The sequence below is a fragment of the Pedococcus cremeus genome (assembly GCF_900111375.1).
Taxonomy (GTDB): domain Bacteria; phylum Actinomycetota; class Actinomycetes; order Actinomycetales; family Dermatophilaceae; genus Pedococcus_A; species Pedococcus_A cremeus.
The window spans coordinates 226,786-282,540 of record NZ_FOHB01000003.1 but is presented as its reverse complement, the minus strand read 5'-3'; the positions used below and the strand labels follow the sequence as shown (position 1 = coordinate 282,540).

The 55,755-nt window shown below is 71.7% G+C and carries 53 protein-coding genes and 2 tRNA genes (1 of these 55 only partly in view); 24 read left to right on the top strand and 31 right to left on the bottom strand.

The window, feature by feature from the left end:
* From BMW78_RS07335 to BMW78_RS07285, 11 genes are all read right to left on the bottom strand, one after another.
* Positions 1–877, bottom strand: the 5' portion of a protein-coding gene (locus BMW78_RS07335) for an NAD(P)/FAD-dependent oxidoreductase (RefSeq protein WP_091757900.1). 347 nt of this gene lie to the left of the window's left edge; 877 of the gene's 1,224 nt are visible here — the first part of the coding sequence; it begins with the start codon at positions 875–877; the stop codon falls past the left edge of the window.
* Between the two features lie 106 nt (positions 878–983).
* Positions 984–3,425, bottom strand: coding sequence for a polyribonucleotide nucleotidyltransferase (locus tag BMW78_RS07330; RefSeq protein WP_091757898.1), 2,442 nt, complete (start codon positions 3,423–3,425; stop codon positions 984–986).
* 194 nt (positions 3,426–3,619) lie between these two features.
* Positions 3,620–3,889, bottom strand: a complete 270-nt coding sequence (rpsO, locus tag BMW78_RS07325; protein ID WP_091757896.1) for a 30S ribosomal protein S15 — start codon at positions 3,887–3,889, stop codon at positions 3,620–3,622.
* A gap of 269 nt (positions 3,890–4,158) precedes the next feature.
* Positions 4,159–5,061 (bottom strand): hypothetical protein, encoded by a 903-nt coding sequence (locus tag BMW78_RS07320; protein ID WP_245735714.1) that lies wholly within the window; start codon positions 5,059–5,061, stop codon positions 4,159–4,161.
* A gap of 186 nt (positions 5,062–5,247) precedes the next feature.
* Entirely contained in the window at positions 5,248–5,817 is a 570-nt protein-coding gene (locus BMW78_RS07315) for a GNAT family N-acetyltransferase (protein ID WP_091757894.1), read from the bottom strand.
* 51 nt (positions 5,818–5,868) lie between these two features.
* Complete coding sequence (lpdA, locus tag BMW78_RS07310; protein WP_091757892.1) at positions 5,869–7,266, bottom strand: dihydrolipoyl dehydrogenase; 1,398 nt, start codon at positions 7,264–7,266, stop codon at positions 5,869–5,871.
* Between the two features lie 71 nt (positions 7,267–7,337).
* Positions 7,338–9,386, bottom strand: a complete 2,049-nt coding sequence (mrdA, locus tag BMW78_RS07305) for a penicillin-binding protein 2 (protein WP_091757890.1) — start codon at positions 9,384–9,386, stop codon at positions 7,338–7,340.
* The gene (locus tag BMW78_RS07300; protein WP_091757888.1) at positions 9,383–9,880 is read right to left on the bottom strand and encodes a hypothetical protein; all 498 of its coding nucleotides are present in this window, start codon (positions 9,878–9,880) and stop codon (positions 9,383–9,385) included. The genes mrdA and BMW78_RS07300 overlap by 4 nt, the downstream gene beginning before the upstream one ends.
* Entirely contained in the window at positions 9,877–10,755 is an 879-nt protein-coding gene (gene mreC, locus BMW78_RS07295; protein WP_177180303.1) for a rod shape-determining protein MreC, read from the bottom strand. The genes BMW78_RS07300 and mreC overlap by 4 nt, the downstream gene beginning before the upstream one ends.
* Before the next feature lie 4 nt (positions 10,756–10,759).
* Positions 10,760–11,773: a rod shape-determining protein gene (mreB, locus tag BMW78_RS07290; protein WP_091757884.1), complete on the bottom strand. Its 1,014-nt coding sequence runs from the start codon at positions 11,771–11,773 to the stop codon at positions 10,760–10,762.
* Positions 11,774–11,907: 134 nt separating this feature from the next.
* Complete coding sequence (locus BMW78_RS07285; protein ID WP_091757882.1) at positions 11,908–12,366, bottom strand: SRPBCC family protein; 459 nt, start codon at positions 12,364–12,366, stop codon at positions 11,908–11,910.
* 162 nt (positions 12,367–12,528) lie between these two features.
* On the opposite strand from BMW78_RS07285, the gene BMW78_RS07280 reads away from it, so the two are divergent.
* Positions 12,529–13,290, top strand: a complete 762-nt coding sequence (locus BMW78_RS07280) for an SDR family NAD(P)-dependent oxidoreductase (RefSeq protein WP_091757880.1) — start codon at positions 12,529–12,531, stop codon at positions 13,288–13,290.
* Between the two features lie 117 nt (positions 13,291–13,407).
* Here BMW78_RS07280 and BMW78_RS07275 read toward each other — a convergent pair whose 3' ends face one another.
* Entirely contained in the window at positions 13,408–14,673 is a 1,266-nt protein-coding gene (locus BMW78_RS07275) for an MFS transporter (protein ID WP_091757878.1), read from the bottom strand.
* A 134-nt stretch (positions 14,674–14,807) separates the two neighbouring features.
* Here BMW78_RS07275 and BMW78_RS07270 point away from each other — a divergent pair, with 134 nt between their 5' ends.
* Positions 14,808–15,329, top strand: a complete 522-nt coding sequence (locus BMW78_RS07270; protein WP_091758271.1) for a MarR family winged helix-turn-helix transcriptional regulator — start codon at positions 14,808–14,810, stop codon at positions 15,327–15,329.
* 121 nt (positions 15,330–15,450) lie between these two features.
* Here BMW78_RS07270 and ndk read toward each other — a convergent pair whose 3' ends face one another.
* The 3 genes from ndk to BMW78_RS07255 are packed head-to-tail and all read right to left on the bottom strand — an operon-like array spanning position 15,451 to position 16,570.
* On the bottom strand, positions 15,451–15,879 hold the full coding sequence (ndk, locus tag BMW78_RS07265; protein ID WP_091757877.1) for a nucleoside-diphosphate kinase: 429 nt from the start codon (positions 15,877–15,879) through the stop codon (positions 15,451–15,453).
* 5 nt (positions 15,880–15,884) lie between these two features.
* Complete coding sequence (locus BMW78_RS07260) at positions 15,885–16,301, bottom strand: DUF4233 domain-containing protein (RefSeq protein ID WP_091757875.1); 417 nt, start codon at positions 16,299–16,301, stop codon at positions 15,885–15,887.
* A complete protein-coding gene (locus BMW78_RS07255) occupies positions 16,298–16,570 on the bottom strand; it encodes a hypothetical protein (protein ID WP_091757873.1) in 273 nt (90 codons plus the stop codon). Before BMW78_RS07255 ends, BMW78_RS07260 begins: the two co-directional genes overlap by 4 nt.
* Positions 16,571–16,637: 67 nt before the next feature.
* Here BMW78_RS07255 and BMW78_RS07250 point away from each other — a divergent pair, with 67 nt between their 5' ends.
* The 4 genes from BMW78_RS07250 to BMW78_RS20755 all read left to right on the top strand — a co-directional run bounded on the left by BMW78_RS07250 (position 16,638) and on the right by BMW78_RS20755 (position 18,805).
* Complete coding sequence (locus BMW78_RS07250) at positions 16,638–17,258, top strand: cation efflux transmembrane domain-containing protein (protein ID WP_245735713.1); 621 nt, start codon at positions 16,638–16,640, stop codon at positions 17,256–17,258.
* Positions 17,258–18,307 (top strand): zinc-dependent alcohol dehydrogenase family protein, encoded by a 1,050-nt coding sequence (locus tag BMW78_RS07245; RefSeq protein WP_091757869.1) that lies wholly within the window; start codon positions 17,258–17,260, stop codon positions 18,305–18,307. The genes BMW78_RS07250 and BMW78_RS07245 overlap by 1 nt, the downstream gene beginning before the upstream one ends.
* A 114-nt stretch (positions 18,308–18,421) precedes the next feature.
* Positions 18,422–18,559, top strand: coding sequence for a hypothetical protein (locus BMW78_RS20760; protein ID WP_174238400.1), 138 nt, complete (start codon positions 18,422–18,424; stop codon positions 18,557–18,559).
* 105 nt (positions 18,560–18,664) lie between these two features.
* Entirely contained in the window at positions 18,665–18,805 is a 141-nt protein-coding gene (locus BMW78_RS20755) for a hypothetical protein (protein WP_091757866.1), read from the top strand.
* A 64-nt stretch (positions 18,806–18,869) separates the two neighbouring features.
* On the opposite strand, the gene BMW78_RS07235 is transcribed toward BMW78_RS20755, so the two are convergent.
* A complete protein-coding gene (locus BMW78_RS07235; RefSeq protein WP_091757864.1) occupies positions 18,870–20,273 on the bottom strand; it encodes a bifunctional folylpolyglutamate synthase/dihydrofolate synthase in 1,404 nt (467 codons plus the stop codon).
* Positions 20,273–23,551, bottom strand: a complete 3,279-nt coding sequence (ileS, locus tag BMW78_RS07230) for an isoleucine--tRNA ligase (RefSeq protein WP_091757862.1) — start codon at positions 23,549–23,551, stop codon at positions 20,273–20,275. Before ileS ends, BMW78_RS07235 begins: the two co-directional genes overlap by 1 nt.
* Before the next feature lie 285 nt (positions 23,552–23,836).
* Between ileS and BMW78_RS07225 the strand changes: the two genes are divergently transcribed.
* A complete protein-coding gene (locus BMW78_RS07225; protein WP_091757860.1) occupies positions 23,837–25,195 on the top strand; it encodes an FAD-binding oxidoreductase in 1,359 nt (452 codons plus the stop codon).
* Between the two features lie 12 nt (positions 25,196–25,207).
* Here BMW78_RS07225 and BMW78_RS07220 read toward each other — a convergent pair whose 3' ends face one another.
* Positions 25,208–27,838, bottom strand: a complete 2,631-nt coding sequence (locus tag BMW78_RS07220) for a cation-translocating P-type ATPase (protein ID WP_091757858.1) — start codon at positions 27,836–27,838, stop codon at positions 25,208–25,210.
* 102 nt (positions 27,839–27,940) lie between these two features.
* Here BMW78_RS07220 and BMW78_RS07215 point away from each other — a divergent pair, with 102 nt between their 5' ends.
* On the top strand, positions 27,941–28,480 hold the full coding sequence (locus BMW78_RS07215; protein WP_091757856.1) for an NUDIX hydrolase family protein: 540 nt from the start codon (positions 27,941–27,943) through the stop codon (positions 28,478–28,480).
* Positions 28,481–28,709: 229 nt separating this feature from the next.
* On the opposite strand, the gene BMW78_RS07210 is transcribed toward BMW78_RS07215, so the two are convergent.
* The gene (locus tag BMW78_RS07210; RefSeq protein ID WP_091757854.1) at positions 28,710–29,465 is read right to left on the bottom strand and encodes a lysophospholipid acyltransferase family protein; all 756 of its coding nucleotides are present in this window, start codon (positions 29,463–29,465) and stop codon (positions 28,710–28,712) included.
* Positions 29,466–29,528: 63 nt separating this feature from the next.
* On the opposite strand from BMW78_RS07210, the gene valS reads away from it, so the two are divergent.
* A complete protein-coding gene (gene valS, locus BMW78_RS07205; RefSeq protein WP_091757852.1) occupies positions 29,529–32,156 on the top strand; it encodes a valine--tRNA ligase in 2,628 nt (875 codons plus the stop codon).
* Here the strand turns inward: valS and BMW78_RS07200 are convergent.
* Positions 32,087–32,794: a hypothetical protein gene (locus BMW78_RS07200; protein WP_245735712.1), complete on the bottom strand. Its 708-nt coding sequence runs from the start codon at positions 32,792–32,794 to the stop codon at positions 32,087–32,089. The genes valS and BMW78_RS07200 overlap by 70 nt on opposite strands.
* 170 nt (positions 32,795–32,964) lie before the next feature.
* Here BMW78_RS07200 and BMW78_RS07195 point away from each other — a divergent pair, with 170 nt between their 5' ends.
* Genes BMW78_RS07195 through BMW78_RS07175 form a run of 5 tightly spaced genes read left to right on the top strand, consistent with a single transcriptional unit; the run spans position 32,965 to position 37,145 of the window.
* The gene (locus BMW78_RS07195; RefSeq protein WP_143056176.1) at positions 32,965–33,666 is read left to right on the top strand and encodes a DUF4129 domain-containing protein; all 702 of its coding nucleotides are present in this window, start codon (positions 32,965–32,967) and stop codon (positions 33,664–33,666) included.
* Positions 33,663–34,196: a hypothetical protein gene (locus tag BMW78_RS07190; RefSeq protein ID WP_091757848.1), complete on the top strand. Its 534-nt coding sequence runs from the start codon at positions 33,663–33,665 to the stop codon at positions 34,194–34,196. Before BMW78_RS07195 ends, BMW78_RS07190 begins: the two co-directional genes overlap by 4 nt.
* Positions 34,193–35,239 carry an AAA family ATPase gene (locus tag BMW78_RS07185; RefSeq protein ID WP_091757846.1) on the top strand — a complete coding sequence of 349 codons (1,047 nt, stop codon included), beginning with the start codon at positions 34,193–34,195 and terminating at the stop codon, positions 35,237–35,239. The genes BMW78_RS07190 and BMW78_RS07185 overlap by 4 nt, the downstream gene beginning before the upstream one ends.
* Positions 35,236–36,624, top strand: a complete 1,389-nt coding sequence (locus BMW78_RS07180; protein ID WP_091757845.1) for a DUF58 domain-containing protein — start codon at positions 35,236–35,238, stop codon at positions 36,622–36,624. The genes BMW78_RS07185 and BMW78_RS07180 overlap by 4 nt, the downstream gene beginning before the upstream one ends.
* The gene (locus tag BMW78_RS07175; RefSeq protein ID WP_091757844.1) at positions 36,624–37,145 is read left to right on the top strand and encodes a hypothetical protein; all 522 of its coding nucleotides are present in this window, start codon (positions 36,624–36,626) and stop codon (positions 37,143–37,145) included. The genes BMW78_RS07180 and BMW78_RS07175 overlap by 1 nt, the downstream gene beginning before the upstream one ends.
* A gap of 93 nt (positions 37,146–37,238) precedes the next feature.
* On the opposite strand, the gene clpX is transcribed toward BMW78_RS07175, so the two are convergent.
* Positions 37,239–38,522: an ATP-dependent Clp protease ATP-binding subunit ClpX gene (clpX, locus tag BMW78_RS07170; protein WP_091757842.1), complete on the bottom strand. Its 1,284-nt coding sequence runs from the start codon at positions 38,520–38,522 to the stop codon at positions 37,239–37,241.
* 314 nt (positions 38,523–38,836) lie between these two features.
* Here clpX and BMW78_RS07165 point away from each other — a divergent pair, with 314 nt between their 5' ends.
* A complete protein-coding gene (locus tag BMW78_RS07165) occupies positions 38,837–39,946 on the top strand; it encodes a TerC family protein (RefSeq protein ID WP_091757840.1) in 1,110 nt (369 codons plus the stop codon).
* Positions 39,947–40,008: 62 nt separating this feature from the next.
* Here BMW78_RS07165 and BMW78_RS07160 read toward each other — a convergent pair whose 3' ends face one another.
* The 6 genes from BMW78_RS07160 to BMW78_RS07140 all read right to left on the bottom strand — a co-directional run bounded on the left by BMW78_RS07160 (position 40,009) and on the right by BMW78_RS07140 (position 44,651).
* Positions 40,009–40,593, bottom strand: coding sequence for a hypothetical protein (locus BMW78_RS07160; protein WP_091757838.1), 585 nt, complete (start codon positions 40,591–40,593; stop codon positions 40,009–40,011).
* 115 nt (positions 40,594–40,708) lie between these two features.
* Positions 40,709–41,389, bottom strand: coding sequence for an ATP-dependent Clp protease proteolytic subunit (locus BMW78_RS07155; protein ID WP_425439043.1), 681 nt, complete (start codon positions 41,387–41,389; stop codon positions 40,709–40,711).
* A 29-nt stretch (positions 41,390–41,418) separates the two neighbouring features.
* Positions 41,419–42,033, bottom strand: coding sequence for an ATP-dependent Clp protease proteolytic subunit (locus BMW78_RS07150; RefSeq protein WP_091757837.1), 615 nt, complete (start codon positions 42,031–42,033; stop codon positions 41,419–41,421).
* 99 nt (positions 42,034–42,132) lie between these two features.
* Positions 42,133–43,158: a UbiA prenyltransferase family protein gene (locus tag BMW78_RS07145; RefSeq protein WP_177180302.1), complete on the bottom strand. Its 1,026-nt coding sequence runs from the start codon at positions 43,156–43,158 to the stop codon at positions 42,133–42,135.
* Positions 43,155–43,331, bottom strand: a complete 177-nt coding sequence (locus BMW78_RS20750; protein ID WP_177180301.1) for a hypothetical protein — start codon at positions 43,329–43,331, stop codon at positions 43,155–43,157. The genes BMW78_RS07145 and BMW78_RS20750 overlap by 4 nt, the downstream gene beginning before the upstream one ends.
* Before the next feature lie 72 nt (positions 43,332–43,403).
* A complete protein-coding gene (locus BMW78_RS07140; RefSeq protein WP_091757833.1) occupies positions 43,404–44,651 on the bottom strand; it encodes an MFS transporter in 1,248 nt (415 codons plus the stop codon).
* A gap of 93 nt (positions 44,652–44,744) precedes the next feature.
* Between BMW78_RS07140 and BMW78_RS07135 the strand changes: the two genes are divergently transcribed.
* On the top strand, positions 44,745–45,848 hold the full coding sequence (locus BMW78_RS07135) for a LacI family DNA-binding transcriptional regulator (protein WP_091757831.1): 1,104 nt from the start codon (positions 44,745–44,747) through the stop codon (positions 45,846–45,848).
* Here the strand turns inward: BMW78_RS07135 and BMW78_RS07130 are convergent.
* Positions 45,845–46,273 carry a hypothetical protein gene (locus tag BMW78_RS07130; protein ID WP_091757828.1) on the bottom strand — a complete coding sequence of 143 codons (429 nt, stop codon included), beginning with the start codon at positions 46,271–46,273 and terminating at the stop codon, positions 45,845–45,847. The genes BMW78_RS07135 and BMW78_RS07130 overlap by 4 nt on opposite strands.
* A 165-nt stretch (positions 46,274–46,438) precedes the next feature.
* The gene (gene tig / locus BMW78_RS07125; protein WP_091757826.1) at positions 46,439–47,824 is read right to left on the bottom strand and encodes a trigger factor; all 1,386 of its coding nucleotides are present in this window, start codon (positions 47,822–47,824) and stop codon (positions 46,439–46,441) included.
* Between the two features lie 127 nt (positions 47,825–47,951).
* Between tig and BMW78_RS07120 the strand changes: the two genes are divergently transcribed.
* The 3 genes from BMW78_RS07120 to BMW78_RS07110 all read left to right on the top strand — a co-directional run bounded on the left by BMW78_RS07120 (position 47,952) and on the right by BMW78_RS07110 (position 51,150).
* Positions 47,952–48,479, top strand: a complete 528-nt coding sequence (locus BMW78_RS07120) for a hypothetical protein (RefSeq protein WP_091757824.1) — start codon at positions 47,952–47,954, stop codon at positions 48,477–48,479.
* A gap of 93 nt (positions 48,480–48,572) precedes the next feature.
* Positions 48,573–49,994, top strand: coding sequence for a dihydrolipoyl dehydrogenase family protein (locus BMW78_RS07115; RefSeq protein WP_091757822.1), 1,422 nt, complete (start codon positions 48,573–48,575; stop codon positions 49,992–49,994).
* A 103-nt stretch (positions 49,995–50,097) separates the two neighbouring features.
* Positions 50,098–51,150: a zinc metalloprotease gene (locus BMW78_RS07110; protein ID WP_091757820.1), complete on the top strand. Its 1,053-nt coding sequence runs from the start codon at positions 50,098–50,100 to the stop codon at positions 51,148–51,150.
* Positions 51,151–51,369: 219 nt separating this feature from the next.
* Here BMW78_RS07110 and BMW78_RS07105 read toward each other — a convergent pair.
* Positions 51,370–51,443 (bottom strand) — tRNA-Pro (locus BMW78_RS07105).
* An 82-nt stretch (positions 51,444–51,525) separates the two neighbouring features.
* Here BMW78_RS07105 and BMW78_RS07100 point away from each other — a divergent pair.
* The 3 genes from BMW78_RS07100 (at position 51,526) to BMW78_RS07090 (ending at position 53,589) form a co-directional block, all read left to right on the top strand.
* A tRNA-Gly gene (locus tag BMW78_RS07100) sits at positions 51,526–51,596 on the top strand.
* A 158-nt stretch (positions 51,597–51,754) separates the two neighbouring features.
* Positions 51,755–52,459, top strand: coding sequence for a response regulator transcription factor (locus BMW78_RS07095; protein ID WP_091757818.1), 705 nt, complete (start codon positions 51,755–51,757; stop codon positions 52,457–52,459).
* Entirely contained in the window at positions 52,456–53,589 is a 1,134-nt protein-coding gene (locus tag BMW78_RS07090) for a sensor histidine kinase (protein WP_091757816.1), read from the top strand. The genes BMW78_RS07095 and BMW78_RS07090 overlap by 4 nt, the downstream gene beginning before the upstream one ends.
* Here the strand turns inward: BMW78_RS07090 and BMW78_RS07085 are convergent.
* The gene (locus tag BMW78_RS07085; protein ID WP_091757814.1) at positions 53,565–54,245 is read right to left on the bottom strand and encodes a DUF2202 domain-containing protein; all 681 of its coding nucleotides are present in this window, start codon (positions 54,243–54,245) and stop codon (positions 53,565–53,567) included. The genes BMW78_RS07090 and BMW78_RS07085 overlap by 25 nt on opposite strands.
* Positions 54,246–54,359: 114 nt before the next feature.
* Between BMW78_RS07085 and BMW78_RS07080 the strand changes: the two genes are divergently transcribed.
* Together BMW78_RS07080 and BMW78_RS20745 are read left to right on the top strand one after the other, a co-directional pair.
* Complete coding sequence (locus BMW78_RS07080; protein WP_091757813.1) at positions 54,360–55,028, top strand: PIG-L deacetylase family protein; 669 nt, start codon at positions 54,360–54,362, stop codon at positions 55,026–55,028.
* Between the two features lie 68 nt (positions 55,029–55,096).
* On the top strand, positions 55,097–55,267 hold the full coding sequence (locus BMW78_RS20745; RefSeq protein WP_091757811.1) for a hypothetical protein: 171 nt from the start codon (positions 55,097–55,099) through the stop codon (positions 55,265–55,267).
* Positions 55,268–55,755 lie beyond the last annotated feature (488 nt).

The following is a 55,755-nucleotide window of genomic DNA, read 5'->3' as shown; positions in this document are numbered from 1 at the left end:
GCACGTGCTGGTCGAGGAAGGGCAGGAAGTGGTTGGCGACGTCGCCGACCGCGAACACGTCGGGGTCGCTCGTGCAGCCCTGCGCGTCGACCACGATGCCGTTGTCGAGGCGCAGGCCGGCGAACTCGGCGAGCTCGATGTTGGGCAGCGCCCCGATCCCCACCACCACCGTGTCGGCGGCCAGCGTCGTGCCGTCGGCGAGCCGCACGCCGCGCACCTGCCCGTGCTCGCCCTCGAGGTCGGCCACCTCGACGGAGGTCCGCAGGTCGACGCCCTTCTCACGGTGCAGGTCGGCGAAGACGGGGGCGATCTTCGGACCGAGCACCCGCACCAGGGGGATCTCGAGGGCCTCCAGCACCGTCACGGTGCAGCCGGCCTCCACCGCTGCCGACGCGGCCTCCAGCCCGATCCACCCTCCCCCGACGAAGACCACGCGCCGCCCCGGCTGGAAAGCCGCCCGCAGCCGGTCGCTGTCCTCGATGATGCGCAGGTAGAGGACGCCCTCGAGCTCCGCCCCCGGGAGGTGCAGCTGCCGAGGGGTGCTGCCGGTGGCGATGAGCAGCCTGTCGTAGCGCACCCGCTCGCCGGTGTCGGTGGCGATCTCGTGGTCCAGCAGGGCGAGCTCGGTCACCCGGGTGCCGAGGTGCAGCCCGACGTGGTGCTGGAGGTACCACTCACGCGAGTGGACGAACGCGTCGGCGAGGCCCTCACCGGTCTTGAGGTAGCCCTTGGACAACGGCGGTCGCTCGTAGGGCAGGTGTGGCTCGGCACCGTAGAGCTCCACCGCCCCGTCGAAACCCTGCTCGCGCAGCGCCTCCACGGTCTTGGCGCCCGCGAGGCCGCCGCCCACGACCACGAACGTCCTGTTGTCGGCCATGCCTCAGCATCGACCTGCACAGCGCGGAACCGCAACGGGACACGCAAAGGCGACGGGCCGGCATACCGCAGTGGTATGCCGGCCCGTCGCCGTTCTCAGCGTGGCGTCAGTTCGCCGCGTCCTCCGAGGAAGCGGGAGCGCCGCCCTCGTGGGCCTCGACCAGCTGGTCGGACTCGGACGTGCCGGTGCCCTGCTCGGCGTGGTCACCGCGCTCGCCGCCACGGCGACGACGGTTGCGGCCACGGCCGCCCTCGCGACGCTCGCCGCGGTCCTCGCGGTCACCGCGCTCCTCGCGCTCGGGCTGGCCGCCCTCGGCGGCCTCGTCCGTTGCGACCTCGGCAGCCTCGCCGCTCTGCCCCTCGGGGAGGACAGCAGCCAGCGAGAGCTTGCCGCGCGGGTCGATCTCCTTGAGCTCGACCTGGACCTTCTGGCCGACCGAGAGGACGTCCTCGACGGCGTCGATCCGCTTGCCGCCGACGAGCTTGCGCACCTCGGAGATGTGCAGCAGGCCGTCCTTGCCGGGCAGCAGCGAGATGAACGCGCCGAAGGTGGTCGTCTTCACGACGGTGCCGAGGAAGCGCTCGCCGATCTCGGGCATCTGCGGGTTGGCGATCGCGTTGATCGCCGCGCGCGCAGCCTCTGCCGACGGGCCATCGGTGGCGCCGATGTAGACCGTGCCGTCGTCCTCGATGGAGATGTCGGCGCCGGTGTCCTCCTGGATCTGGTTGATCATCTTGCCCTTCGGGCCGATGACCTCGCCGATCTTGTCGACCGGCACCTTCACCGAGATCACACGCGGGGCGAACGGGGACATCTCGTCCGGGGCCTCGATGGCCTCGTTCATGACGTCGAGGATGTGCAGGCGAGCGTCACGGGCCTGGGTCAGCGCGCCGGCCAGCACCGAGGCGGGGATGCCGTCGAGCTTGGTGTCGAGCTGGATGGCGGTGACGAACTCGCGCGTACCGGCGACCTTGAAGTCCATGTCGCCGAACGCGTCCTCGGCGCCGAGGATGTCCGTCAGCGCGGCGTACTGCGTCTCACCGTCGACCTCGTCGGAGACCAGGCCCATCGCGATGCCGGCGACCGGCGCGCGCAGCGGCACACCGGCGTTGAGCAGCGACAGGGTGGAGGCGCAGACCGAGCCCATGGACGTCGAGCCGTTGGAGCCCAGCGCCTCGGAGACCTGGCGGATCGCGTAGGGGAACTCCTCGCGGGTCGGCAGCACCGGCATGAGGGCACGCTCGGCCAGGGCGCCGTGGCCGATCTCGCGACGCTTGGGCGAGCCCACGCGACCGGTCTCACCGGTGGAGAACGGCGGGAAGTTGTAGTTGTGCATGTAGCGCTTGCGCGTCACCGGCGAGAGGGTGTCGAGCTGCTGCTCCATGCGGAGCATGTTCAGCGTGGTGACACCCATGATCTGGGTCTCGCCGCGCTCGAAGATCGCCGAGCCGTGCACGCGCGGCAGGACCTCGACCTCGGCGCTGAGGGCGCGGATGTCGGCGAGGCCACGGCCGTCGATGCGGACCTTGTCGCGCAGGATGCGCTGGCGGATGAGCTTCTTCTGCACGGAGCGGTAGGCAGCGGACAGCTCCTTGTCGCGGCCCTCGAACTCCTTGCCCTCGCCGGCCAGGGACTCCTTCATGGAGGCCTTGATCTCGTCGATCCGGTCCTCGCGCTCCTGCTTGCCCGCGATGGTGAGCGCCTGCGCGAGGTCGGCCGAGGTGGCCGCCTCGACGGCGGCATACACGTCGTCCTCGTAGTCGAGGAAGATCGGGAACTGCTGGACCTCCTTGGCGGACTTGCTGGCCAGCTCGGCCTGCGCGTCGCAGAGGACCTTGATGAACTTCTTCGAGGCCTCGAGGCCCTCGGCCACGACCTCCTCGGTCGGCGCCTGCTTGCCCTCGTTCTTGACGAGGTTCCAGGTGGCGTCGGTGGACTCCGCCTCGACCATCATGATCGCGACGTCATCACCGACGACGCGGCCGGCGACGACCATGTCGAAGGTCGAGCGCTCGGCGTCCGAGAAGTTCGGGAAGGCGACCCACTGGCCATCGATCAGGGCGACGCGGACGCCGCCGATCGGGCCGGAGAACGGCAGGCCGGAGATCTGGGTCGAGGCGCTGGCGGCGTTGATCGCCAGCACGTCGTACTGGTGGTCGGGGTTGAGCGCGAGCACCGTGATGACGACCTGGACCTCGTTGCGCAGGCCCTTGGTGAAGGTCGGGCGCAGCGGGCGGTCGATCAGGCGGCAGGTGAGGATCGCGTCGGTGGACGGGCGGCCCTCGCGGCGGAAGAACGAGCCGGGGATCTTGCCCGCGGCGTACATCCGCTCCTCGACGTCGACCGTCAGGGGGAAGAAGTCGAAACCCTCGCGCGGGGACTTCCCGGCGGTGGTGGTGGAGAGGAGCATCGTGTCCTCGTCCAGGTAGGCGCTGACAGCGCCGCCGGCCTGCTTGGCCAGTCGCCCGGTCTCGAACCGGACGGTGCGGGTGCCGAAGCTTCCGTTGTCGATGACGGCTTCGGCGAAGTGGATGTCTGGACCCTCCATTGGGCCCTCCTTCGTTTTGATCTTCAACGAACCGCGTGCATCGTCGTTGTGCACGGGTCTTCTTCTCTGGTCATTCCTGTATGCAGTTGTCGCGGGCTGGGCCCGCAGGACCGGTGGTCCTGGACCTCCTGGGAGGCCCTCATACGAGAAGGAGCGGCCCACGCGTGGTGCGTGACCGCTCCCTCTCGGATGGCTTATCGGCGCAGGCCGAGGCGCTTGATCAGCGAGCGGTAGCGCTCGATGTCGACGCTCTCGAGGTAGCGCAGCAGGCGGCGGCGCTGACCGACCAGCAGCAGCAGGCCGCGGCGGCTGTGGTGGTCGTGCTTGTGCTCGCGCGAGTGCTCGGTGAGGTCCTTGATCCGCTGGGTGAGCAGCGCGATCTGCACCTCGGGGGAGCCGGTGTCGCCCTCGTGCGTGGCGTACTCGGACATGATCTGCTTCTTGACGTCAGTGCTCAACGGCATAGGTCGACACTTCTCCTTCTGGTGATCGTTGCGCGGTGCGCCAGGGCTGGTTCACCTGGGCTCTCTCGATCCGCGGCCGGTCTACGGCAGGGTTCAGGCTATCAGCGGCGCCCGGGCGCGCCCTAATCGGCGACGTCGGGATCCTGGAGGCCGCACCGCAACGGTTGGCAGGAGGCCATCGGTTGTCGTCGAGGGCCGCGCGCGGCAGCAACGAGTGCCATCATGCCAACGGTCGCGGTCCTGCCTGGGCTCGGTGTCGCCGGACGTGCTCAGTATCCCCGGAAGTGCAGCCGCCACTCGTCGCTGGACACGCGGCCTGCCATCCCCACGTCCCGCATGGCCGCCACGACTCGCTCGAGGGTGCGCTCGGGCTCCCGGTAGATGCCCTTGGCAAGCACCACCACGAGCCGCCAGCTGTCGGTGTCGAGCCCTTCCCGCCGGTCGACGTCGCGCTCCCACTGCGCCTGCGTCTCGGCGTGCTGGCGACCGTCGTACTCGATGGCGAGCCGATGGTGCGGGTACGCGAGGTCGAACCGGCGCTCCCAGCTCCCGTCCTCGCGGTACTCGACGTGGTTGACCACCGGCTCGGGCAGCCCAGCCAGCACCAGGAGGAGCCGCAGGCGCGACTCCATCGGTGAGTCCACGCCCACCCGCACCAGCGTGGCCGCCCGCCTGAGAGTCGCACCGCCCTTTCCACCGAGCTTCACCGTCCTGGCGCGCAGCCGTTCCGGCGTGGTGCGTCCCGCCTTGACGAGGCTGTCGCCGAGCACCACCAGGTCCACCAGGCCCAGGTCGCAGCCAAGGCCGGTGAAGGTGTCCTCCGCGGACGTGACCGGTATGCCGCGCCAGCGCGCCTCCGAGGTCAGCGCACCGCGGCGGGCGTCGATGCCGTCGACGCGCAGGCGCCCCGTGGGGAGCGTCAGGTGCACGTCGGCACTCGAGGGAACGACGCCCCCGATCAGCTCGGCTGCCGTGTGCCGAGACGCCACCGCTCCGTCAGGCGCGATCTTGAGTGCCGCTCGCACGCGCAGCGCGAGGTCGACATCGGCCCGGGCGTCGCAGTAGACGTTGGTGAAGAGCCGCCGGTAGCCCGGACCCCTCAGCTGACCCGGCGTCACGCCGGCGGCCAGCGCCTCCCGGTAGGTCAGCGGCTCGAATCCCTCGTCAGGCACAGCCGCCACCCTGCCTCAGGACCGAAGGGTGCCCACCGCCTCATCCACAGGGGTCCACCTTGGCGTCGACACCGCGACAGGTGGCAGCGCGCCAACGGTTGTCGTGATTCGGCGTCGCCGACGACAACACGTGGCACGGTGCCACTCGTTGCAGTTCTGGGTATGCCGCGCGGTGAGTGGCGCGCGTCAGGGCTGCTGGGCGGGGCGGTACTCGTCGGCGAGGAGGGCGTAGAAGGCCAGGTCGGTCCACTCCCCCTTGAACCAGGACGCCTGCTTGAGCACGCCCTCGCGGCGCATGCCGAGCCGCTCGCACAGGCGCACCGACGGCTCGTTGCGCGGCTCGACCCGGGCCCAGACCCGGTGGACACCGAGCTCCTCGAACGAGACCCGCACCAGGGCCCGGGCGGCCTCGGTGGCATAGCCGTTGCCGGCCACGTCGGGGGCGAAGACCCACCCGATCTCGACCTGCCGGAGGTCGACGCCGTTCGGCCCCGCGAGGTGGATGAGCACGTCGCCGACGACCCTGCCGCCGAGCTCGACCGCGAGGGTCAGTGCCGGCCGGTCGACGTCGAGGCGTCCGGCGCTCGCGCGCTCGGCCACGAGGTCGGCGACCTCGTCCGTGGTCCGCGGGTCGCCGGGGATGAACCGCACCACCTCGGGGACGGAGCGGTACGCGAAGACGTCCGCCTCGTCCCCCGGGCGGAAGCTCCGGAGGACGAGGCGGTCGGTCGTGATGGGAACCCGCACGTGCGGCATACCGGCCTCCGTCAGAGGTGGGTCGTCAGAGGTTGATTCAGAGATTGGTCGTCAGAGGTTGATCATGTGGCCGGCGATCCCCTCGACGGCCTCCTTCATGGCCTCCGACAGCGTCGGGTGGGCGAAGATGTTGCGGGCCACCTCGTCAGCGGTGAGGTCCCACTGCTGCGCCAGCGTGAGCGCCGGCAGCAGCTCGGTGACCTCGGGGCCGATCATGTGCGCGCCGATGATCTCGTTGTGCTTGGCGTCCGCGACGACCTTGACGAAGCCGACGCCCTCGGCCATGCCGCGTGCCTTGCCGTTGGCGGAGAACGGGAACGCCGCGGTCTTCACGTCGTAGCCGCGTTCCTTGGCCTGCTCCTCGGAGTAGCCGAACGACGCGATCTGCGGCTGGCAGAAGGTCGCCCGCGGGATCATGTCGAAGTTGATCTCGATGGTCTCGGCACCGGCGATCGTCTCGGCGGCGACGACCCCCATGGCCTCGGCGGTGTGGGCCAGCATGAGCTTGCCGGTGACGTCACCGATCGCGTAGACGCCGTCGACGTTGGTGCGACCGCGCGCGTCGATCGCGATGGCCCCGCGGTCGGTGGTCTCGACACCGGTGTTCTCCAGGCCGTAGCCCTGCAGCCGGGGCGCGAAGCCGATGGCCTGCAGCACCTTGTCGGCCTCGAGCACCTGCGACTCGCCGCCCTGCGCCGGGGAGACCGTGACGCGCACGTTCGAGCCGGTGTCCTCGATGGCCTCGACCTTGGTCGAGAGCATGACCTTCACGCCGAGCTTCTTGTACTGCTTGAGCAGCTCCTTGGACACGTCGGCGTCCTCGGTCGGCACCATCCGGTCGAGGAACTCCACGATCGTCACGTCGACGCCGAAGTTCTTCATGACGTAGGCGAACTCGACGCCGATCGCGCCGGAGCCGGCGATGATGATCGAGCCCGGCAGCTGGTCGGTGAGGATCTGCTCCTCGTAGGTGACGACGCGCTCGGACAGCGAGGTGCCCGGGATGAGGCGGGTCGTCGCACCGGTGGCGATGATGACGTTGTCGGCGGTCACCGTCTGCGTCTGGCCGTCGGCACCCTTGACCTCGATCGTCTTGGCGTCCTTGAAGGTGCCCCAGCCGTCGATCTCGGTGATCTTGTTCTTCTTCATCAGGTAGTGGACGCCCTTGGCGCTGGCGTCGGCGACCTTGCGGCTGCGCGCGTGGGTGGCGCCGAAGTCCATCGTGGCGTCACCGGAGATGCCGAAGGTGGCCTTCTCGTGCGTGATGATGTGCGCGATCTCGGCGTTGCGCAGCAGCGCCTTCGAGGGGATGCACCCGACGTTGAGGCACACACCTCCCCAGTACTTCTCCTCGATGACCGCCGCCTTCAGCCCCAGCTGCGAGGCGCGGATCGCCGCGACGTACCCACCCGGACCAGCACCGAGCACCACAAGATCGAAGTCAGCCATGGGGGCAGCCTACTGACTGCGTCGTGTGCCGCCCGCGGGCACCTCACCCCCTGGCCACCGTCCGCGTCGCGTCACCGCAGCGTGCGCAGAACCTCGTGGATGCGCCGGGCCGCGGGCGCGGCGGTCTCGCCGCCGGTGCCGCCCTGGGAGACGACCACCGCGACGGCATACCGGGGCTTGTCGGCGGGCGCGTAGGACACGAACCACGACGTGTCCTGGGCGCCGTAGACCTCGGCGGTGCCGGTCTTCCCCGCGACCGGCCACTGCTTCAGCGGGAACCCGGCGAAGGCCCCCTTCGCCGTGCCCTCGGAGACCACGCCGCGCAGCGCGTCGCGCAGGAACGAGAGCACCGCCGGGCTCACGCCCACCGAGCCGTCACGGTGCGGGGCGATGGGCTGCTCCGCTCCCCCGCCGGGATCCGTGAAGGCCTGCGCGACCTGGGGCGTCCACAAGGTGCCGCCGTTGGCGATCGCGGCGTACGCCCGGGCCATCTGCAGCGGGGAGACGGCGATGTCGCCCTGCCCGATCGCGAAGTTCGCCGCGTCGCCGGCCCGGAACTGGAAGCCGGTGCGGCAGTTCTCCTTCGCCAACGACGTCAGGTATGCCGCACGCGGGGCGTCCGTGGCCGCCACCTGGGGGTAGCCGGTGCCGGCGCGCCGGCATGTGTCGGCGCGGGTGTCCTCCCACGTCTGCTGCTTCCAGTCGCGACCGGGGACGCGCCCGGCCTGCTCCCCCGGCAGGTCGACCCCGGTCGGCGCGCCGAGGCCGAACAGCCGGGCGGTGCGCACGAACGGGTCCTGTGCGTCGCCCTTCGCGGCCAGGCCGCCCTGCGCCTGCCACGACCGGTAGGCGAAGTCGTAGAAGATCGTGTCGCACGAGACGACGATCGCCTCGTGCAGCGAGATCGGGCCGTAGGCGCGGGACTCGAAGTTGCGGAAGGCACGGTTGCCGATGCGGTAGCTCGAGGTGCAGTCGTAGGTGCCGCCGAGCCGGTTGCCCGCCGCCACGGCCGCCGGCAGCGAGATCGCCTTGAACGTCGACGCCGGGGCGAAGCCGGCCGACGTCACCCGCGAGACCAGCGGCGTGCCGGCCCTCGCGTCGGTGAGCTTCGCGAGCTCACCCTCGGTGATGCCGCCGGTCCAGACCGTGGGGTCGTATGCCGGGTAGCTGGCCGCGGCGACCACGCCACCGTCGTGCACGTCGAGCACCACCGCCGCTCCCGCGTCGGCCTTCCAGCCGCGGGTGCGGGCCTTCGCGACGGCGTCGGCCAGCGCCTTCTCGGCGGCCTGCTGCACCCGCAGGTCGAGGTGCGTGCGCACGTCACGGCCGGGCACGGGCGCCTGCACCGACAGCGTCCTCGTCACGACGCCGCGCGGGTCGACCGCCACGGTGGTGCGGCCCGGCGTCCCGCGCAGGACGCGGTCGTACTCCTGCTCCAGGCCGGACCGGCCCACGAGGTCGCTGTCGCCGACGAGCCCCTTGCCGGCCGTCACGTCCTCGGCCGTGGCCCGGGCGAGGTAGCCGAGCACGTGGGAGGCATCGGCCCGCTGCCGCTCGGGGTAGTCGCGCACCGGTCGGGCCTGCACGTCGACACCCGGGAACTCGTCACGGCGCTCGAGCAGGCTGAGCGCCCGGACGGGGTCGACCCCGGCTGCCACGACGACGGGCTGGTACGGCGAGCCGCTCGAGCAGACCGGCGGCGGGGGTGCCCCCGGTGACCCGCAGTCGCGGGTGCGGCCCCACAGCTCGTCGAAGGGACGGCCCAGCTCACGAGCGACCTTGCGCACCAAGGCCTCTCCGTGGTCGGCGGCCTCGACGAGCACCTTGCGGTCGAGGGTGACGACCGCCTCCGACGTGTTGTCGACGAGGGGAATGCCGTTGCGGTCGAGGATGCGGCCCCGCACCGCGGGCTCGGTGACCACCCGGGTGTTGACCGTCTCGGCGGCTGCGACGTAGTCGTCGTGCTCGGTGAGCTGCACCTGGCCGAGCCGGCCGAGGAGCGTGCCCATCAGTGAGAGCACGACGAGGCCGAACACCCAGACCCGGGCGGTGACGTCGCGCCTGCCGCCTCTGGCGGTGACGTCGCGCCTGCTGCCGCGGGCGGTGACGTCGCGTCTCATGCGAGGTGACGCCGCACGAGGGCGTGCTCGGCGCGGATGAGCAGCGGCACGACGACCAGTGACAGTCCGACCGTCAGAACCCACTGCACGGCGGTCGCGGAGAGGTTGACGGGCTCTGAGCCGGCCAGGCCGAGCAGCACCCGGCCCAGTGCGGGTACGGCCGACGCGGCGAAGACGACCAGGGCGAGCCAGCCCACCGCCACCTCGCCCTCGCGGCGCCCGGCTCCCGCGACGAGACCGACCGCGGCATACAGCAGGGCCGCCGACCCGAGCACCGGCGAGCCGGGGGGCATGAGGTCGACCACCCACCCGGCCCCGAGCCCCAGGAGCGCACCGCGCGACGGTCCGCTGAGCAGCGCGCCGGCCACGACGACGGGGAGGACGAGGTCGGGCAGCGGGCCGGGCACCCGCGCGCCGAGCACGACGGCGACGAGGGCGGCGACCACCACGGCGAGCGCGCGCAGCAGCCGCAACGGCGAGAGCACCCCCGTCACCGGGCCGTCCCCTCGACCGCTGTGCGAGGAGTCGTCCGGGGAGCCGTGAGCAGCACCCCGACCACGTCGAGCCGCGTGACGTCGACCGAGGGCTGCACCGCCGCCGTCGGGGCGAACCGCCCACCGCCCGGGTCGACGCTGCTCACCCGGCCCACCGGGACTCCGGCCACGAACGGCCGCCCACCGGTGCTGCCCATGGTCGTGACGGCGTCGCCGACCGCGACCGACCCGCGTTGCACCAGCTGGAGGTCGAGCTGCCCGGCGGGGCGTGGCCGCACGCCGGAGGCTCCGGTCATTCCGGTCGCCCCCGTATCCCCGGTCGCCCCGGTCGCCCCGGTCAGGGAGCCGAGGGTGCCGGCGCTGCCCACCCGCACGCCCACGGCGAGGTCGGCGCTGCCCACCAAGAGCACGTCCGAGGTCCACGGTCCCGTGGCGACGACTCTGCCGACGAGGCCATCGGCGTTCACGACGGTGCGGTCCGCGGTGACGCCGTCGCGGGACCCGACATCGATGGTGACCCGCTCCGGACCGGCTGCACCCTGGGAGCCGACGGCCACGACGCGAGCGGGCACCAGCCGGGCACCGGTCGCCCCCGGCGAGTCGAGCAGCGCGCGGAGCTGGCGCGCCTCCTCGGTCGTCCGGGCGTCCACCGCGGCGTCGTACCCCAACCGGGTCCGGGCGGCTCGGGAGTCGGAGGCCGCCAGGGCGGCACCACCGCCACGACCGGCGACTCGTTCGAGCGGGCCGAGCACGGTGGCCCCGAGGGCACGGACCCGGTCGGTGGCGGACCAGCCCGAGACGTCGGCCACCACCACGACGAGGGTGGCCGCCAGGAGGGCGACGAGGAGCCGACGGCGGGAGGGGCGACGACGCATCGGCTCAGAAACGGCGGCTGTCGATGAGCACGCGCTCGAGGGTGGCGAACTCCTCGACACAGCGGCCCGAGCCGAGCACCACCGACCGGAGCGGGTCATCGGCCACCCTCACCGGGACACCGAGCTCGTGCCGCATCCGCTCGTCGAGGCCGCGCAGCAGGGCACCGCCGCCCGTGAGGGTGATGCCCCCGTCGAGCACGTCGCCGGCCAGCTCGGGCGGACACACGTCGAGCACCGCGCGCACCAGCTCGACGATCTGCAGCACCGGCCCCTCGACCGCGCGCCGGACCTCCTGGCTCGAGACGGTCACGGTCTTGGGCAGGCCGGTCACGAGGTCGCGCCCCCGGACGCGCGTGCTGGTCTCCTGGCGCAGCGGGAACGCCGAGCCCGCCTGCACCTTGATGTCCTCGGCGCTGCGCTCCCCCAGCAGCAGGGAGTACTCGCTCTTGACGTGCGCGATGATCGCCTCGTCGATCTCGTCACCGCCGATGCGCAGCGAGCGCGAGGTGACGATGCCGCCCAGGCTGATCACCGCGACGTCGCTGGTCCCGCCACCGATGTCGACCACCATCGACGCGGCGGTCTCGTTGACCGCCAGGCCGGCCCCGATGGCCGCGGCCATGGGCTCCTCGATGACGTAGACGCGGCGCGCGCCCGAGCGGACCGCGGCGTCCTCCAGGGCCCGCCGCTCCACCCCGGTCACCTCGCTCGGCACGCAGACCACCATGCGAGGACGCACCAGGCGAGACGGCCGCACCTGGTCGACGAAGTACCGCAGCATCCGCTCGGTGACGTCGGCGTCGGAGATGACGCCGTCGCTGAGCGGTCGTATGGCGTGGACGTGGCCGGGGGTGCGCCCCAGCATCTCCTTGGCGCGGGTGCCGGCGGCGAGCAGCCGCGAGGTGCCGGCCTCCACCGCCACGACCGACGGCTCGTCGAGCACGACGCCACGGCCCTTCTCGTAGATGAGGGTGTTGGCGGTGCCGAGGTCGATCGCCAGGTCGCGCCCCAGCGTCATCCAGCCCCGTCCCCCGCTCACGCGAGCGATGCTACGGCCGCCCGACACGGCCGGACGGGAGCCGCGAGGTCGTGTCGCGGCTCCCGCCCGGGTCCGTGGGGTCGCAGGGGCGCCAGGCCCCTCGACCGGTGGGGTCAGCCCTCGCGCGGCACCTCGCCGCGCCAGGCGCCGGTGGGGTGCGGCTGCGACTCCACCAGCTCCTTGAAGCGCTCGAGGTCCTTCTTCACCTTCCGCTCGACGACACCGAGCTTGTCGCCCACGGTCTCGACGAGCCCTTCGGGCTCCATGTCGAGCTGCAGGTCGACCCGAGTGTGCTCCATGTCGAGCTTGTGGAAGTCGACGACGCCGGCGTGCTTCGTCTCGCCGTCGGCCTTCCAGGCGATCCGGGTGTCGGGCACCTGCTCGGTGATCGTGGCGTCGAACTCGCGCTCGACACCGGCGATCTTCACCTTCCAGTGCAGGTGGCGGTCACCGACCTGGGTGACCTCCTCGACGCCGTCCATGAACTTCGGGAAGTCCTCGAACTGCGTCCACTGGTTGTAGGCGGCGGTCACGTAGGTCTTGACGTCCACAGAGCTCTTGGCAGTGGTCATTGGGTCTCCTCCTGACGTGGTTCGTTCGGTCCCAGCACGCTAACCGGACCGGCGCGAAAGCACGCGGCGAGCGAGGGGACGTTGGTCTCTGGGGCGCGTGTTTACCCCGCTGGCACGCTGCAGGTGGACCACCGCGGGGGTGGCCCCACCGAAGGAGGGACCGTGAGCGACAGACTCGACGGACGCGTCGCCATCGTGACGGGTGCGGCATCGGGCATCGGCAGGGCCATCGCGTTGCGCATGGCGGCCGAGGGTGCGGTCGTCATCGCCGCCGACCGCAACGTGGAGCGGCTGGAGGGGCTCAAGGGAGAGGACACCATGCCGGGCCAGGTGGTCCACGTGGCCGGCGACCTCACCACCACCGACGGCATCGATGCCGTCGTCATGGCGGCCGGTGCGCACGGCGGCGCCGACATCCTCGTCAACAACGCCGGCGTCATGGACTGGTTCCTCCCCGCGGGCGACGTCGACGACGCGACGTGGGAGACGGTCATGGCCGTCAACGTGACCGCGCCGATGAGGCTCATGCGGGCGGTCCTGCCCGGCATGCTCGCCCAGGGCCGGGGTGCGATCGTCAACGTCGCCTCGGTCGCAGGGATCACCGGTGCCGCAGCCGGGTTGGCCTACACCGCCTCCAAGCACGCCCTGGTCGGCATGACCCGCAACACCGCCTACTTCTACGGGCCGCAGGGCGTGCGGACCAACGTAGTCTGCCCCGGCGGCGTGGAGACGCACATCGCCGAGGGGGGCGCGGTGCCACGGCTGCCGTGGACCTACGAACGGCTGCAGGCCAACTTCGGCCGGGCCCAGCGGACCGCGCAGCCCGACGAGATCGCCTCGCTGGTGCTCTGGCTGGCCGGCGACGAGGCGGTCAACGTCAACGGCGCCGTCATCGCCAGCGACGGAGGCTGGTCCGCCGCCTGACCGGCGGCCGGCGCGGGGCCCGGTCAGGCACCTGACGCCCGTCTCCCGGGCGACCACGGGTATGCCGTGGGCGCACCGTGGCGGCGCACCCGCGGCATACCCGTGCTGTCGCCGGGGTCAGGCCGCCAGTGCGGCTTCCACGGGGGTGGTGACCGCTGGGGCCGGGGCCGGCTGGGCGCCCAGGACGCGGCGGAGGCGCCACGCCGCGAACAGGGCGAGGCCGCTGATGACGACGTGCAGGCCGACGAAGACGCTGCCGAGCCCGGCACCGAGCACCACCCCCGCAACGAGCGGGCCCACGGCGGAGAACCCGGTCTGCAGGGCCGTGAAGATGCCGAGGGTGGTGCCGACCATGCCCTGCGGCGCCAGGCTCGCGGTGAGCGGGTTGAGCACCGGCGCGTACATCGTCTCGCCCACGGCGAACACGCCGAACGTGGTCACGAAGAGGGCGGCCGCCAGACCGGGCGCCTGGGAGGCGAGGGCCAGCAGCACCCACGAGAACGTCCAGATCGCGGCGACGACGATGAGCAGGGCGGGGGCGCTCCGCTTCGCGGTGAGGCGCACGACGACCATCTGCAGGGCGATGATGACGACGCAGTTGACGGCGGCAGCAAGGCCGATGGTGGTCTCGTGCACCGACAGCACGGTGAGCGCGTAGGCCGGCAGGCCCGATTCGAACTGGGCGTAGAAGCCGAGCGCGAGGGTGACGGTGACCAGCGCGGTCCAGCGCAGGGCCGGGTTGGCCCAGATCAGGCGGAGCGCGTCGCGGGTGGCGACCTTGCCGGAGGCCTGCGCCGGGTCGGCGGCGACGTCGGCGTGGGCGGGGGCCGGAGCACCTCGGCCGGCGAGGAGGATCAGCAGCGCGGAGACGACGAACCCGGCAGCGGCGGTCGTGAAGGCGGGCCACATGCCGGTCGGGCGGTCGAGGTCGACCACGTAGCCGGCCACGAAGGCACCGACGGCCATGCCCAGCGCCTGCCCGGTGAACTGCCAGGCGAAGACCCGGCGCCGGTCGTCACCCCCGCCGACCCAGCGCAGGACCAGCACGGTCTGGGCCGGGTTCGCGGCGGTGATGCCGACGCCGAAGACGAACATTCCCAGGAGGAACGCGCCCGGCGACCCGGCCACGACCAGCGACGCCGCCCCCGCCGCTGCCACCAGCTTGGCGCCGACGGCCACGGCCACCGGCGAGAGCCGGTCGGCCAGGCGCCCACCGACCGGGGCGGCCAAGAGGGCGCCGACGGAGAACAGGCTGGCCGCCGCGGCGGCGGCGAGGCTCCCCCACCCACGGGTGTTGGCGGCGTAGGCGTACTGGTAGGGCAGGACGGTGCCCCAGCCGAGCATGGCGACGGCGGAGGCGAGGATGAGCAGACGGGCGCGCACGGGTATCGGTCGTTTCGTAGCTAGTTGAATAGTTAAGACTTCGAGACGCATCATCTCGATGTCGAGGACTTCGATGCATAAGACTTCGATATCGAAGTTCGACTTCGAAATAGTAGCATGACAGGATGGTCGGCATGGCAGCCAGGAAGACGGCCTCTCAGTCGGCCCAGCGGCAGTACCAGGCGGCGGTGCGCGCCTACGTCGCGGCCGGTGGCGACGAGTCCGTTCAGCGGGTCATCACGGCGGTCTACGGGCTGACCCGCAAGCTCGACAAGTGGTACGGACGGCAGCTGGCCGACCTCGGCCTGAGCCACGGCGAGTGGGCCGTGCTCGCGCACCTCGCCAAGTCCGGCGACTCCCCCGTCACCCCGAGCCAGCTCGCCGACATCGCCAACTGCGCCGCCTCCTCCATGACGCACCGGCTCGACCGGATGGCTGAGCGGGGCTGGGTGCGCCGCGAGCCCGACCCGGCGAACCGCACGCGAGTGCTGGTGACCCTCGACACCGCCGGCTGGGAGCTGTTCACCGCGGCCGTGCGCGAGGCCGACGTCGTCGAGTCCGACACCCTCGCGGGGCTCACCACGGCGCAGCGCGAGACCCTCGCCTCGCTGCTCGAGGTCGTCATCGGCAGCCTCGACGACCTCGAGACCGCCTGACCTCCGTCCGACCCGACCTGCGCGGCCGAGTCCCGCCCGAGCTCGTATACGCAGAGCCGCCCACCGGCCCCCTGACGGGGCGGGTGGGCGGCTCTGCGGATACGGAGTCGGAGGACTCAGGTCAGAGCTTGGGGAACCAGATCGCGATCTCGCGGGCTGCCGACTCCGGCGAGTCCGAGCCGTGCACGATGTTCTCCTGCACCTTGCGGCCCCAGTCGCGGCCGAGGTCGCCACGGATGGTGCCGGGGAGCGCGGCGGTGGGGTCGGTGGCGCCGGCGAGGGCCCGGAAGCCCTCGATGCAGCGGTTGCCCTCGATGACGACGGCGGCGACGTGCCCGCTGGACATGAAGTCGACGAGCGGCTCGTAGAAGGGCTTGCCCTCGTGCTCGGCGTAGTGCTCGGCGAGCATCTCGCGGGTGGGAGTCAGCACGTCGAGCGCGACCAGGGTGTAGCCCTTGGCCTCGATGCGGCGGAGCACCTCACCGGTGAGGCCGCGGGAGAACCCGTCGGGCTTGACGAGGACCAGGGAGCGTTCAGTCTGCGCAGTCACGGCGGTCAGCCTACCGACGGCGGACGCGCCGACTCCTCACGGGCCTGCGCCTCCCGCTGCGCCTGCAGGGCGTCGATCTTCGCCCCCTGCAGCATGCAGAGCACCCAGAGGGCCAGGAAGATCAGGCCCACGAGGAGCATCGCCGGCACCACCAGCGCGCTCAGCAGCGTCAAGGCCTGCACGACCCAGCCGAGCGTGACGCCCCACGGGCGCCGCATGAGGCCGGCCCCCACGACGCAGAGCACGGCGAGGGCCGAGCCGGTGGCGAGCCACGCGCCACCACGGTCGTCGCCGCCCGCGGAGGCCATGGCACGGGCGACCAGGGCACCGAAGAACACGATCACCGACTCACCGGCGAGCACGGTGGCGAGCATCCGCCAGCTGAACTTGCCCAGCGGGCCGTAGAAGGTCAGGCGGTTCACGGCTTGCGCTGCCAGCTGCGGACGTCGATCGCCTGCTTCGCCTGCGCCACCGAGGCGCTCGTCGCGTCTCGGTAGATCTTGATGGCGTTGATGGTCTTGCCCTCGCTGATGGCGTGGTCGATCGACGCCTGCACCCCCGGGGGGAGGTCGCTGACCGGCACCGGCGGCATCGGGTCCTCGGGCACCTGGCGGTCGCGGAACTTCGTCACCAGCCAGAAGACCAGCACGACCAGCGCCAGCACCAGGAGAAGCTTCGTGAAGGGGTGCATGCCCCAACCGTATGCCGTGCGCGCACCTTCCCGTGCCACCCACCTCGCTGCCTGCTTCGATGGACCCGTGCCCGACACCGTCATCACCACCCGCCAGCTCCGCCGCACGGTGCTGCTCGTGGCGGCCCTGAACTTCGCCTACTTCTTCGTCGAGGTCGGCGTGGCCCTCGCGATCGGGTCGGTCTCCCTGTTCGCCGACAGCGTGGACTTCCTCGAGGACACCGCCATCAACCTGCTCATCGCCTTCGCCCTCGGGCTGAGCGCCCACCGCCGGGCCGTGGCCGGCAAGGCGATGGCCCTCATCATCCTGGTGCCGGCGGTGGCGGCGCTGTGGCAGGCGGTGGCCAAGTTCGGTGACCCCAGCCCGCCCGACCCGCTGTCGCTGGCGCTCACCGCCGGCGGAGCCATCGTGGTCAACACGGTCTGCGCCGTGCTGCTCGCCCGGATGCGGGCGCACGGCAGCAGCATGTCGCACGCAGCATACCTGGCCGCCCGCAACGACGTCATCGCCAACGCTCTGATCATCGTCGTCGCCGGCATCACGGTGTGGACGCTGTCGGGCTGGCCCGACATCGTGCTCGGCCTGGTCATCGTGGGGCTCAACGCCACCGCGGCCAAGGAGGTCTGGGAGGTCGCCGAGGAGGAACGGCTGGCCGCCAAGGCCCTGGCCGGGGAGGACATCGACTGATGCGAGCCGTCGTCTACCCGGGTCACGGGGTGCTGCCGGAGGTGGCGGAGGTGCCCCCGCCTCCCTGTCCCGACGACGGCGTCGTGGTCGCCGTTCGCGCCACCGGGGTGTGCCGCTCCGACTGGCACGCCTGGAAGGGGCACGACCCCGTGCCGCTCCCCCACGTGCCCGGCCACGAGCTGGCCGGTGTGGTGGCTGAGCTCGGGCCCGACGTGCGCCGGTGGTCCGTGGGTGACCGCGTCACGGTGCCGTTCGTCTGCGGCTGTGGCCGGTGCGCGTGGTGCGCCGCCGGCGAGGCCCAGGTGTGCCCGCAGCAGACGCAGCCCGGGTTCACCGGTCCGGGGTCGTTCGCCGAGCTGGTGGCCCTGCACGCGGCCGACCTCAACCTGGTGCGCCTGCCGGACGCCGTGGACTTCGTGACCGCCGCCTCGCTGGGCTGCCGCTTCGCCACGGCCTTCCGGGCGCTCACCGCACACGGGCGAGTGGAGCCGGGATCCTGGCTGGCCGTGCACGGCTGCGGCGGGGTCGGCCTGTCGGCGGTCATGGTCGGTGCGGCGCTGGGCGCCCGGGTCGTCGCCGTCGACGTCTCCCCCGCCGCGCTGGAGCGTGCGCGCGAGGTGGGGGCGGAGGTTCTGCTCGACGCCCGTGACCCCGGTGCGGGTAGCGACGTGGCCGGACGGGTGCGCGACGTGACCGGTGGAGGCGCTCACGTCTCCCTCGACGCCCTGGGCTCGCCGGCGACGGCGGTGGCCTCGGTGCTGAGCCTGCGCCGGCGCGGGCGCCACGTGCAGGTGGGGTTGCTGCTCGGCGAGGCGTCCACGCCCCCGCTGCCGATGGACCGCGTCGTGGCGCAGGAGCTCGAGGTCTACGGCTCACACGGCATGGCGGCGCACGAGTACCCCGCCATGCTCGCGATGATCGAGGACGGCACGCTGCGGCCCGAGCTGCTCGTCGGCGAGGTCATCGACCTCGAGGCGGCCGGCGCGGCCCTCGCGGCGATGGACCGGCCTCGCGCCGGCTCCGGCATGACGGTGGTGAGCCTGCCCTAGCCTGGCCTGAGCCGCTGGTCGGGACCGGGCCCTTGGGACCATGTCGCGCCGCCGCCTTCCGGCGTACCGTCGAGCGTGAGGAGCGGAAGCACCTCACTCGGGAAGGCGGGAACCATGGGCACGAAGTCCAAGCCCACGCACGCGGCGAAGAAGCCGGGCAAGTCCATCAAGCAGCGGCGAGCCGAGAAGCACGCCAAGGCCGAGTACCAGGCCACCCACCTCGACATCCACGAGATGGCCAAGCGGCACTGACCCGCCGCGTTGGCGCCCGTGCCGGTCCTGCTCGCAAGGCGGGTTGGCCTTGGGGCGTACCGTCAGGACGTGAGGCCATCCGTGCCTCCACCCCAAGGAGCAGCCATGAGTGACAAGTCGCCGCGATCGCACATGTCCAAGAAGGCGAGCAAGTCCATCAAGGAGAAGCGAGCCGACAAGCAAGCCCGGACCGACGGCAAGGCAGCGCACCACCTCGACATCCACGACATCGGCAAGAAGGGCTGAGCCGCGGTGAGAAGGGGCTGAGTCGGGGCGGTCACGACTGTCGCCCCCCCGGCTCACCCCCGACTCAGACCTCGGTGGTGCCGAGCAGCATGCGCACCTCGGCCGCGGTGGTCACCGACCCCGTGGCGAGCACGCCGCCGGCGACACCGCCCTCGTCGGCCATCCCGGCCGCGACGTCGAGCGCGTCCGGCAGCTCCCGGACCACGGTGACCCGGTCCTCGCCGAAGATGTCGACGGCCAGCTCACCGAGCTCCTCGGGCCGCATCGCCCTGGCAGAGGTCGTCGACGTGACGACGACGTGGTCGAGCACCGGCTCGAGCACCTCGAGCATCTCGGTGGCCGGCTTGTCCTTGAGGATCGCGACCACCCCGATCAGCCGGGCGAAGTTGAACGAGTCCTCGAGGGCGTCCCGCAGGGCCAGCGCCCCGGCCGTGTTGTGGGCGGCGTCGACCAGCACGGTGGGCGACCGGCGCACGATCTCCAGGCGGCCGGGTGACGCCACCGACGCGAGCCCCGCGCGCACGATGTCGGGGTCGAGCCGCTGCTCTCCCCCACCGAGGAACGCCTCGACGGCGGCCAGGGCCAGCACGGTGTTGTGGGCCTGGTGCGCGCCGTGGAGCGGCAGGAACAGGTCGGTGTAGTCACCGCCCAGGCCGCGCACCGAGATCTGCTGGCCACCGACCCCGACCTCGCGCTCGAGCAGGCCGAAGTCGTTGCCCTCGAACGTGATCCGCGCACCCACGTCGTGGGCGCGGTCGAGGAGGACCTGGGTGACCTCGGGCTCCTGCACAGCAACCACGGCGACCGCGTCGGCCTTGATGATCCCGGCCTTCTCGCCGGCGATCTCCTCGAGTGTGTTGCCGAGGAAGTGCTGGTGGTCCATGGACACCGGCGTCACGACGGCGACCGAGCCGTCGGCGACGTTGGTGGCGTCCCAGCCACCGCCCATGCCGACCTCCACGATGGCGACGTCCACGGGTGCGTCGGCGAACGCGGCATACGCCACCGCCACCAGCACCTCGAAGAACGTCATGCGCGGACCGCCCTCGGCGACCGACTTCTCGTCGATCATCTCGATGAAGGGCAGCACCTCGTCGTAGGCGGCGAGGAACCTCTCCTCGGAGATGGGCTCACCCGACAGGGCGATCCGCTCGCGCACCGTGTGCAGGTGCGGCGAGGTGAAGCGCCCGGTGCGCAGGCCCATCTCGCGCAGCAGCGACTCGATGATGCGGGTCGTCGACGTCTTGCCGTTGGTGCCGGTGAGGTGGATGACCGGGTAGGTGCGCTGCGGGTCGCCGAGCAGCTCCATGACCGCGGCGATCCGGTCGAGGCTGGGCTCGAGGTCGTGCTCGGGCGCACGGCCGAGGATGGCCTCCTCGGCCAGCCGCATCCGCCGCATGACCTCGAGCTTGTGCGCCGCCTCCTGCTGGGCGGCGTCCGGACGGCCGGAGCGGTTCACGCCGGCCATCAGAGCTTCATCACCTTGATGCGCACCGGCTGGCCGTCACCGACCGTGGTCTCGACCACGTCCCCACGCTGCGGCAGGGCCTCGAGCTGAGGCGCCGAGCCGAACTGCGACGCCAGCGTCTCCTCCACGATCAGGGACTGGTGTGCCACGGTCGCCTCCCACACGTCCTGCGAACCGGTCACGGTCAGGCTGATCCGGTCGCTCACCTCCAGGCCGGCGTCGCGCCGGGCCTGCTGCACCGCGCGCACGACGTCGCGCGCGAGGCCCTCCTGGGCCAGCTCCGGCGTCACCTCGGTGTCGAGCACGACGAACCCGCCGCTGGGCAGCATGGCCGTGGCGCGGGACCCGCCGGCCGCCGACTGGTCGACGACCGTCTCGAGCGTGTACTCGCCCTCCTGCAGCGCAAGCCCGCCGGAGGTCACCGTGCCGTCCTCGGCGACGGACCAGTCACCGCTCTTGCTGCCCTTGATCGCCTGCTGCACGTCGCGGCCGAGCCGCGGGCCCGCCGCGCGGGCGTTGACGGTGAGCTTCTGCGAGACGCCGAAGTCGGCCTGGCTGGCCTCGGACACGTCGCGCAGGGTGACGGTGCGCACGTTGACCTCGTCGGCGACGATCGCGCCGAAGGCCTTGAGCGACAGGGCATCCGGCACGACGACGGTGAGGTCGCGCAGCGGCAGCCGCACCCGCAGGCCGTTGGCCTTGCGCAGCGAGGAGGCCGTCGAGCAGACCTCGCGCGCGGTGTCCATGGCGGCCACCAGCGCGTGGTCGGCCGGCAGGTCGCTCGCCTCGGGCCAGTCGGTGAGGTGCACCGAGCGGCCGCCGGTCAGCCCGCGCCAGATCTCCTCGGTGGTCAGCGGAAGCAGCGGGCCCGCCACCCGGCACACGACCTCGAGCGCCGTGTACAGCGTGTCGAAGGCCGCCGCGGAGACCGAGGAGTCCGCACCCGCGGTGTCCCAGAACCGGTCCCGGCTGCGCCGGATGTACCAGTTCGTGAGGACGTCGAGGAAGGAGCGCGTCGAGTCACAGGCGCCGGCGATGTCGTAGACGTCGAGCTGGGCCTGCGCCTGCTCGACGAACTCGCGCAGCTTGGCCAGCAGGTAGCGGTCGAGCACGTCGGTGGACGCCGTCGACCACTTCGCCTCGTAGCCCTTCCCGCCGTTCGCCGCGTTGGCGTAGAGGCTGAAGAAGTACCAGGAGTTCCACAGCGGGATGAGCACCTGGCGCACGCCGTCGCGGATGCCCTGCTCGGTGACGACGAGGTTGCCGCCGCGCAGGATCGGCGAGGACATGAGGAACCACCGCATGGCGTCGGCCCCGTCGCGGTCGAACACCTCGCGCACGTCCGGGTAGTTGCGCAGCGACTTGCTCATCTTCTGCCCGTCGGAGCCGAGCACGATGCCGTGGCTGATGCACGAGCTGAACGCCGGGCGGTCGAAGATCGCGCTGGCGAGGATGTGCAGCGTGTAGAACCAGCCGCGGGTCTGGCCGATGTACTCGACGATGAAGTCGCCCGGGAAGTGGTGCTCGAACCACTCGGCGTTCTCGAACGGGTAGTGCACCTGCGCGAACGACATCGAGCCCGAGTCGAACCAGACGTCGAGCACGTCCTCGACCCGGCGCATGGTCGACTGCCCGGTCGGGTCGTCGGGGTTCGGCCGGGTCAGCCGGTCGATGAACGGCCGGTGCAGGTCGGTCACCTCGACGCCGAAGTCGCGCTCGAGCTCCTCGAAGGAGCCGTAGACGTCGACCCGCGGGTAGTGCGGGTTGTCCGACTTCCACACGGGAATCGGGCTGCCCCAGAAGCGGTTTCGCGAGATGGACCAGTCACGGGCGTTCTCGAGCCACTTGCCGAACTGGCCGTCCTTGACGTGCTCGGGCACCCAGGTGATCTGGTCGTTGAGCTCGAGCATGCGGTCCTTGAACTTCGTCACCTCGACGAACCAGGACGACACGGCCATGTAGATCAGGGGCTGCCGGCAGCGCCAGCAGTGCGGGTACGAGTGGTCGTAGGTCTCGCGGCGCACCAGCACCGTGCCAGGGGTGACGGCGCCGTGGTGGTCGCCGTCTCCGCGCGTCGCCGCCTTGAGGTGGTCGATGATCAGCGGGTTGGCGTCGAAGACGTGCAGGCCCTCGTAGTCGATCACCGGGAAGGTGAACGCGCCGTTCGGCCCGACGGGCACCACGGTCTCCACACCGGCGGCGTCGAGCGTCGCCTTGTCGTCCTCACCGAAGCCGGGCGACATGTGCACGATGCCGGTGCCTTCCTCGGTGGTGACGAAGTCGGCGCCGAGGACCTGGTGGGCGTTCTTGTGGCCCTGGTAGTACGAGAACGGCGGCGTGTAGGAGCGGCCCACGAGGTCGCGGCCCTTCAACCGCTCCACGACGCGGGCCTCGAGGCTCTCGGGGTCGTCGCCGCCCAGCTCACGCCGGTATGCCGCGAGGCGCGCCTCCGCGAGCACGTACCGCTCGGTGGTGCCGGTGAGGTCGGACTCCACCACGACGTAGTCCACGTCGGGCCCGACGGCGATGCCCATGTTCGAGGGCAGCGTCCAGGGCGTGGTGGTCCAGATCAGCGCCAGCTCACCGGTCTCGAGCCGGAAGCCGACCGTCACCGCCGGGTCCTGGCGGTTCTTGTAGACGTCGTCGTCCATGCGCAGCTCGTGGTTCGACAGCGGTGTCTGGTCGTTCCAGCAGTAGGGCAGGATGCGGAAGCCCTCGTAGACCAGCCCCTTGTCGTAGAGCTGCTTGAACGCCCAGATGACGCTCTCCATGTACTGCGGGTTGAGCGTCTTGTAGTCGTTGTCGAAGTCGACCCAGCGCGCCTGCCGGGTGACGTACTCACGCCACTCGTCGGTGTACTTCAGCACCGAGCTGCGGCACTTGGCGTTGAACTCCTCGATCCCGAGCTCGAGGATCTCCTCCTTGGTCTTGATGCCGAGCTGGCTCATCGCCTCGAGCTCGGCGGGCAGGCCGTGGGTGTCCCAGCCGAAGCGACGCTCGACCCGCTTGCCGCGCATGGTCTGGTAGCGCGGCACGACGTCCTTGACGTAGCCGGTGAGCAGGTGCCCGTAGTGCGGCAGGCCGTTGGCGAAGGGCGGGCCGTCGTAGAAGACGAACTCGTTCTCGCCGTTCTCGCCCATCTCGCGGTTCGCGACGGAGGCCTGGAAGGTGCCGTCCTCGTCCCAGTACCGGAGGATGCGCTCCTCGATCTCCGGGAACCTCGGGCTCGCGGGCACGCTCGTGCTGGTCGGGTCGCTGGAGACCTTCGGGTAGGTCATCGTCGGCAAGTCCTTCGTCGCTCGTGTGCTTCGACTTCCCACGAGGACGACGTCGCCGGGTCCTTCCCCGGCGGCACCGCGGTACCACCTCGCTTGCCGCGTGCGCCGGAGGTGCCCCGACGGCATACGACCGCTCTTGGTCCAGGCTGTGACGGGCCCTCCCGTCCGGTTCTACTGAGCACCCTGCGCCGCGGGCGGCGCGAGGTGCCGTTCTTCCGGAGGCTCGCCGGTGATGGCCGGGTCGACGCCGTTGGGCGACATTCTAGCGGCGCCTAGGGTGGGGCCGTGACCACGATTCCCGCCGCCCTCGCCGCCCGTCTCGTGACCGACCCCGACGTCAAGGCCACGTATGCCGTGGACGAGTCCGTGGGCGCGGTGCCGCCGGGCGACTTCGAGGTGGTGCGGGCGCGTGACCTCGCCGACGTGGTGGAGGTGATGCGGCACGCGCACGAGACGCGGACGCCGGTGGTGCCGCAGGGTGCCCGCAGCAGCCTGACCGGAGGCTCGGTCGCCCTCGAGGGCGGCATCGTGCTCAACGTCGAGGCGCTCGACGTAGTGAGCGAGGTCGACCCGCTCGAGGGGCTGGCGGTGGCCGGACCGGGCGTCATCAACGCCGACCTGAAGGCCGCCGTGGCGGAGCAGGGGCTGTTCTACCCGCCGGACCCGGCATCGTCGGCCTTCTGCACCATCGGCGGCAACGTCGCCACCAACGCCGGAGGGCTGTGCTGCGTGAAGTACGGCGTGACGGCCGACTACGTGCGCGGCCTGCAGGTCGTGCTACCGGGCGGTGAGGTGATCCGCACCGGTCACCGCACCGCCAAGGGCGTCGCCGGGCTGGACCTCACCGGGCTCTTCGTCGGCTCCGAGGGCACGCTCGGCGTCGTGACCGAGGTGGTCGCCAAGGTGGTGCCTGCTCCCGACCCGGCCCTCACCGTGCTCGGCACCTTCGACTCGCTGGAGGACGCGAGCGCGGCGATCGCCGCGCTGCGGCGCGAACGGCACGTGCCCAGCCTGGTCGAGCTCATGGACCGCGCCTCCATCGCCGCCGTGCAGGCGCTGGCCGACTACGGCTACCCCGGCGACTGCGAGGCCGCGCTCATCGTGCAGTCCGACCGGCCCGGGCACACCGCGGAGGACGTCGCGCTCTACGCCGACATCCTGGAGAAGGCGGGCGCCACCGAGGTCGCGGTCGCCGACGACGTGCAGGAGGCCGACCTGCTGCTGGCTGGGCGCCGTGCGCTCAGCCCGGCTCTGGAGGCCAAGGGCCCGCGCTTCCTGGAGGACGTCTGCGTGCCGGTGGGGCGGCTCACCGACCTCATCCGCGCGGGTCAGGCCATCTCCGCCCGGCGCGGGGTGGAGATCACCATGTCGGGCCACGCCGGTGACGGTAACCTGCACCCCAGCATCTTCTTCGACGCCGACGACCCGGCCAGCCGGGAGAACGCCGAGGAGGCGTTCGGCGAGATGGTCGCCACGGCGCTGGAGTTCGGCGGCACCATCACCGGCGAGCACGGGGTCGGCTCCCTCAAGGCGCGGTGGCTGGCCCAGGAGCTCGGCGAGCGTGAGCTGGAGCGCCAGCGCGCGGTCAAGGCGCTGTTCGACCCGCACGGGATCATGAACCCCGGACGCGTCTACTGGTCCTGACGGCCGCGGGCATCATGAGCCTCGGTCGCGTCGGCTGATCCGGAGCAGGTCCGCGAGGCGACGGCTTTCTCGAGCCTCACTGCGCTGCCCGGCCCTCAGCCGCTTGTCCAGGGCGTCCACCCCCAGGACCACGGCCGGGGACACCAGCGCGACGAGCCACCCGGCGAGGGGCGGGCCGGCCTGGCCGAAGACCACGGCGATGCCCGGCACGAGCAGGACAACCAGCGAGAACGCCAGCTCGACCGCCCCTGCCGGGAAGAGCAGGCGGTTGGTGGCCCAGCCGAGCGCCCCGGGCCACTGCGAGGAGCTGCGGCAGGCGAACACGTTGGCCTTCTGCCCGAGGACCACGGTCAGGAACGCCGCACCGGACGCCGCGAGCAGGTCGTGGCCCGTCGGGAAGGGGCCACCGGGCCTCCAGCCGGCGGCCGCCATCGACACGAGGAAGGCCAGCATCGACAGCCCGGCGATGAGGGGTCCCAGCAGGCCGAACGCACGTCGCAGGACGGTGGAGTTCATCAGCCGGCCGGTCACGGGCGAGCGCTCGAGGAGGTGGTGAGCGGGCGGCTCGGCACCGAGGGCGACCGCCGAGAGGGTGTCCGTCCCGATGTCGATGGCCAGGATCTGCAGGACACCGAGCGCGAGCGGGAACCGTCCGCCGGACAGGGCCCACACGACGAACGGCGTGAGCTCCGCGACGTTGTCGGTGAGGTGGTAGGTCAGGAACCGTCGCACGTTCAGGAACGTGGCGCGCCCCTGCTCGATCCCGGCGACGATGCTGGCGAAGGCGTCATCGAGGAGCACCAGGTCGGCGGCCTCGCGTGCGACGTCGGTGCCCGACCTGCCCATGGCCACCCCGATGTCGGCCTCGTGCAGCGCCGGCGCGTCGTTGACGCCGTCGCCGGTCATGGCAACCACGTGCTCGCGCGACCGCAGCGCCTTGGCGATGCGCAGCTTGTCCTCCGGGGACACCCGGGCGATGACGATGCCGTCGTGGTCGAGGTGCGCGGCGAGGATGCGGTCGTTGGCGGGCAGCTCGGATCCGACCAGCACCGGGTCGCCCGGGCGCCGCAGGCCCACCTGGTCGGCGATGGCCGAAGCCGTCGCCGGGTGGTCACCGGTGACCATGGCCACGCTGACGCCCGCCCTGCGGCAGGTCGCAAGCGCGGCGGCCACGTCCTCGCGGGGCGGGTCCTCGAGGGCGACGAGACCGGCGAGGCTGAGGCCCTGCTCCGCCTCCTGGGGCGACCGGGGGGTGCCGGACCCGTGGGCGCCCACCGCGATGGCGAGGACCCGCAGCCCGCGGGCGGTGAGCGCGTCGACCACGGCCCGGGCCGCCTCGCCGTCGCCGCACAGGGGCAGCACAGAGTCGGGGGCGCCCTTGACGACCACCATGCCGTCGACCACGACCGACATGCGCCGGGTCCGCGGGTCGAACGGGAAGCGCAGCTGGTTGGGGTGCTGCCGCCGGTCGGCGTCGCTGTCGATGCCCAGGCGGCGGGCGAAGGCGTCGAGCGCGGCCTCCATGGGGTCGCCGTGCGGTCGCCACCGCCCGTCGGCGAGCACGGTGTAGCCCGTCGAGCAGCGCACCCCGGCCAGGGCGAGGTCGGCGCAGGGCGACTGAGCCGACGGGCCCGACCACACGAGGTCCGCCACGGGCTCGTAGCCCACCCCGGTCAGCGACAGCGTCCCGGCCGGTGTCCAGGCCTCCACGACCGCCATCTGGTTCTGGGTCAGCGTGCCGGTCTTGTCGGTGCAGATGAAGGTGGTCGAGCCCAGCGTCTCGACGGCCTCCAGGTTGCGCACCAGGATCTGGCGCCTGGCCATCTGCTCGGCCCCCCAGGCCAGGGACAGGGTCACAGTCGGCAGCAGCGCCTCGGGCACGAGGGCGACGGTGACGCCGATGGCGAAGATGAAGCCGTCCTGCACCGGGTTGCCCACCAGCAGCGAGATGAGGAAGAACAGGCCGCCGACGCCGAGGGCGATGGCCGCGACCAGGCGCACCACCCCCTCCAGCCCACGGGTCAGGGGGGTGACCGGTTTGGGCGAGGCGGTGGTGAGCCGGGCGATCGATGCCAGGTGGGTCCGCTCCCCGGTGGCCACCGCGACGGCGTGGGCCTCGCCCTCCACGAGGAACGTCCCGGCATACAGCGTGCCGCGTTCCTCGAGGGTGACCGCGGCACTCTCCCCCGTGAGCATCGAGGTGTCCACGAGGAGGCGGTTGGCCATCACCACGGTGGCGTCGGCCGGCACCCGGTCACCGCTCTCGAGCAGGAGGACGTCGTCGACGACGACGTCCTCGGCCTCGATGATCTGGCGCCGGCCGTCCCGACGCACCGAGACCCGGGTGGGCAGCAGCGCGCGCAGCCGCTCGGCGGCGTGGTCTGCCCGCGCCTGCTGGGCGAAGGCGAACAGTGCGTTGAGCACGACGACCGCGGCGATGGCGACTCCCAGCTGTGGGAGGCCGGCGAGGAAGGCCAGCCCGGCCGCCACCCAGAGCATCACCGCGAAGAAGTGCGTCAGCTCACCGACGAGACGCCGCACGGCGGAGGGCCGGCGCGGCTCGGGTAGCCGGTTGGGCCCCTGGTCGGCGCGCCGTGCAGCCGCCTCGGCCGAGCTGAGGCCGGTCGCGGTGGCTACGGCCATGGGCGCCCCTTCCGTCCTCAGGGACAGCATGCGGCGGCTCGGCGCCGGGGAGGGAGGGGCCTAGGTCCCCCGGCCTCCCACGGCGGCTGGTAGAAACACTGCATGAGCCCCCTGGAACTGGAGCGCAACGAGTCGTGGCTGTCGCGGGAGGAGCTCGAGGCGGTGCGCGGGCGCCTGCCCATCCTCTACGTCGACGCGGTGCCGGTGCGGGTCGACTCCACCGGCGCCGCGACCGCGGTCGGCCTGCTGCTGCGCGCCTCCAGCGACGGCAGCATCAACCGCGAGCTGGTCTCCGGCCGGGTGCTCTACCACGAGCGGGTGCGCGACGCCCTGCTCCGCCACCTCGAGAAGGACCTCGGGCCAATGTGCCTGCCCCGGGTGCCGGCGAGCCCGCAGCCGTTCACGGTCGCGGAGTACTTCCCGACGCCGGGCGTGACGCCGTACCACGACCCCCGCCAGCATGCCGTGTCACTGGCCTTCGTCGTGCCGGTGGCCGGTGACTGCGAGCCCCAGCAGGACGCGCTCGACCTGGCGTGGCTCACCCTCGACGAGGCCGCCGACCCGTCGCTGCTGCAGGACATGGGCGGCGGCCACGGGGTGCTGCTGCGGCAGGCGTTGGCCCACCTCGGGCACGCCGTCTGACGGCAGTCGTGGTCTGACGACAGTCGTGCAGCCGTGTCCGGTTCTCGCGGCTGCGACCGAAGGTGCAGCCGCGTGCGCCAGCACCGGACAGCGAGCACCGGACAGCGAGCACCGGACAGCGAGCACCGGACAGCGAGCACCGGACAGCGAGCACCGGACAGCGAGCACCGGACAGCGAGCACCGGACAGTGAGCACCGGACAGTGAGCGCCGAACAGTGAGCGCCGGACTCAGGCGGGAGCGGCGCCCCGGCGGCGTCGGACCTCGTCCTCGTCGAGGGCGTTGGCCTCCTCGAGCGTCGGGGCGGTGCCACCGAGCCGCGCCGGCAGGAAGTGCCGCTCCGACGGCGGCAGCTGCGGGTAGGCGTCCTGGTCGGCGTGCAGCTGGGCGGTCATCCGCTCGCGGAGCAGCGCGTTGGCCTCCTCGGCGGCCGCCGAGCCCTTGCCCACGGCGATGGGCTCGCCGATGGTGATGAAGATCGGCACGTTGGTGCGCCCCATCCGCTTCGGGTGGCCCTTGGTCCAGACGCGCTGCGAGCCCCAGATCGTCACGGGGAGGACCGGGACCCCGGCCGCCTGCGCCATCCGGACCGTGCCCGACTTGAAGTCCTTGAGCTCGAACGAGCGCGAGATGGTGGCCTCGGGGAAGACCCCGACGATCTCACCGGCCTTGAGTGCGTCGACCGCGGCCCGGAAGCTCGTCGCCCCGGCCTCGCGGTCGACCGGGATGTGCTTCATCCCCCGCATGAGCGGGCCGGCGACCTTGTTGCGCCAGATCGACTCCTTGGCCATGAACCGCACGAGGCGACCGGCGGGACGGGCGGCCAGCCCGGCATACGTGAAGTCCATGTAGCCGGTGTGGTTGATCGCGAAGACCGCACCCCCGGTGCGCGGCACGTTCTCCGCGCCGCGGATCCGGAACTTCAGGCCCTGGGCGGCGAACAGCACGCGCGCGGCCCCGATGACGGTGATGTAGACCGGCTCCATGGGCACACCTTAGGGGTGCAACCGGTTGGTCGGGACGGGGGCCGGGATGGGAAGATTCCCGGCATGACCACCTCTGCTCAGACCACCCGCGCTGCCGCCATCCCGGAGAAGCCGTCGATCGACGGGCTCGAGGACAAGTGGGCGCCGGTATGGGAGGAGCAGGGCACCTACCGCTTCGACCGTGAGAAGGCCCTCGCCGCGCCGCGCGAGGCGGTCTACGCCATCGACACCCCGCCGCCCACCGCGTCGGGCTCGCTGCACGTCGGCCACGTGTTCTCCTACACGCACACCGACTGCATCGCCCGCTACAAGCGGATGACCGGCCTCGAGGTCTTCTACCCGATGGGCTGGGACGACAACGGCCTGCCCACCGAGCGCCGCGTGCAGAACTACTACGGCGTGCGCGGCGACGCGACGCTGCCCTACGAGCCGGGTTTCGTGCCGCCGCAGGAGGGCGGCACGGGCAAGAGCACCAAGGCCGCCGACCAGAAGCCGATCTCGCGCCAGAACTTCATCGAGCTGTGCGACGTGCTCACCGTCAGGGACGAGGAGACCTTCGAGGCGCTCTGGCGCCGGCTCGGCCTCTCGGTCGACTGGAAGGTCAACTACCGCACCATCGACACGACCTCCCGCGCCACGGCGCAGCAGGCCTTCCTGCGCAACCTCGCCCGCGGTGAGGCGTATGCCGCCGAGGCGCCCGGCCTGTGGGACGTCACCTTCCAGAGCGCCGTGGCCCAGGCCGAGCTCGAGGCACGCGACTACCCGGGGCACTACCACCGCGTCGCCTTCCACCGCACTGATGGCTCCGGCCCCGTCCACATCGAGACGACCCGACCCGAGCTGATCCCCTCCTGCGTCGCGCTCATCGCCCACCCCGACGACGAGCGGTATGCCGCGCTGTTCGGCACCACGGTCACCTCGCCGTTGTTCGGGGTCGAGGTGCCGGTGCTCGCGCACCCGCTCGCCGAGATGGAGAAGGGCGCCGGCATCGCGATGTGCTGCACCTTCGGTGACCTGACCGACGTGCAGTGGTGGCGCGAGCTCGACCTGCCGACCCGCTCGGTCATCACCCGCAACGGCCGCATCCAGGCCGAGACGCCGGAGTGGATCGAGTCCAGCGAGGGCAAGGAGCTGTTCAGCGAGATCGCCACCAAGACCACCCACACGGCGCGGACGCTCATCGTCGACGCCCTGCGCGCGTCCGGCGACCTCGACGGCGAGCCCACGCCGACCCAGCGCAAGGCGAACTTCTACGAGAAGGGTGACAAGCCCCTCGAGATCGTCACCTCGCGCCAGTGGTACATCCGCAACGGCGGTCGCGACGCCGACCTCAACGCCGCCCTGCTCGAGCGTGGCCGCGAGCTCGACTTCCACCCGGCGTTCATGCGCACCCGCTACGAGAACTGGGTGGGCGGGCTCAACGGCGACTGGCTGATCAGCCGGCAGCGGTTCTTCGGCGTGCCGATCCCGGTGTGGTACCCCCTCGACGCCGACGGCGAGCCGGACTACGCCAACCCGATCGTGCCCGACGAGTCCGAGCTTCCGGTCGACCCGGTGGCCCAGGCGCCGCGCGGTTTCGAGGAGTCGCAGCGCGGGCAGGCCGGCGGGTTCGTCGGCGACCCCGACATCATGGACACCTGGGCGACCTCGTCGCTCTCGCCGCAGATCGCCCTGGGCTGGCGCGACGACCCCAAGCTGTTCGAGAAGCTCTTCCCGATGGACCTGCGCCCGCAGGGCCAGGACATCATCCGCACCTGGCTCTTCGCCACGGTCGTGCGCGCCCACCTCGAGCACGGCTCCCTGCCCTGGACCAACGCGGCCATCAGCGGCTGGATCCTCGACCCGGACCGCAAGAAGATGAGCAAGTCGAAGGGCAACGCCGAGACGCCCGAGGACGTCGTGCGCCAGCACGGGGCCGACGCGGTCCGCTACTGGGCCGCCTCCGCCAAGCTGGGCACCGACGCGGCCTACGACACCGGCCAGATGAAGGTCGGCCGCCGTCTGGCCATCAAGGTCCTCAACGCCACGAAGTTCGCCTTGAGCTTCGGAGAGGTCGAGGGCGACCTGCACGCTGCCGTCACACAGCCGCTCGACCGCGCGATGCTGGCAGGCCTCGCCGACGTCGTCGCCAAGGCCACCGCCGGCTTCGAGGCCTACGACCACGCCCGCGCGCTGGAGGTCACCGAGAGCTTCTTCTGGACCTTCTGCGACGACTACCTCGAGCTGGTCAAGGACCGCGCCTACGGCGGGCAGGGCGAGGAGGCGGCGGCGTCCGCGCGGGCCGGGCTGCGCCTGGCGCTCGACGTACTGCTGCGCCTGCTGGCCCCGTTCCTCCCCTACGCGACCGAGGAGGTCTGGTCCTGGTTCCACGAGGGCTCGGTGCACCGGGCCGCGTGGCCGAGCGCCGCAGACCTCGGTGACCTCGAGGGTGGCGACCCGACGCTCCTCGGTGCCGTCGGTGAGGCGCTGGCCGGAGTCCGCAAGACGAAGTCGGAGGCCAAGGTCGGCATGCGCGCCGAGGTGTCCTCGATCGTGCTGGCCGGCCCGGCTGCATGGTGCGACCGGGTCCGCGCTGCCGAGGCGGACCTGCGTGCCGCCGGTCGCGTGACCGGCACGCTCGACTACGCCGAGGCCGAGACCCCGGAGGTCCGCGACGCGGTGCTCATCCCGGTGGAGAAGCCGAAGGCCTGAACCCTCCGGAGGCCGTCGGGCTGGACGACGAACCACGGGACGTCCCAGCCCGACAGCCGCAGCCGACGACGGGCGAACCGCTCCGCGTCGAGCAGGGTGACGAGGCCGGTCGCCGGGTCGTAGACCTCCAGCGTGCTCTGGCCGTCGCCGGGCAGCACCAGGGCGACGTGGCGCGGCAGCACGGCGTTGCCCGCGTAGAGCAGGGCCGGCTCGCCCTCGTCGACCAGCTCGACGAGGCGGGCGTGGGCCGCGCGCAGCTGCCGCGTGCGGCTGCCCCGCACCACCTCCACGGTGTACTCGCTGCCGCGTCGAGCGGCGCCGAACTCGAGCTCCTTCTTCGCGCCCCACGGCGGCGTGCCCAGTGCCTTGGGCCAGGGCACGTTGAGGCGGCGTCCGCCGGCATACAGGCGGTTGGTGCGGTTCATGACCACGCGCTCGTAGGCTGCGAACCGCTCGGCCTCCGTGGGCCCGGGCGGCGCGTCGACGTGCGGTCCCTGGCCGGTGGTGATCCACCGGGCGAACTGCGGGTTGACCAGCATGCGCGCGACCGTGAGGCAGGCGGCACCACAGCTCACCTGGCTCTGCTGCACCGGGCCCTGGTCGCCCGGCCGCAGGAGGAAGCCGGAGCCGCTGGTCATGGACTCATCTTTGCCCGGACTCCGTGCGCCGTCCACCGGCTCAACGGCTGACAGCGCAGCTCTCCCGACTCGGCACGGTGTGACATCGCCACTGCGAACCTGCGCCTCCAGGTAACAAAGTGGCAACCACCGGTGCCTGACGGCTGGGCCGTCGCCTAGGGTCGGGCGTCGTGAGTCGGGGACGGGGGCCGATGCTGGCCGGGGCGGCAGTCACGCTGCTGGTGGGCGCGTGGGTCGCCTCCGCGGGCCCGGTGGCGCTGTTCCGCCGCCAGAACCTCAGCGGCTTCAGCGAGCGCAAGGCGCCGGGCAGCGACTTCGAGGAGTGGAGCAACGTCCCTCCCCCGCCGAAGAAGATCTACACCTCGGCCGACGCCAACGAGACCGTCGTCGCCATCATCGTCTGGGGCCTGAAGCTCGCCATCGCCGCCATCGTGGCGCTGGTCCTCTTCATGGTCATCCGCGACCTGTGGCGACGCCGGCCGGCGTCCGTGCCCGACCAGGCGACCGACGCGGCGCCCATCGACACCCTGCCCGAGGTGCTGCTCGAGGGAGCCGGCGCCCGCATGGAGGAGCTCGAGACCGGCACGCCGACCAACGCCGTCGTGGCCTGCTGGGTGAGGCTCGAGGAGGAGGTCGCAGCCGCCGGCCTCACGGAGGACCGCTCGCGCACCTCCAGCGAGGTCGTGGCGCGGGTCCTCGGACACTACGACGTCGACGCCGACGCCCTCGCCGAGCTGGCGGCCCTCTACCGCGAGGCGCGTTTCTCCGACCACGCCCTCACCGAGGCCCACCGGGCCCGGGCCAGGGACGCCCTCACGACGGTGCACGTCGACCTCCGCCGGGCCGCCACGAAGGAGGCCCTGCGCGCATGAGCCCCCGCAGCTCCGCACCGAACCCCGCAGCCCTCCACCGCGCCGCGCGGGAGCCCCAGCCGGTCAACCCGCTGCTCCTCGCCGCCGTCGTCGCCGTCGTGCTCGGTGTCGCCACCGTCGGCGTCTCCTGGCTGACCAGCCCCGGCCTGCTCCTGGCGACCCTCGCCACGGTGGGGGCCGTCGCGGTGCTCACCCAGCGCCTGGTGCAGTCGCAGAAGCCGCACCACTGGGAGACCAAGCTGCTGGATGTCGACGCCGAGCGCGGCAGCGACTCGCGGGTGGCGACCCTGCGCCATCAGGTCGAGCTGGCCGCAAAGGGCAGCCCCGAGGGGCAGCAGCGGCTCCACGCTCTCCTGACCGAGCTCACGGCCGACCGCCTGCGCGACCGGCACGGGCTCGAGCCCGACGACCCCGAGGGGCGAGCCCTGCTCGGACCCGACCTCACGGCATACCTTGCCGGGCCCCCCAGGGGCCGCCTGACCACCGACGACCTGCACCGCCACGTCCAGAAACTCGAGGAGCTCTCGTGACCGTCTCCTACTCACTCCCCCAGGTCTGCGACCAGGCCCAGCGGATCCTCGGCGAGGTCGAGCGCGCCGTGGTCGGCAAGCGCCGGGCAGCCGAGCTGGTGCTCTCGGGCATCCTGGCCGGCGGGCACGTGCTCATGGAGGACTACCCCGGCCTGGGCAAGACGCTGGCGGCCCGCTCGTTCGCCCAGGCGCTCGGCCTCGGCTTCGCGCGCGCGCAGTTCACCCCCGACCTGCTGCCGTCGGACCTGACCGGCTCGTTCCTCTACGACCAGCGCAGCCACGAGTTCACCTTCCGGCAGGGTCCGCTCTTCACCGGCCTGCTGCTGGCCGACGAGATCAACCGCACGCCCCCGAAGACCCAGTCGGCCCTGCTCGAGGCGATGCAGGAGGGGCAGGTCACCGTCGAGGGCGAGACCTTCCCGCTGCCGCGCCCGTTCCACGTGCTGGCCACCGCCAACCCGGTCGAGTACGAGGGCACCTACCCGCTGCCCGAGGCCCAGCTCGACCGCTTCCTGCTGCGCGTGAGCTTCGGCTACCCGACGCCGCAGGAGGAGTGGGAGGTGCTGCAGCGCCGCATGGGCCGCCGCCAGGAGGCCCAGACCGTCGGCCAGGTCACCGACGCCGAGGGGCTGCTCGCGATGCAGCAGGCCATCGAGGGCGTCACCGTCGACGAGACCGTCGGCCAGTACTGCGTGAGGCTCGCCGACGCGACGCGTCGCCACCAGCACCTGCTCATGGGCTCCTCCCCGCGTGGCTCGCTCGCACTCCTGCTGACCGCCCGCGCGTATGCCGTGGTGCAGGGACGCGACTACGTCACCCCCGAGGACGTCAAGGCCGTGGCCCATGCCGCCCTCGACCACCGCGTCACGGTGCGCCCTGAGCTGTGGATGAACGAGGTCACCTCGTCGAGCGTCGTCGAGTCGATCCTGTCGTCCACGCCCGCTCCTGGTGCGACCACCGCCGGCGCGACCAGTGGCTCTGGCACCGGCGCGGCCGGGGCGTCGGCGTTCGAGCGGCCCGCCTCGGCGTCCACCCGCCCGTGACGGCACCCGCCCAGCCGGCTGAGGAACTGGCGCCGGTCCGCGCGTCCTGGCAGCCGACGCCGGCGCACACCCGCGCCACGGTGGCCGGGTTCGCCATGGTCGTCTTCGGGGTGCTGGTCCGGCGGCCCGAGCTGCTCGTCCTCGGCACGCCGCTCTTCCTGGTCTCACTGTGGTCGTTCGTCACCCGGCCCGACCGCGACCCCGTGGTGGCCGCCGGTCCGCGCCACCTGACCCTCCGCGAGGGCCAGGGCACCCGGTGGGTCGCCCAGGTGCAGCCCGGTCCCGGGGTGGAGGACGTCGGGCTGGCCCTCATGGGCACGCCGCACACCGACTTCGAACCGGCCGCCCGCGCCGTGTCGGCGGCGAGCGACGGCGTCGGCCCCGTCACGGCCGCCGTGGCCTGCCGCTCCAACCGCTGGGGCCGACGCCAGCTCGGACCCGCTGTGCTCAGCGTCTCCGGTGCCTTCGGCGGCTACCGGTGGGCGCCGGATGTCGTGGACTCCCGGCCGGTCACCACCGTGCCGCTGCCCGACACGTTCAGCGCCCGTGTGCCGGTGCCCCGCCCCGACGGGCTCGTCGGGCAGAACCGCTCGCACCACGCCGGCGACGGAGGCGAGTTCGCCGACATCCGGCAGTTCCGCTTCGGCGACCGGCTGCGCCGGGTCCACTGGCCGGTGAGCATCCGCACGGGTCAGCTGCACGTCACCTCCACCTACGCCGACCAGGACTCCGAGGTCGTGCTGCTCGTCGACGCGATGCACGACATCGGCACGAGCGAGGGTGCCGGTGGCCGCAGCAGCAGCCTCGACAACGCCGTGCGGGCCGCCGGAGCCATCGCCGAGCACTACCTGCGCACCGGCGACCGCGTCGGGCTCCGGGTGCTCGGCGCCCGCGGCGTCCCCGCGCTGGACTCCGCCGCCGGCAAGAACCACCTGCGTCGCGTCCTCGACACCCTGGCCCGCACCACCGCGTCCAAGGGCACCGTCGCCGACGAGAAGCGGCTGCGCGGCCAGCTGCGGCACCGGGTCGGCACCGGCGCCCTCGTCGTCGTGCTGACCCCGGCCATCTCCAGCGAGGTGCTGGGCCACGCCCTGGCGTTGTCGCGCCGCGGCATACCGGTCATCGTCATCGACACCCTCCCGTCGGAGCTCGCCTCCCCCGACCTCGACGCGCACCTGCTCGACACCGTGATGCCCGAGGCCGACAAGCACCCGCAGGCGTCCCTGCTCGCCTGGCGGATGCGCCTGCTCGAGCGCGAGCACGAGATGCGCCGCGCCCGTGAGGCCGGCGTGCCGATCGTGCCCTGGTCGGGCCCCGGCACCCTCGACATCGTGCTGCGCGACCTCGGCCGCCGCTCGCGCGCCCCTCGGGTGGTGAGCCGCTGATGTCGCGCTCACACCTCGTTCTGCGGGCCCTGCTGGTGCTGTCGTCGCTCGGGCTGGTCGGCCTCGTCTACGCGGCCGGCGGCGGGACCCTCCTGCTGGCCGTGCCGCTCGTGCTGCTCACCGCCTGGGTGGTGACCCGCCCCGAGTCCGTCCTGGTGACCCTGCTGCTCGTCGGTCACGCCATCCACTGGGTCACGTCCGCGCCCGTCCCGCAGGGTTGGGTCGGCTGGACGTGGCTGCTGCTCGGCTCGTGGCTCGTGCTGTTGCTGCACCTGAGCGCCTCGGCTGCCGTCACCTGGCCCTCGGTCGCGCCGGTGCCACGGGCCGCGCTGCGGCGCTGGGGACGGCGTGCCGGGGTGGTGGCGCTGGCGACCGTGCCCGTCTGGGCCGTTGCCGCCGTGACGCGCGACCAGAGCCTGCAGGGTGAGGCGTCGATGACCTACGTCGCCCTCGCCGGGCTCACGCTGCTGGGCGGGGCGCTCTACCTCGTCGCACGGCAGTCACCGCTGACCCGCCGCTGACCCGCCGCCACCCAAGGGCGCAGAGACGACGATGCCGCGCGGCTGGGAGCCAGCCGCGCGGCATACCGGTGCGTCGTGCCGGTGGGGGTCGGGTCAGGCGGAGCGCTTGCGCGGCCGCTTGGCCGGGGCCTCGGCCTCGTCGCGCCGCACGATGGTCGGCAGGACGTTCTCGAGCACGACCTCGCGGCTGACGACCACCTTGGCGATGCCGTCGTCGCTCGGCACGTCGAACATCACGGGGAGCAGGACCTCCTCCATGATGGCGCGCAGCCCGCGGGCGCCGGTGCCGCGCTTGAGCGCCTGCTCGGCGACGGCCTCGATGGCGTCGTCGGTGAACTCGAGCTCGACGCCGTCGATCTCGAACATCTTCTTGTACTGCTTGACGAGGGCGTTGCGCGGCTCGGTGAGGATCTTGACCAGCGCGTCGGTGTCGAGCGGCGAGACGGTGGTGATGACGGGCAGCCGGCCGATGAACTCGGGGATGAGCCCGAACTTCATGAGGTCCTCGGGCATGACGTCCCCGTAGGACTCACCGAGGTCCTTCGGCGTGTGCAGCTCGGAGCCGAAGCCGAGGCCCTTCTTGCCGTTGCGCGACTCGATGAGCTTCTCCAGCCCGGCGAACGCGCCACCGACGATGAAGAGCACGTTGGTGGTGTCGATCTGGATGAACTCCTGGTGCGGGTGCTTGCGCCCGCCCTGCGGCGGCACCGAGGCGGTCGTGCCCTCGAGGATCTTCAGCAGGGCCTGCTGCACGCCCTCGCCGGAGACGTCGCGGGTGATCGAGGGGTTCTCGCTCTTGCGCGCGATCTTGTCGACCTCGTCGATGTAGATGATGCCCGTCTCGGCCTTCTTGACGTCGTAGTCGGCGGCCTGGATCAGCTTCAGGAGGATGTTCTCGACGTCCTCACCGACGTAGCCGGCCTCGGTCAGCGCGGTGGCGTCGGCGATCGCGAACGGCACGTTGAGCATGCGGGCCAGGGTCTGGGCGAGGTAGGTCTTGCCGCAACCGGTGGGGCCGATCAGCAGGATGTTGGACTTGGCGATGTCGACCGACTCGGCGTCCTTCTTGCTGGTGCTCTCGCCGGCCTGGATGCGCTTGTAGTGGTTGTAGACGGCCACGGCGAGCGCCTTCTTGGCGACGTCCTGGCCGATCACGTAGTTCTGCAGGAACTCGAAGATCTCGCGCGGCTTGGGCAGCTCGTCGAGGCCCAGCTCGGAGGACTCGGCGAGCTCCTCCTCGATGATCTCGTTGCACAGGTCGATGCACTCGTCACAGATGTAGACGCCCGGGCCGGCGATCAGCTTCTTGACCTGCTTCTGGCTCTTTCCACAGAAAGAGCACTTCAGCAGGTCGCCACCGTCTCCCATACGTGCCACGCGACGGTCCTCCTGTGTGATGGGGTGCAACTGCTACGACGTCGGGCAGACGCTACCCGTCCTCCCGGCCACCAGGGTCCATTGAACGCCCCGAGTCGCCCTCGAGTCGCGTTTGTCCGCTGACAGCGGACAAGGGCCCCACTGGCGCAGGGCGCCCGGTTCTCGTAGACTTTTCAACCGAGGGGAGTACTTCCCAACGAGCCGCACCGGTCAGTACGAGCGTCCAACGTCGCTCCCGGTGCGGCGCCGCTTCCGGCAGCCGGCCGGCCGCGGTGAAGGAGACCTCAGAGACCGACCACGGATCTGAGACCTCCATGTCCTTCACCGCCCTGTCATCCACCCTCCTGCCTGCCTCCGTACAGCCCACCGTGCTCGCAGCCGCCGAGCCGGCCGCCTCGGTCACCTCGATCGGCACTCCCCTGCTCTGGGCCGTGAGCATCGGCGCCGTGCTGCTGCTCGTGCTGCTCGACTTCCTGCTGACCCGCAAGCCCCACGAGGTCTCGATGCGCGAGGCCCTGGGCTGGTCGGCCTTCTACATCGCCCTGCCGGTGGCCTTCGGCGCGTGGATCTGGAGCCGGAACGGCAGCGCGATCGGCGTCGAGTACTACACCGGCTACCTGGTGGAGAAGTCGCTCTCGGTCGACAACCTGTTCGTCTTCATGCTGCTGCTGGCGGCCTTCGCCGTGCCGAAGGAGCTGCAGCAGCGGGTGCTGCTCATCGGCGTCGTCGGCGCCCTGCTCCTGCGTGGTGTGTTCATCGCCCTCGGCGCGCAGATGCTGGCCCGCTTCGACTGGACCTTCCTCTTCTTCGGCGTCGTGCTGCTCGCCACCGGCATCAAGCTGCTCCGCGACTCCGTGCAGGGCAACGAGCACGAGATCGACATCGCCTCGATGCGCAGCGTCCGGCTGCTCCGCCGGATCATGCCGGTCAGGGACGAGTACCACGGCACCCGCATGACGGTCCGCGTGGCCGGCCGCCGCGCCCTCACCCCGCTCGCGCTGGTCACCGTCGCCATCCTCGCCACCGACATCGTCTTCGCCGTCGACTCGGTGCCGGCCGTCTACGGCATCACCGGCGACCCCTACCTCGTGTTCGCCACCAACGCCTTCGCCCTGCTGGGCCTGCGCGCCCTGTACTTCGTGCTCGAGGGCGCCCTGTCCAAGCTGGTCCACCTCGGCTACGGCCTGGCCGCGATCCTGGGCTTCATCGGCGTGAAGCTCGTGCTGCACTGGGCCCACGGCATCTGGCCGGCCACCCCCGAGGTGCCGACGCTGGCCTCGCTCGGCGTGATCGTCGGCATCCTGGCCGTCGTCACCGTCACCAGCCTGCGGGCCAGCAGGCGCGCCGAGCTCGAGGCTGCCGGGGCCCCCACCGCCGAGGCCGACGACCCGGACCCCGAGCCCGAGCCGGCGCGCCGCGCCTGACCACACGACACAGGTATGCCGCCCGCTCACCTCGAGCGGGCGGCACACCAGTGCGGTGGGCGTCAGGCCTGGCGCGCCGCTGCCGCGACCCGGCGTCGCCGCCACCAGAGCACGCCGCCCGCGGTTGCCAGGAGGGCACCCCCCAGGCCGAGGTCCACGGCCAGGGTTGCGCTGGAGCGCTCGGAGGCGGAGGAAGCGGGGGTCGGGCTGGCGTTCACACGCTGCGGGGTGCCGGGGCCGGTGATGCGCTCGACGTCGGCGACGAGCGTGCTGGAGGCAGGCGCCGTGCCGCCACACAGCTCGGCCCGCAGCTCGCTGCCCACGCGCCTCGCGAAGAGCAGGTACTCGGTCCCCTGCCGCACCTCGATCCCGCAGGACCCGCCGTCGGCCGGGGAACGCACGGACGCCGTCGCGGTGGCGGTGCCCTTGTAGACCTGCGCGACCGCGACGTCGTAGGTCAACAGGCGGCCACTGTTCCACCCACCGGGGTCCACGGAGTCCGTGATGGTGCCGCGCACGATGACGTCGGCGCCAGCGACCTTCTGGGCGGTGCCCAGCCGCGCGCACGAGCAGGCCTGTGCCGGCGCAGCTGGAGCGACGAGAACCAGGGCGAGGAGCAGCGGCACCACAGCCAGGAGACGTCTCATGCCCCTCGGACGCGCCGTACCCGGCTGCGGTTCCGCGGGTGCAACCCCCAGAGAAACAGGTATGCCGCCCGCTCGAGGTGAGCGGGCGGCATACCGGTGTGCCTGTCTGTTGGCGTCAGACCTCGAGGGAGGCCTTGCGCGAGGCGAGCACCTCGTCGATGAGGCCGTAGTCCTTGGCCTCGGAGGCGCCGAGGATCTTGTCGCGCTCGATGTCCTCGTTGACCTGCTCCGGCGTGCGGCCGGTGTGGTGGGCCAGGGTCTCCTCGAGCCAGGTGCGCATGCGCAGCACCTCGTTGGCCTGGATCTCGATGTCCGAGGCCTGGCCGTAGTCACCACCGGCGAGGGCCGGCTGGTGGATGAGGATGCGGGCGTTCGGCAGGGCGAACCGCTTGCCGGGGGCACCTGCGCCGAGCAGCACCGCCGCGGCCGAGGCCGCCTGGCCGACCACGAAGGTCTGCACGTCGGGGCGGATGTACTGCATGGTGTCGTAGATGGCCGTCATCGCGGTGAACGAGCCGCCCGGGCTGTTGATGTACATCAGCACGTCACGGTCCGGGTCCTGCGACTCGAGCACGATGAGCTGGGCGATGATGTCGTCGGCCGAGGCGTCGTCGACCTGCACACCGAGGAAGATGATGCGGTCCTCGAACAGCTTGGTGTAGGGGTCGAGGCGCTTCATCCCGTAGGAGGTGCGCTCCTCGAACTGGGGCAGGATGTAGCGGCTGCTCGGGCCGGGGACCTGCATCCCGCCGCCCATCTGCGGGAGGTGGAGGCCGCCGTGGTGGTTCTGCGTCATGGGGTCTGCGTTCCTTCTCTGCCGGTCGGTCACTTGGTCCCGCCGGCGCCCGGCGTCTGCGTGGCGTCGCTGAACACGTGGTCGACGAAGCCGTACTCCTTGGCCTCCTGCGCGCTGAACCAGCGGTCGCGGTCGGAGTCCTTGGTGATCTGCTCGAGGGTCTGGCCGGTGTGCTCGGCGATCAGCTCTGCCATCTGGTTCTTGATGTACAGCATCTGCTCGGCCTGGATCTTGATGTCGGTCGCCGTGCCGCCGATGCCGCCCGACGGCTGGTGCATCATCACGCGGGCGTGGGGGGTCGCGTACCGCTTGCCCTTGGTGCCGGCGCTGAGGAGGAACTGGCCCATCGAGGCGGCCAGGCCCATCGCGACGGTGGCGACGTCGTTGGGGACCCACTTCATGGTGTCGTAGATCGCCATGCCGGCGGTGACGGAGCCGCCCGGGGAGTTGATGTAGAGCCAGATGTCCTTGTTCGGGTCCTCGGCCGCGAGCAGCAGGAGCTGCGCGCAGATCGCGTTCGCGTTCTCGTCGCGGACGTCGGATCCCAGGAAGATGATCCGCTCCTTGAGCAGGCGGTTGTAGATGTGGTCGTCGAGACCACCCTGCGGCCCGTTCTGGGCCACGATCTCAGTGCTGCTCACCATGTCTCCGTTCAGGCTGGTTGCGCTTGCTGGCTGAATGCTCACGCTGACCCTAACGCCCGGGTCCACGGCGGAACTCCCCGGATGTGTCGATGTTCGCCGTCAGCGCACAAGCCGGTATGCCGCGTCGGCGCCCTGCGCGGGCACCTGCTGCCGCGGCCTGCGGCCGCTGGTGGGGCCGTGACGACGCATCTGCAGGGCCTGGCCGCCGAAGGCGAGGGCGAACCCGGCCACCACCAAGGCGCCGACGACCGACGGCACACCAGCCACAGGAGTCCCGAGGTCGACCAGGAGCACCACGAGCAGGCCGCGGCCCACGATCGCCAGCGCCGAGACCAGCCACTCCTCGCCGCGGCGGTCGGTGGCCACCGCCAGCTGGTGGATCAGCACGAGCGCGAGCGCCGTGCCCGCCACCGTGCTGAGCACCCAGGCCACGGTGGCGTGCGGCCTTGCCCACACCAGCAGCGCCGCACCACCCGCCCAGAAGGCCGCGCTGACCCGGCAGGTCCACACGCGTCCGTGCCTGACGAGGAAGGTGCGCTTGCCGAAGAGGGCGTCGCCGCGGACGTCGCGGAAGTCCTTGAGGATGATCCGCCCGACGAAGCCGAAGTAGAGCGCCACCAGCAGCGGCAGGTCGGCGGCGACGACCCGGCCGCGGGCGGCCAGCACCCCGATGAGGTACGGCGTGGCGACGTAGCAGGCCGGCAGGGCCAGCGGCGCCAGCACGCCCCGGCGGGCCAGCCGCACGGGGTCGAGCGAGTACGCCGTGCTCACCACCAGCCCGGCGAGGGCGACGCCCAGCGCGGCCCGCCCCAGGCTGGCCGCGGCCAGGAGCGACGACGCCAGCGCGACGGTGGCCACCCCCCACAGGTGGCGACGGTGGGCGGCACCCCGGGCGAGCACCCGCTGGCCGTCCGCCGGCAGGTTCACCCGGTCGACCCGCACGTCCGCGAGGTCGTTGACGACGGCCGAGTAGGCCAGGAACGGCAGCACGACAAGAACCACCCGCAGCAGGGTCCACGACGAGGTGCTGCCGCCCACCACGGTGCCAGTGGCGGCATACAGCACGAGCAGCAGCACGACGGGAGCGCGCATCGTGCCCCACACGACGCGGGCCAGCGCGCTCACTTGTTGCTCCCGTAGGAGCTGAACGCGAGCGCGACCAAGGCGATGTAGCCGACGAACCCGAGGCCGACGACCACCGCCAGGACGGCGACGGTGATCCCGATGACCTTCCAGACCGACGCGGGCCGCCATTCGCGCCGCTTCGGTTGTTCCAGGCTGTGCTGCTCGTGCTCCATGGCCCCTCCCCCGTGACGTGGTGTGTCGCAGGCGAGGCTAGGCCCGACAGGCGGGCCGGCGCATGGGTGCGGCTACTCAGCCGCGACGGCGTCGACCTGCTCGGTGCGGGTCCGCTCCGGCTCGCGGGTGGCGGGGATGACGAGCATCGCCAGGAACACCATGGCCGTGACGACCAGCAGGGCCTTGAGGACCGTGAAGTGGTCGCCGAGGAAGCCGAGCAGTGGCGGGCCGGCGATGAAGGCGGTGTAGCCGATCGTGGCCACGACGGACATCCGGGCACCTGCCCGGGCGGGGTCGTCGGCCGAGGCGCTCATGCCGACGGGGAAGCCGAGGGATGCCCCCACGCCCCAGACCGCGGTCCCGAGGTAGGCGAGCACGGGGTTGCCGAAGACCACCATCAACGAGCCGACCGCCGCCAGGGCGAACGTCGCGCGCAGGACGGGCACGCGGCCGTGGCGGTCGAGCAGCCCGGTGCCGAGGACACGTCCCAACGTCATGAAGCTCAGGAACACGGCGAACGCGAGCACGCCGGCCCACGCGGGCAGGTCGTGGCCCTCGACGAAGCCCACGGCGATCCAGTCGTTGGCCGTGCCCTCGGTGAAGGCTGCAGCGAGGACGACCATGCCGATCATCAGGGTGCGCGGCTCCAGCCAGGCCGAACGCGGCTTGACCGGCACAGCGGCCGGGACGCCGTCCCCTGCCACCACGGGGTCCTCCTCGACGACCCGCGGCAGGAACGCGCGGACGCCCCACCAGCCGAGCACCGCGGTCACGACCAGCGCGCCCAGGAAGTGCGGGACGAGGGACACGCCGGCCCACGACATGAGCGAGCCGATGAGCGCGGCCACTACCGTTCCGCCGGAGAAGGCGGCGTGGAAGTGCGGCATGACGGTGCGGCCCAGCAGCCGCTCGACGGCCGCGCCCTCGAGGTTCATGGCGACGTCCCACAGGCCGACGGCCATGCCCAGGAAGAAGAGCCCCACGGCCATCAGCGGGCGCGACCGCGCCACGTCGACGGCCACGCCGACCGTGACCAGCCCCATGCCGGCGACCACCATGCCGGTCACGACCGTGCGCGCCGCGCCGATCCGGTCGGCCACACGACCAGCGAAGGGCAGGGCCAGCACCGACCCGCAGGACGCCGCGAAGAGCGTGAGGCCCAGCTGGCCGGCGCTGAGCCCGAGCTCGGCCTTGCTGTCGGCGATGCGCGAGGCGAAAGAGGAGAACACGACGCCGGCGAGGGCGAAGACGACGAAGACCGCGTTGCGGGCGGTGCGGACGCGGGTGCGGTCGGAGGCGAGGGCTGTCTGCTGGGTCACGGGCAGGGACTCACTGTGCGTACGAGGGTGGACAAGGTGGCAGATGCACCGGTCGAATCGATTCGACCGAATCGATTCGATAGTGTGTCGCCCATGGCCAGCCCCCGTCAAGCCCGCGCCACCCTGCGCGAGGTCGCCGACCGGGCCGGCGTGTCCACCTCCACCGCCTCGCTCGTCTTCAGCGGCAAGGGCCCGGTGGCCGAGGACACCGCCGACCGGGTGCGCCGGGCGGCCACCGACCTCGGGTACACCGGTCCCAACCCGCTGGCCTCGTCCCTGCGGCACGGGCGCGCCGGCGTCGTGGGCGTCGTCGTGGAGGGCCGGCTGCTGCACGCCTTCCGCGACCCGTTCGCCGTCAGTGTGCTCGACGGCCTCGCCCAGGAGCTCGACGCGATCCCGGCCGGGATGCTGCTGATCGCCCAGCCCGCGGACGACCCGGGGCGCATCATCCCGCAGCTCGCCGGCTACGCCCTCGACGCCGTCGTCTTCTCGCTGTGCGGTCCCATGCACAACCCCGTCGTCGAGCAGCTCGCCGCCCGCGGCATACCGATGGCGGGCAACGGCTCGCCCGACGACCCCCGGGTGGCGCAGATCCGGCTCGACGAGCGTGGGGCCTCTGCCTCGGCGGCGCGCCACCTGCACGACCTCGGCCACCGGCGGGCGGGGCACATCGCCATGCAGCTCCAGGGCGACAGCAGCACCGGGCCGATCACCCCGGCCGACGTCGAGAAGGCAGCCTACGCCGACGCGCGTGACCGGGCCCTGGGGTTCATGGACGTCTTCGGCGAGGCCTCCCCCATGGTCGAGACGGCCCTCCCCGACGTGGAGCAGGGCCGCCTGGCCGGGGGGATGCTGCTCGACGTGCCGGCCGAGCACCGCCCGACAGCGATCGTGGCCCAGTCCGACCTGCTGGCCCTGGGTGCGATCCGGGCGGCCGAGGACCTCGGGCTGCGCGTCCCCCACGACGTCAGTGTCACGGGCTTCGACGGGGTCGACCTGCCATGGTTCGTCGGCACCCTCACCACCGTGCTCCAGCACGGCGAGGAGAAGGGCCGTCAGCTCGGCGTGATGGTCCGGGCCCTGCTGGCCGGCGAGCCGGTCACCGACGTACAGATGCCGACCGAGCTGCGGGTCGGCACCACCACGGCACCGCCGGACTCGGACGCGGCCGACCAGCCCGCGAGGTCGCGGGACTAGTCGGCCAGCGCCGCCCCCGAGTCCCCGCTGGGCGCCGCCGCCGCCTCGGCGTGCCGCAGGGCCACCACATGCACGGTGAGGAAGCTCCCGCCGTCGGGCGAGGTCATGGCTCCCTCGAAGTCGGCGAGCTCGTCGGTGACGATGCCCGCGTGCGCCTCCCACGCCGAGCCCGCGCGCAGCACGTCCCATACGTGCTCCAACCGGTAGGCCGCCTCCCACGAGGGCACCTCGGGGGCGCAGCGGCACAGCGCGATGACGAGCTGGTCCGGGTCTGACGTCGAGCCGACCTCGACCTGGTCGAAGTAGCCGCTCTCCTCGAGCTCGCCCCGCAGCCCGGACTCGAGCTCCAGGACCTCGAGCGAGCCGGCGGGCACGGCGTTGTCCTGCACCGCCGTGCGCAGCTTGTGGAACGAGGTGACGTCCATGGCGCGATCGTCTGGCTGCCGGAGGACGTCGTAAAGAGCCCCCGCCAGATCCGTCCGTTCAGCGGACGACAAGTCCGACACGTCCGACGTGCGCTCACGCACAACGACGTAGGCCGTGGCTGGACGGTGTCCAGACCACGGCCTACATCAAACGTGGGAGAGGGTTCAGGCCTTCTCGGTCTCGCCCTCGTCGGTCGACTCGCCGGCCGCAGCCTCGTCGGCCTCCGCCTCGTCGTCACCGGTCTCGTCGTCAGCGAGGTCCTCGACCAGGTGCTCGAGGCCCGGCTGCTCGTTGAGCTCGTTGAGGTCGATGGTGTTGCCGTCGGCGTCGACGATGGTGACCTTCTCCAGCACGGCGGCGAGCGCCTTGCGGCGGGCCACCTCGGCGACCATGGCGGGCACCTGGCCCTGCTGGTCGATCGCCTGCGCGAACTGGTTCGGGTCCATGCCGTACTGCTGGGCCGACATCACGAGGTACTCGATGAGCTCGGGCTGCTCGACGGAGACCTCCTCGGCCTCCGCGATGGCGTCGAGCAGGAACTGGGTCTTGAGGGCCTTGCGGGTGTTCTCCTCGACCTCGGCGCGGTGCTCGTCGTCCTCGAGGCGGTCCTCGTTCTCGAGGTGGGCGTGCACCTCGGCCTCGACGATCGAGTCCGGAACGGGGATCTCGACGGTCTCGAGGAGGTGCTCGAGCACCTTGTCGCGGGCCTGGACGCCCTGCTCGAACTTCTTGGCGCGCTCGGCCTGCTTCGCGACGTCGGCCTTGAGCTCGTCGAGGGTGTCGAACTCGGAGGCGAGCTGGGCGAAGTCGTCGTCGAGCTCGGGCAGCTCGCGCACCTTGACCGACTGCACGGTGACGGTGACCTCGGCGTCCTCGCCCTCGCGGTCGCCACCGGCGAGCGGGGCGGTGAAGGTCTTGGTCTCCCCGGCGGACATGCCGACCAGGGCCTCGTCCATGCCGTCGAGCATGTTGCCGGAGCCGACCTCGTAGGAGATGCCGGTGACGGCGTCGATCTGCTCGTCGCCGATGTTGGCCTCGAGGTCGATGGAGACGAAGTCGCCGGTCTCGACGGCGCGCTCGACGCCCTGGAGGGTGCCGAACCGCTCACGCAGGGAGGTGAGGCGCTCCTCGATGTCCTCGTCGGCCACGGTGACGGAGTCGACCTCGTGCTTCATGGACGCGTAGTCCGGGAGGGTGATCTCGGGGCGCACGTCCACCTCGACGGTGAACTTCAGCTCCTGGCCGTCCTCGGCCGGAACCTCGGTGACGTCGACCTCGGGCTGGCCGATCGGGCGCACGCTGTTCTCCTCGACCGCCTGGCCGTAGAACTGCGGCAGCGCGTCGTTGACCGCCTCCTGGAGGACGGCGCCGCGGCCGACGCGCTGGTCGATGATGCGCGCGGGCACCTTGCCCTTGCGGAAGCCGGGGACCTGGATCTGCGACGCGATGGTCTTGTATGCCGCGTCGAGGCTGGGCTTGAGCTCCTCGAACGGGACCTCGACGGTCAGCTTGACCCGGGTCGGGTTGAGGGTCTCGACGGCACTCTTCACTGCGGGGCACTCCAGGATCGTGGGCGACAGGGAAGCCAGCGGCCGACGCCATGGGGCGCTCTGACCGGGCCAAAAGCACATCGTAGCCGTCCCACGCCGCTGCACCGAATGCGCCTAGGGTGCCCTCATGGAGCAGCACGCCACACCCACCCCACCGGCCCCGCTCGCGCAGATGCGCATCCTCGTCGGGGCCGTCCTGGGCGGTCTGGTGATGTTCGGCGTCGTCGCGTTCCTCGCGGTCGGCGCCGACGGCTACCCGCCCACCTGGGCCGCGGCCGGGCTGGGGGCGCTCGCCGTGGTCGCCCACCTCACCGTCGAGACCGTCGGCTACCGCGTCCCGGCGGTGGCGGCCGGCACCCCGCCGGAGGACGTCGCGGCAGCCGGTCTCGCGGCATACCGCTCCACCCTGGTCCTGCGCCTCGCGCTGTGCGAGGCGGTGGCGATCATCAGCCTGGTGGGCACCTTCGTGCTGGAGCCGCAGACCGCCATGACCTACCTGGTGGGCGGGACGTTCTCGGTGGCCCTGCTGGCCTGGCACGTCTGGCCGAGCGAGCGCACCACCCGCCGCCTCGAGCAGCAACTCGACCGCGACGGTGGTCGTTCCGGCCTGGCCGACGCGCTGACCGGGCACCAGGCGGGCAACGCCCTGCTCTGACGGGCGGCATCGGGCGACGCGCTCGACGGGCCGCCGCGGCGACGAGTCGCGGCTCGACGGGCCTCGGCCCCCGCCCGGCCGTATCTTCGGGCCATGGCTGAGAGCACGGTCGACCACAGCTGGGACGTCATCGTCATCGGAGCCGGCCCCGTCGGCGAGAACGCCGCCGACCGGGCCCGCAAGGCGGGCCTGACGGTGGCGATCGTGGAGAAGCACCTGGTGGGGGGCGAGTGCAGCTTCTACGCCTGCTCCCCCAGCAAGGCGCTGCTGCGCCCGGTGCTCGTCACGCACGCCTCGCAGCGGGTGCAGGGTTCCGAGGGCGCGAGGGTCGACCGCGACGGCGTGCTGGCCCGCCGCGACTCCTGGATCGACAACCTCAGCGACAAGGGCGCCGTCGGCTGGCTCGACAGCGCCGGCATCGACCTCGTGCGGGGCACCGCCCGGCTGGCCGGTGAGCGGCGCGTGGAGGTGGAAGGGCGGGTCTACGAGGCGCGGCACGCGGTCATCGTCGCCACGGGCACCGCCCCCCTGGTGCCCGACCTGCCAGGCCTGCGCGACGCCAACCCGTGGACCAACCGTGACGCCACCACCTCGCCCAGGGTGCCGGAGCGCCTGGTCGTGCTCGGTGGTGGTCCCGTCGCGTGCGAGCTGGCCGTGGTCTTCGCCGCGATCGGGTCCGAGGTCACGATCGTGGAGCAGGAGGACCGGCTGCTCGGGCGGATGGAGCGGTTCGCGGCCGAGGCCGTCGCCGCCGGGCTCCGTGAGCAGGGCGTGCGGATCCGCACCGGCGCGGCGGCGACCAAGGTGACCCGGCCGGGTCAGGGCGGTGAGGTCACCGTCGACCTCGACAACGGCGAGAGCGTCGTGGCCGACGAGATCCTCGTCGCCGTGGGACGCGTCCCCAACACGGCGGACCTCGGGCTCGACAGCGTCGGCGTGGCCACCGACGAGAAGGGCTACCTGCCCGTCACCGAGCGCATGGAGGTCAAGGGTGCCGTCGGTGACGAGCCCTGGCTGTATGCCGTCGGCGACGTCAACGGGATCGCCCTCCTCACGCACATGGGCAAGTACCAGGGGCGCGCCTGCGGCGACCTCGTCGGCGCCCGTGCCACCGGCCGCCCGGTCGACCCGGCGTCGATGACTCCCTGGGCCGAGGGCCTCGGCACCGTCCAGGTCGTGTGGACCGACCCCGAGGTGGCGGCCACCGGCCTGACCGAGGAGCAGGCGCGCGAGCGCGGCATACGGGTCCGGGTGGTGGAGGTGCCCATGGACAGTGCGGCGGGGTCCGGCCTTCAGGCCGAGGGCTACCAGGGCCGGGCACGCATGGTGGTGGACGAGGACAAGGGCACCATGGTCGGCGCGACGCTGGTGGGCCAGGACGTCGCCGAGCTGGTGCACCCGGCCACGGTCGCCATCGTCGGCGAGGTGCCGCTGCGGACCCTGTGGCACGCGGTGCCGGCGTTTCCGTCGATGAGCGAGATCTGGCTGCGCCTGCTCGAGGAGTACGGCATCTGACGTACCGGTGGCGCCCTCCACTGAGGGGTTTTGCGTAGTTCGCATCGGGGGTACGGTCCGCCAAGGGCTCCCACCGGGGCCTGTCCCGGCGAAAGGTAGTCACATGCGTAGAACCACCTCCCTGCGCCTGGCCGTCGTGGGAGCCGCAGCGGCGGCCGCCCTGGCCAGCGGAACCGCCTCCGGCACCGTCAGCGCCGCTCCGGCCGATGGCTCGTCCCCGGCAGGGGCCTCCTCAGCATCCTCCGCGAAGGCCTCCCCCGCCGCTGCCGCGTGCGCACCGGGCGCGGCCCTCGGCTCGGCGCTGAGCGCCGCCCGCGTCGCCGACGGCAGCACCGCCCAGGAGCCGAAGCTCTACCCCGACAACGAGGCCAAGGCCTACGGTGTGCTGCCCGACGCCCCCTACCTCGGCAACGGCACGGTCACCATCCCGACGGTGTTCCACATGGTCTCCGACGACGGGTTCACCGCCGCCGAGAAGGCGCGGTGGCAGTCGATGATCGCGGCGCAGATGACGGTGCTCAACGACTCCTACTCCGGCAAGACGGGCACGGCCGCCAACCCGGCCGCCGACACGCCCTTCCGGTTCCGGCTCACCGACGTCACGTGGACGACCAACCCCGCCTGGTACACCGTCGTCCCCGGCAAGAACGAGCGCGACATGAAGAAGGCGCTCTACACCGGCGACTCGCGGACCCTCAACGTCTACGCGGCCAACATCGGCGGCGGCCTGCTCGGCTGGGCCTACTTCCCCAAGGGCTACAACAACGGGCGCGACTACATCGACGGCGTCGTCATGCTCGACGAGTCGATGCCCGGAGGCGTGAACCCGGACGACCCGAAGAAGGCGTGGAAGTACGGCGAGGGCGACACGCTCACCCACGAGGTCGGCCACTGGCTGATGCTGGACCACACCTTCAACAAGGGCTGCTCGGCGGCCGGTGACTACGTCGCCGACACCCCCAAGGAGGCGTACCCGCAGTTCAACTGCCCGCCCGACTCGACCGACTCGTGCGCTGCACCCGGGACCGACCCGATCCACAACTTCATGGACTACACGCAGGACTCCTGCATGTACGAGTTCACCCGCGGCCAGGCCGAGCGGATGAGCGACGCGTGGGTGGCGTTCCGTGCCGGCGGCAGCGGCGGCAAGAGCTGACGGCTCCTCACGACAACGAGGCCCGGTGCACTGCGGTGCGCCGGGCCTCGTGCGTGGTCGGGGTAGCCGGAGCCGACGCTCCGCTCCTCCCACATCGCGCGTCCCCCGCCAAAGCCGGGCGCTTCGCGCCAGTGTTTGTCGGGGTAGCCGGAACCGTCGCTCCGCTCCTCCCACATCGCGCGTCCCCCGCCAAAGCCGGGCGCTTCGCGCCAGTGTTTGTCGGGGTAGCCGGATTTGACGCTTCGGTCTTCCGCTCCCAAAGCGGACGCGCTACCAACCTGCGCCATACCCCGTTCTCGGCGAGCCGATTTCAGCACTCGCGAGAGCGGGCATTAGGCTAACGCCTCGGATCCTCGGCCTCCGGTCGGGGTCCGCGCGGGTGTAGCTCAATGGTAGAGCCCCAGTCTTCCAAACTGGCTACGCGAGTTCGATTCTCGTCACCCGCTCCCACCACGAAGCCGCAGGTCAGGGACGTTCCCAGAGCTGCGGCTTCGTCGTCCCAGGCTGGGCCGGCATGGGGCCTTGGGCCGGGCGGCGACCAAGGGGCGCCGTGGCACCGGCCACGTTGCCGACGCTCGGGTGCCTTCTCGGCCACGATGGACCCATGACCGCTCAGCGGGTGTTGGTCGTCGACGACGAACCCGGTATCCGGAAGGTGCTGCGCGCCTACCTCGAGCGCGAAGGATTCGCGGTCGACGAGGCTGCCGATGGCCCCTCGGCCCTCACCCGGTTCGAGGACGGCGCACCAGCCCCGGACCTGGTGCTCCTCGACATCGGCCTGCCGGGCGTCGACGGGCTGGAGGTGTTGCGCCGGCTCCGCACCACGAGCGATGCCTACGTGCTGCTGGTGACGGCGCGGGCCGACGAGGTCGACCGCCTGGTGGGACTCGGCGTGGGTGCCGACGACTACATCACCAAGCCCTTCAGCCCCCGTGAGGTCGTCGCCCGGGTTCGAGCCGTCCTGCGCCGCCCACGAGGCGGATCTGCACCGGCGGACTCCGGCACCGTGGTCTTCGAAGGGCTCAGCATCGACGAGAACCGGCGGGAGGTCGTCCTCGACGGGCACGAGGTGGCCTTGTCGGCGCTCGAGTTCGACCTGCTCCTGCTGCTGGCCCGCCACCCCCGCCGGGTCTTCTCCCGCGAGCAGATCCTCGAGCAGGTGTGGGGGACCAACTGGGTCGGCGACGACCGGGTGGTCGACGTGCACATCCGCAGCCTGCGCCACCGCCTCGGGGACGACGCCAGCCGGCCCACGTGGATCGGCACCGTGCGCGGCGTCGGTTACCGGTTCCTGGGAGGCAGCCGATGAGGCGCCTGTCCACCCGGCTCTTCCTCTCGCACGTCCTCGTAGCACTGGTCGGGGCGCTCACCACGTTCGCCATCGTCCGCTTCGGTGCTGCGGCCCTGTTCGAGCGCGACGTCAACGCCATGCCGGGCATGATGCACGGCCAGGGACAGGGGCAGCTGCGGCAGACCTTCGTCTCCGCCATCAACACAGCCATGGTCGTCGGAGTGCTGGTGAGCCTGCTGGTGGCGGCGGCCGGCGCGGCCCTGCTGGGGCGACGGCTGTTGCGGCCCGTGGAGGACGTGCGGACCGCCACGCGGCAGATCGCACGCGGCGACTACGCCCACCGCGCACCCGTTCCCGCCGAGCCCGAGCTCGCCGCCCTGGCCCACGACGTCAACGCCCTGGGGTCCGCGCTGGCGGAGACGGAGGCTCGGAGGGTGCGCCTGCTCGGCGACATCGCGCACGAGCTGCGCACGCCCCTGACCGTCATGGAGGGGCAGCTCGAGGGCCTGGCCGACGGCGTCTTCGAGCCCGGCCCCGCGGCATACGCCGATCTCGAGGCAGAGGTGGCGCGCATGCGCCGGTTGGCCGCCGACCTCGGTGACCTCTCGCGGGTCGAGGAGGGGCGCCTCGAGCCGGGTAGCGAGCTGGTAGACCTGCGCTCGGTCGTCACCGCGGTCACCGGGCGCCTGGGCGGCGCGTTGTCAGCATGCGGAGTCAGCGTCGACCACGTACCGTCGTCCGCACCGGTCCTCGTCAGGGGCGATGAACAGCGCCTCGTGCAGGTCGTCACCAACCTGGTCAACAACGCCGCGCAGGCCATGCCCGGCGGAGGACGACTCGACATCGACGTGACCCACACGGATGGCCGGGCCACCATCCGGGTCTGCGACACCGGCAGGGGCCTGGCGGCCGACGACCTCGAGCGGGTCTTCGAACGGTTCTACCGGGTCCCGGACAGCACGGGGAGCACCCGCCGCGACGGGGGCACCGGCATCGGGCTGACCGTCAGCCGAGGGATCGCCCGCGCGATGGGGGGCGACCTCACGGCCTCCTCCCCTGGCGTCGGGCAGGGTGCCGAGTTCACGCTCACCCTGCCCGTCGCGACGGACACCCAGGATGGGCGTCAGCTGGACCAGCCCATGCCGTGACCGGCACCGCCCCGCATCCCGTGGCCCATGCCGGCACCGGGCCCTTGACCCGCACCACGGCCGTAGCCCTGCTGCTGTCCAGCGCCACCGGCGAAGGGGCAGCCCTCGGGCAGGTCGCCGTTGACGGCCTTGGTGAACGCCGCCAGGTGGTGCTCGGAGCCGGCCAGCAGGGCCTGGACGACCCGCGCGCCGGTGCTGCCGGAGGGGACGTCCAGTGCCTTGAGGTCGGCGATGTCCTGCTTCTCCAGGTCCGCACCGACCTTGTAGGCCGCCTGGTCGGACACGCGCCCGGCTGCGAGCCATCGGGTGTACGTGGACTGCAGGTCCGGGACGGCATAGCGGCCCACCGTGGTCCCCACGGTCTGGGGATCCATCCCCTGGGTGGTCATCAGCCGCTCGACAGCATCGAGGTGCCGCTGCTCCGCGGCAGCGATCCTCGTGAAGATCGGTTCACCGGAGCTCCGCCCGAGCTGGGTGTAGAGGTCACGGGCCATCCGCTCCTCCTCGCGCATCTCGGAGAGCTGGGCGTTGGTCAGGCCCGTCGTCGTTGCGCTCGTGGCCGCGTGCACCGCGGCCGGGTAGCCGAGCCCGACGAGGGCCATTCCTGCGACAGCCGCCGACAGTGACTTCGTGGTGGTGATCTTTCGGAGCGTCATCACGCTCGCCTCCTTCTCTTTTCTGCCCTTTCCTGCTTCCAGTCCACCGACAAGCTGTGAGGGGTCGACGGGTCGGGGCGTGAAGATTGTGTGAAGGCGCGGGAGAGTTGCCCCATGTCGGTACCAGCCCTGCCGAAGTGGAGATCGGTCCTTGCCGTCGTCGCCCACCCGGACGACGAGTCGTTCGGGCTCGGTGCCGTTCTGAGCTCGTTCATCGACGCCGGCGCGCGCGTGGCTGTCCTCTGCCTGACCCACGGTGAGGCGTCCACGCTGCACGGGGTGGAGGGGGACCTCACCGACATCAGGGCGGCGGAGCTGCGCGCCGCGGCCGACGCCCTGGGCGTGGAGGAGGTCGAGCTGATGGACTTCCCCGACGGCGGACTGGCCTCGATGCCCCTGGAGGAGCTGGCTGCCGCGGTGGGGATGGTCGCCACCCGACGTCACGTCGACGGACTTCTCGGCTTCGATCTCAGTGGTGTCACAGGCCACCCCGACCACACGGCCGCCACGCGCGCAGCGATGGCAGCCGCGGAGCGGCTCGGGCTGCCAGTGCTGGGCTGGACCCTCCCCTTCGACGTGGGCCAGCAGCTCACCGAGGAGTTCGGTGCGGCCTTCGTCGGACACGCTCACGCCGAGATCGACCTGAGGGTGACCGTCTCTCGGCAGCGCCAGCTCACGGCGGTGGCATGCCACCCCAGCCAGGCCCTTCCCGGCAGCGTGCTGTGGCGGCGACTGGAGCTCCTTGGTGACCGCGAGTACCTGCGCCTTCTGAGAAGCGCGTAACACGCACTCCCCTGACCCAACGGAGTTGCGGGAATGGACGACACACACCACATCGAAGGAGGAACACCATGTGCCGTCCCGCCACCTGCAAGACCTGTGGCAAGACCACCTCGACTGGCTGCGGCCAGCACGTCGACCAGGTCATGGCCAGCGTCCCGCGCGCCGACCGCTGCACCGGCCACGCGACCGAGCTGACCCGGGCCGGATCTCTGCTCGGTCGCCTCTTCAGCCGGAACTGAGGTCTGCCACCGCAGCAACCGTTTCCCCTCCGGAAGGAGCTCACCGACCGGGGCCCTGGCCTCCAAGCCTCCCTTGCATCACGTCGGATCGTGACCGTGTCGCCAGACTGCAAGGGACGCGTTCGAGGGGATGGGGACCAGCCCAACACGATGGAGGAGCGGGCGGCGATGCCCTGGCTCTCGGGAGGGAGCACCTACGCGAGCAGCGGGGTCACAGGCGAACGAAGACCGCAATGACAACGATCAAGGCCGTGATGAGCGCCAACGCCCCCACCGACGCCAGAGGGACCAACGGCGAGGGCAGCGGTCGTCCGCTGCTCAAACAGTCATCGATCTGCCTGGCTCGACGAAAGGCGAGGCCAGTAGCGGTCACGGGCGTCCGCTGCGGCGGTGACGCAAGCGGCGCCAAAGAGGAGCGCGCCTGTCACGTCTGTGACATACAGCAGTAGCACCGCCGTAAGCGCGGCCGTGAAAGCCGTTGTCAGCCA

What these genes read in the sequence shown, in the direction of transcription:
- BMW78_RS07220 (WP_091757858.1), bottom strand. Translation starts at nt 27,838, where the DNA reads ATGGCCGTAGCCACCGCGACCGGCCTCAGCTCGGCCGAGGCGGCTGCA.
- BMW78_RS07120 (WP_091757824.1), top strand. Translation starts at nt 47,952, where the DNA reads ATGGAGCAGCACGCCACACCCACCCCACCGGCCCCGCTCGCGCAGATG.
- BMW78_RS07210 (WP_091757854.1), bottom strand. Translation starts at nt 29,465, where the DNA reads ATGGAGCCGGTCTACATCACCGTCATCGGGGCCGCGCGCGTGCTGTTC.
- BMW78_RS07165 (WP_091757840.1), top strand. Translation starts at nt 38,837, where the DNA reads ATGTCCTTCACCGCCCTGTCATCCACCCTCCTGCCTGCCTCCGTACAG.
- BMW78_RS07115 (WP_091757822.1), top strand. Translation starts at nt 48,573, where the DNA reads ATGGCTGAGAGCACGGTCGACCACAGCTGGGACGTCATCGTCATCGGA.
- BMW78_RS07175 (WP_091757844.1), top strand. Translation starts at nt 36,624, where the DNA reads ATGTCGCGCTCACACCTCGTTCTGCGGGCCCTGCTGGTGCTGTCGTCG.
- BMW78_RS07160 (WP_091757838.1), bottom strand. Translation starts at nt 40,593, where the DNA reads ATGAGACGTCTCCTGGCTGTGGTGCCGCTGCTCCTCGCCCTGGTTCTC.
- BMW78_RS07315 (WP_091757894.1), bottom strand. Translation starts at nt 5,817, where the DNA reads ATGCCGCACGTGCGGGTTCCCATCACGACCGACCGCCTCGTCCTCCGG.
- BMW78_RS07270 (WP_091758271.1), top strand. Translation starts at nt 14,808, where the DNA reads ATGGCAGCCAGGAAGACGGCCTCTCAGTCGGCCCAGCGGCAGTACCAG.
- BMW78_RS07245 (WP_091757869.1), top strand. Translation starts at nt 17,258, where the DNA reads ATGCGAGCCGTCGTCTACCCGGGTCACGGGGTGCTGCCGGAGGTGGCG.
- BMW78_RS07135 (WP_091757831.1), top strand. Translation starts at nt 44,745, where the DNA reads ATGGCCAGCCCCCGTCAAGCCCGCGCCACCCTGCGCGAGGTCGCCGAC.
- rpsO (WP_091757896.1), bottom strand. Translation starts at nt 3,889, where the DNA reads ATGCCGTTGAGCACTGACGTCAAGAAGCAGATCATGTCCGAGTACGCC.
- ileS (WP_091757862.1), bottom strand. Translation starts at nt 23,551, where the DNA reads ATGACCTACCCGAAGGTCTCCAGCGACCCGACCAGCACGAGCGTGCCC.
- mrdA (WP_091757890.1), bottom strand. Translation starts at nt 9,386, where the DNA reads ATGAGACGCGACGTCACCGCCCGCGGCAGCAGGCGCGACGTCACCGCC.
- BMW78_RS07285 (WP_091757882.1), bottom strand. Translation starts at nt 12,366, where the DNA reads ATGACCACTGCCAAGAGCTCTGTGGACGTCAAGACCTACGTGACCGCC.
- BMW78_RS07130 (WP_091757828.1), bottom strand. Translation starts at nt 46,273, where the DNA reads ATGGACGTCACCTCGTTCCACAAGCTGCGCACGGCGGTGCAGGACAAC.
- BMW78_RS07330 (WP_091757898.1), bottom strand. Translation starts at nt 3,425, where the DNA reads ATGGAGGGTCCAGACATCCACTTCGCCGAAGCCGTCATCGACAACGGA.
- BMW78_RS07190 (WP_091757848.1), top strand. Translation starts at nt 33,663, where the DNA reads ATGAGCCCCCGCAGCTCCGCACCGAACCCCGCAGCCCTCCACCGCGCC.
- BMW78_RS07255 (WP_091757873.1), bottom strand. Translation starts at nt 16,570, where the DNA reads ATGCACCCCTTCACGAAGCTTCTCCTGGTGCTGGCGCTGGTCGTGCTG.
- BMW78_RS07155 (WP_425439043.1), bottom strand. Translation starts at nt 41,389, where the DNA reads ATGACGCAGAACCACCACGGCGGCCTCCACCTCCCGCAGATGGGCGGC.
- valS (WP_091757852.1), top strand. Translation starts at nt 29,529, where the DNA reads ATGACCACCTCTGCTCAGACCACCCGCGCTGCCGCCATCCCGGAGAAG.
- BMW78_RS07085 (WP_091757814.1), bottom strand. Translation starts at nt 54,245, where the DNA reads ATGACGCTCCGAAAGATCACCACCACGAAGTCACTGTCGGCGGCTGTC.
- BMW78_RS07200 (WP_245735712.1), bottom strand. Translation starts at nt 32,794, where the DNA reads ATGACCAGCGGCTCCGGCTTCCTCCTGCGGCCGGGCGACCAGGGCCCG.
- lpdA (WP_091757892.1), bottom strand. Translation starts at nt 7,266, where the DNA reads ATGGCTGACTTCGATCTTGTGGTGCTCGGTGCTGGTCCGGGTGGGTAC.
- BMW78_RS07150 (WP_091757837.1), bottom strand. Translation starts at nt 42,033, where the DNA reads ATGGTGAGCAGCACTGAGATCGTGGCCCAGAACGGGCCGCAGGGTGGT.
- BMW78_RS07080 (WP_091757813.1), top strand. Translation starts at nt 54,360, where the DNA reads ATGTCGGTACCAGCCCTGCCGAAGTGGAGATCGGTCCTTGCCGTCGTC.
- BMW78_RS20745 (WP_091757811.1), top strand. Translation starts at nt 55,097, where the DNA reads ATGTGCCGTCCCGCCACCTGCAAGACCTGTGGCAAGACCACCTCGACT.
- BMW78_RS20750 (WP_177180301.1), bottom strand. Translation starts at nt 43,331, where the DNA reads ATGGAGCACGAGCAGCACAGCCTGGAACAACCGAAGCGGCGCGAATGG.
- BMW78_RS07215 (WP_091757856.1), top strand. Translation starts at nt 27,941, where the DNA reads ATGAGCCCCCTGGAACTGGAGCGCAACGAGTCGTGGCTGTCGCGGGAG.
- BMW78_RS07095 (WP_091757818.1), top strand. Translation starts at nt 51,755, where the DNA reads ATGACCGCTCAGCGGGTGTTGGTCGTCGACGACGAACCCGGTATCCGG.
- BMW78_RS20755 (WP_091757866.1), top strand. Translation starts at nt 18,665, where the DNA reads ATGAGTGACAAGTCGCCGCGATCGCACATGTCCAAGAAGGCGAGCAAG.
- mreB (WP_091757884.1), bottom strand. Translation starts at nt 11,773, where the DNA reads ATGACGCTGGGGCGCGACCTGGCGATCGACCTCGGCACCGCCAACACC.
- mreC (WP_177180303.1), bottom strand. Translation starts at nt 10,755, where the DNA reads ATGCGTCGTCGCCCCTCCCGCCGTCGGCTCCTCGTCGCCCTCCTGGCG.
- BMW78_RS07090 (WP_091757816.1), top strand. Translation starts at nt 52,456, where the DNA reads ATGAGGCGCCTGTCCACCCGGCTCTTCCTCTCGCACGTCCTCGTAGCA.
- BMW78_RS07110 (WP_091757820.1), top strand. Translation starts at nt 50,098, where the DNA reads ATGCGTAGAACCACCTCCCTGCGCCTGGCCGTCGTGGGAGCCGCAGCG.
- BMW78_RS20760 (WP_174238400.1), top strand. Translation starts at nt 18,422, where the DNA reads ATGGGCACGAAGTCCAAGCCCACGCACGCGGCGAAGAAGCCGGGCAAG.
- BMW78_RS07235 (WP_091757864.1), bottom strand. Translation starts at nt 20,273, where the DNA reads ATGGCCGGCGTGAACCGCTCCGGCCGTCCGGACGCCGCCCAGCAGGAG.